Annotated in this window: 46 protein-coding genes and 2 tRNA genes (2 of these 48 only partly in view); 39 read left to right on the top strand and 9 right to left on the bottom strand. The window is 56.9% G+C overall.

Going from position 1 to position 57671, the window contains the following annotated elements; translation table 11 throughout:
• The 5 genes from DCC25_RS01275 to DCC25_RS01295 all read left to right on the top strand — a co-directional run.
• On the top strand, nt 1-714 hold the 3' portion of the coding sequence (locus DCC25_RS01275; protein WP_110100325.1) for a fumarylacetoacetate hydrolase family protein. The gene continues 48 nt to the left of window position 1, outside the view; 714 of the gene's 762 nt are visible here — the last part of the coding sequence; its start codon lies off the left edge, out of view; its stop codon occupies nt 712-714.
• A 61-nt stretch (nt 715-775) separates the two neighbouring features.
• Nucleotides 776-2308 carry a glutamate--tRNA ligase gene (gene gltX, locus DCC25_RS01280; RefSeq protein ID WP_110100326.1) on the top strand — a complete coding sequence of 511 codons (1533 nt, stop codon included), beginning with the start codon at nt 776-778 and terminating at the stop codon, nt 2306-2308.
• Between the two features lie 116 nt (nt 2309-2424).
• Nucleotides 2425-2496, top strand: a tRNA-Gln gene (locus DCC25_RS01285).
• Between the two features lie 23 nt (nt 2497-2519).
• Nucleotides 2520-2592 (top strand) — tRNA-Glu (locus DCC25_RS01290).
• Between the two features lie 93 nt (nt 2593-2685).
• Nucleotides 2686-3735 carry a thiamine-monophosphate kinase gene (locus DCC25_RS01295; RefSeq protein ID WP_110100327.1) on the top strand — a complete coding sequence of 350 codons (1050 nt, stop codon included), beginning with the start codon at nt 2686-2688 and terminating at the stop codon, nt 3733-3735.
• On the opposite strand, the gene DCC25_RS01300 is transcribed toward DCC25_RS01295, so the two are convergent.
• Complete coding sequence (locus DCC25_RS01300; RefSeq protein ID WP_110100328.1) at nt 3732-4469, bottom strand: IclR family transcriptional regulator; 738 nt, start codon at nt 4467-4469, stop codon at nt 3732-3734. The two genes, DCC25_RS01295 and DCC25_RS01300, sit on opposite strands and share 4 nt — an antisense overlap.
• A 157-nt stretch (nt 4470-4626) precedes the next feature.
• On the opposite strand from DCC25_RS01300, the gene leuC reads away from it, so the two are divergent.
• The 6 genes from leuC (at nt 4627) to DCC25_RS01330 (ending at nt 11258) form a co-directional block, all read left to right on the top strand.
• Nucleotides 4627-6105: a 3-isopropylmalate dehydratase large subunit gene (gene leuC / locus DCC25_RS01305; protein ID WP_110100329.1), complete on the top strand. Its 1479-nt coding sequence runs from the start codon at nt 4627-4629 to the stop codon at nt 6103-6105.
• Between the two features lie 21 nt (nt 6106-6126).
• Nucleotides 6127-6741: a 3-isopropylmalate dehydratase small subunit gene (gene leuD / locus DCC25_RS01310; RefSeq protein ID WP_110100330.1), complete on the top strand. Its 615-nt coding sequence runs from the start codon at nt 6127-6129 to the stop codon at nt 6739-6741.
• A 117-nt stretch (nt 6742-6858) separates the two neighbouring features.
• A complete protein-coding gene (gene murA, locus DCC25_RS01315) occupies nt 6859-8199 on the top strand; it encodes a UDP-N-acetylglucosamine 1-carboxyvinyltransferase (RefSeq protein WP_110100331.1) in 1341 nt (446 codons plus the stop codon).
• A complete protein-coding gene (locus tag DCC25_RS01320; protein ID WP_233242774.1) occupies nt 8196-8999 on the top strand; it encodes a 1-acyl-sn-glycerol-3-phosphate acyltransferase in 804 nt (267 codons plus the stop codon). Before murA ends, DCC25_RS01320 begins: the two co-directional genes overlap by 4 nt.
• Nucleotides 8989-10056 carry an NAD(P)H-dependent glycerol-3-phosphate dehydrogenase gene (locus tag DCC25_RS01325; protein ID WP_110100332.1) on the top strand — a complete coding sequence of 356 codons (1068 nt, stop codon included), beginning with the start codon at nt 8989-8991 and terminating at the stop codon, nt 10054-10056. The genes DCC25_RS01320 and DCC25_RS01325 overlap by 11 nt, the downstream gene beginning before the upstream one ends.
• Nucleotides 10053-11258 carry a D-alanine--D-alanine ligase family protein gene (locus tag DCC25_RS01330; RefSeq protein ID WP_110100333.1) on the top strand — a complete coding sequence of 402 codons (1206 nt, stop codon included), beginning with the start codon at nt 10053-10055 and terminating at the stop codon, nt 11256-11258. Before DCC25_RS01325 ends, DCC25_RS01330 begins: the two co-directional genes overlap by 4 nt.
• A 58-nt stretch (nt 11259-11316) precedes the next feature.
• Here DCC25_RS01330 and DCC25_RS01335 read toward each other — a convergent pair whose 3' ends face one another.
• Complete coding sequence (locus DCC25_RS01335) at nt 11317-11844, bottom strand: DUF3515 domain-containing protein (RefSeq protein ID WP_233242773.1); 528 nt, start codon at nt 11842-11844, stop codon at nt 11317-11319.
• Between the two features lie 164 nt (nt 11845-12008).
• Between DCC25_RS01335 and DCC25_RS01340 the strand changes: the two genes are divergently transcribed.
• The 3 genes from DCC25_RS01340 to DCC25_RS01350 are packed head-to-tail and all read left to right on the top strand — an operon-like array spanning nt 12009 to nt 15920.
• Nucleotides 12009-13076 (top strand): DAK2 domain-containing protein, encoded by a 1068-nt coding sequence (locus tag DCC25_RS01340; protein ID WP_110099455.1) that lies wholly within the window; start codon nt 12009-12011, stop codon nt 13074-13076.
• Nucleotides 13057-15288, top strand: a complete 2232-nt coding sequence (locus DCC25_RS01345) for an ATP-dependent DNA helicase RecG (protein ID WP_208392077.1) — start codon at nt 13057-13059, stop codon at nt 15286-15288. The genes DCC25_RS01340 and DCC25_RS01345 overlap by 20 nt, the downstream gene beginning before the upstream one ends.
• A gap of 26 nt (nt 15289-15314) precedes the next feature.
• Nucleotides 15315-15920 carry an RsmD family RNA methyltransferase gene (locus DCC25_RS01350; protein WP_110100334.1) on the top strand — a complete coding sequence of 202 codons (606 nt, stop codon included), beginning with the start codon at nt 15315-15317 and terminating at the stop codon, nt 15918-15920.
• Nucleotides 15921-15946: 26 nt separating this feature from the next.
• Here DCC25_RS01350 and DCC25_RS01355 read toward each other — a convergent pair whose 3' ends face one another.
• Nucleotides 15947-17233 (bottom strand): aminotransferase class I/II-fold pyridoxal phosphate-dependent enzyme, encoded by a 1287-nt coding sequence (locus DCC25_RS01355; RefSeq protein WP_110100335.1) that lies wholly within the window; start codon nt 17231-17233, stop codon nt 15947-15949.
• 22 nt (nt 17234-17255) lie between these two features.
• On the opposite strand from DCC25_RS01355, the gene coaD reads away from it, so the two are divergent.
• Entirely contained in the window at nt 17256-17735 is a 480-nt protein-coding gene (coaD, locus tag DCC25_RS01360; protein ID WP_110100336.1) for a pantetheine-phosphate adenylyltransferase, read from the top strand.
• A gap of 32 nt (nt 17736-17767) precedes the next feature.
• Here the strand turns inward: coaD and DCC25_RS01365 are convergent, their stop codons facing one another.
• The 3 genes from DCC25_RS01365 to DCC25_RS01375 form a co-directional block, all read right to left on the bottom strand.
• Complete coding sequence (locus tag DCC25_RS01365; RefSeq protein ID WP_110100337.1) at nt 17768-18964, bottom strand: hypothetical protein; 1197 nt, start codon at nt 18962-18964, stop codon at nt 17768-17770.
• A 169-nt stretch (nt 18965-19133) separates the two neighbouring features.
• Nucleotides 19134-20999 carry an acyltransferase family protein gene (locus DCC25_RS01370; RefSeq protein ID WP_110100338.1) on the bottom strand — a complete coding sequence of 622 codons (1866 nt, stop codon included), beginning with the start codon at nt 20997-20999 and terminating at the stop codon, nt 19134-19136.
• Nucleotides 20930-21223 carry a hypothetical protein gene (locus tag DCC25_RS01375; RefSeq protein WP_110099461.1) on the bottom strand — a complete coding sequence of 98 codons (294 nt, stop codon included), beginning with the start codon at nt 21221-21223 and terminating at the stop codon, nt 20930-20932. Before DCC25_RS01375 ends, DCC25_RS01370 begins: the two co-directional genes overlap by 70 nt.
• Before the next feature lie 358 nt (nt 21224-21581).
• On the opposite strand from DCC25_RS01375, the gene DCC25_RS01380 reads away from it, so the two are divergent.
• The 10 genes from DCC25_RS01380 to DCC25_RS01425 all read left to right on the top strand — a co-directional run bounded on the left by DCC25_RS01380 (nt 21582) and on the right by DCC25_RS01425 (nt 36857).
• Nucleotides 21582-22208 (top strand): DUF177 domain-containing protein, encoded by a 627-nt coding sequence (locus DCC25_RS01380; protein WP_110100339.1) that lies wholly within the window; start codon nt 21582-21584, stop codon nt 22206-22208.
• A gap of 2 nt (nt 22209-22210) precedes the next feature.
• Nucleotides 22211-22414, top strand: coding sequence for a 50S ribosomal protein L32 (rpmF, locus tag DCC25_RS01385; RefSeq protein ID WP_110099463.1), 204 nt, complete (start codon nt 22211-22213; stop codon nt 22412-22414).
• Between the two features lie 6 nt (nt 22415-22420).
• Nucleotides 22421-23110, top strand: a complete 690-nt coding sequence (gene rnc, locus DCC25_RS01390) for a ribonuclease III (RefSeq protein ID WP_110100340.1) — start codon at nt 22421-22423, stop codon at nt 23108-23110.
• Nucleotides 23103-24032 carry a bifunctional DNA-formamidopyrimidine glycosylase/DNA-(apurinic or apyrimidinic site) lyase gene (gene mutM, locus DCC25_RS01395; RefSeq protein WP_110100341.1) on the top strand — a complete coding sequence of 310 codons (930 nt, stop codon included), beginning with the start codon at nt 23103-23105 and terminating at the stop codon, nt 24030-24032. Before rnc ends, mutM begins: the two co-directional genes overlap by 8 nt.
• A gap of 182 nt (nt 24033-24214) precedes the next feature.
• Complete coding sequence (locus tag DCC25_RS01400) at nt 24215-25324, top strand: LCP family protein (protein WP_110100342.1); 1110 nt, start codon at nt 24215-24217, stop codon at nt 25322-25324.
• Nucleotides 25325-25387: 63 nt separating this feature from the next.
• Nucleotides 25388-28366 (top strand): glycosyltransferase, encoded by a 2979-nt coding sequence (locus tag DCC25_RS01405; RefSeq protein WP_158278428.1) that lies wholly within the window; start codon nt 25388-25390, stop codon nt 28364-28366.
• A 120-nt stretch (nt 28367-28486) separates the two neighbouring features.
• Nucleotides 28487-29737 carry a UDP-N-acetyl-D-mannosamine dehydrogenase gene (wecC, locus tag DCC25_RS01410; RefSeq protein ID WP_110099468.1) on the top strand — a complete coding sequence of 417 codons (1251 nt, stop codon included), beginning with the start codon at nt 28487-28489 and terminating at the stop codon, nt 29735-29737.
• Between the two features lie 139 nt (nt 29738-29876).
• The gene (gene galE / locus DCC25_RS01415; protein WP_110099469.1) at nt 29877-30869 is read left to right on the top strand and encodes a UDP-glucose 4-epimerase GalE; all 993 of its coding nucleotides are present in this window, start codon (nt 29877-29879) and stop codon (nt 30867-30869) included.
• Nucleotides 30870-30872: 3 nt separating this feature from the next.
• On the top strand, nt 30873-32492 hold the full coding sequence (locus tag DCC25_RS01420) for a heparinase II/III family protein (protein WP_110099470.1): 1620 nt from the start codon (nt 30873-30875) through the stop codon (nt 32490-32492).
• 27 nt (nt 32493-32519) lie between these two features.
• On the top strand, nt 32520-36857 hold the full coding sequence (locus DCC25_RS01425; RefSeq protein ID WP_110099471.1) for a glycosyltransferase: 4338 nt from the start codon (nt 32520-32522) through the stop codon (nt 36855-36857).
• Nucleotides 36858-36961: 104 nt separating this feature from the next.
• Here the strand turns inward: DCC25_RS01425 and DCC25_RS01430 are convergent, their stop codons facing one another.
• Nucleotides 36962-37879: an ABC transporter ATP-binding protein gene (locus DCC25_RS01430; RefSeq protein WP_110099472.1), complete on the bottom strand. Its 918-nt coding sequence runs from the start codon at nt 37877-37879 to the stop codon at nt 36962-36964.
• Nucleotides 37857-38777, bottom strand: a complete 921-nt coding sequence (locus DCC25_RS01435; protein WP_110100344.1) for an ABC transporter permease — start codon at nt 38775-38777, stop codon at nt 37857-37859. The genes DCC25_RS01430 and DCC25_RS01435 overlap by 23 nt, the downstream gene beginning before the upstream one ends.
• Before the next feature lie 949 nt (nt 38778-39726).
• Here DCC25_RS01435 and DCC25_RS01440 point away from each other — a divergent pair.
• From DCC25_RS01440 to smc, 3 genes are all read left to right on the top strand, one after another.
• Nucleotides 39727-41274: a hypothetical protein gene (locus DCC25_RS01440; protein WP_158524698.1), complete on the top strand. Its 1548-nt coding sequence runs from the start codon at nt 39727-39729 to the stop codon at nt 41272-41274.
• Nucleotides 41275-41489: 215 nt separating this feature from the next.
• On the top strand, nt 41490-42653 hold the full coding sequence (wecB, locus tag DCC25_RS01445; protein ID WP_110099475.1) for a non-hydrolyzing UDP-N-acetylglucosamine 2-epimerase: 1164 nt from the start codon (nt 41490-41492) through the stop codon (nt 42651-42653).
• A 31-nt stretch (nt 42654-42684) separates the two neighbouring features.
• Complete coding sequence (gene smc, locus DCC25_RS01450) at nt 42685-46284, top strand: chromosome segregation protein SMC (protein WP_110100346.1); 3600 nt, start codon at nt 42685-42687, stop codon at nt 46282-46284.
• Here the strand turns inward: smc and DCC25_RS01455 are convergent.
• On the bottom strand, nt 46253-47560 hold the full coding sequence (locus DCC25_RS01455; RefSeq protein ID WP_110100347.1) for an MFS transporter: 1308 nt from the start codon (nt 47558-47560) through the stop codon (nt 46253-46255). The two genes, smc and DCC25_RS01455, sit on opposite strands and share 32 nt — an antisense overlap.
• 111 nt (nt 47561-47671) lie before the next feature.
• Here DCC25_RS01455 and ftsY point away from each other — a divergent pair, with 111 nt between their 5' ends.
• From ftsY to DCC25_RS01510, 11 genes are all read left to right on the top strand, one after another.
• Complete coding sequence (gene ftsY, locus DCC25_RS01460) at nt 47672-48871, top strand: signal recognition particle-docking protein FtsY (protein ID WP_233487817.1); 1200 nt, start codon at nt 47672-47674, stop codon at nt 48869-48871.
• A gap of 299 nt (nt 48872-49170) precedes the next feature.
• Complete coding sequence (locus DCC25_RS01465; RefSeq protein ID WP_110100348.1) at nt 49171-50940, top strand: N-acetylmuramoyl-L-alanine amidase; 1770 nt, start codon at nt 49171-49173, stop codon at nt 50938-50940.
• A gap of 175 nt (nt 50941-51115) precedes the next feature.
• A complete protein-coding gene (gene ffh, locus DCC25_RS01470; protein ID WP_110100349.1) occupies nt 51116-52720 on the top strand; it encodes a signal recognition particle protein in 1605 nt (534 codons plus the stop codon).
• 192 nt (nt 52721-52912) lie between these two features.
• Nucleotides 52913-53371 (top strand): 30S ribosomal protein S16, encoded by a 459-nt coding sequence (gene rpsP, locus DCC25_RS01475; RefSeq protein ID WP_110100350.1) that lies wholly within the window; start codon nt 52913-52915, stop codon nt 53369-53371.
• 2 nt (nt 53372-53373) lie between these two features.
• Nucleotides 53374-53613: an RNA-binding protein gene (locus DCC25_RS01480; protein ID WP_110100351.1), complete on the top strand. Its 240-nt coding sequence runs from the start codon at nt 53374-53376 to the stop codon at nt 53611-53613.
• Nucleotides 53614-53728: 115 nt separating this feature from the next.
• Entirely contained in the window at nt 53729-54283 is a 555-nt protein-coding gene (rimM, locus tag DCC25_RS01485) for a ribosome maturation factor RimM (protein WP_110100352.1), read from the top strand.
• A 5-nt stretch (nt 54284-54288) separates the two neighbouring features.
• Nucleotides 54289-55005 carry a tRNA (guanosine(37)-N1)-methyltransferase TrmD gene (gene trmD, locus DCC25_RS01490; RefSeq protein ID WP_110100353.1) on the top strand — a complete coding sequence of 239 codons (717 nt, stop codon included), beginning with the start codon at nt 54289-54291 and terminating at the stop codon, nt 55003-55005.
• A 165-nt stretch (nt 55006-55170) separates the two neighbouring features.
• Entirely contained in the window at nt 55171-55521 is a 351-nt protein-coding gene (gene rplS / locus DCC25_RS01495) for a 50S ribosomal protein L19 (protein ID WP_110099484.1), read from the top strand.
• A gap of 29 nt (nt 55522-55550) precedes the next feature.
• A complete protein-coding gene (gene lepB / locus DCC25_RS01500; RefSeq protein ID WP_117328625.1) occupies nt 55551-56213 on the top strand; it encodes a signal peptidase I in 663 nt (220 codons plus the stop codon).
• A 12-nt stretch (nt 56214-56225) separates the two neighbouring features.
• Nucleotides 56226-56972 carry a signal peptidase I gene (lepB, locus tag DCC25_RS01505; RefSeq protein ID WP_110100355.1) on the top strand — a complete coding sequence of 249 codons (747 nt, stop codon included), beginning with the start codon at nt 56226-56228 and terminating at the stop codon, nt 56970-56972.
• A protein-coding gene (locus tag DCC25_RS01510; RefSeq protein ID WP_110100356.1) for a ribonuclease HII crosses the window boundary here: on the top strand, nt 56972-57671 show its 5' portion. It continues 23 nt past the right edge of the window; only the first 700 of its 723 coding nucleotides appear in the window; the start codon lies at nt 56972-56974; its stop codon lies off the right edge, out of view. The genes lepB (DCC25_RS01505) and DCC25_RS01510 overlap by 1 nt, the downstream gene beginning before the upstream one ends.

A 57671-nucleotide genomic window follows, 5' to 3' on the forward strand; every position in this document is an offset into this window, starting at 1 on the left:
GTTGACGACGCGACGTTCACCGAAATCCACGGCGACCCCTTCTATCAGGGCATCCAGCCGACCTCGACCACCCACCAGGTGGCCGATATCCGGCTGGTGGCCCCGATCATCCCGCGCTCGAAAATCATCGGGGTGGGCCGAAACTATCTCGACCACGCCCACGAACTGGGCAACGAGGTACCCACCGTCCCGATGCTGTTTTTCAAGCCCAACACCACCGTGGTGGGTCCCGGCGACCCGGTGACCTTGCCGTCGTGGAGTGAAGAGGTCTCCTACGAAGCCGAACTGGCCGTAGTGATTGGTCGGATCTGCAAAGAGGTGCCGGTGGAGAAGGTCCCCGAGGTGGTCTTCGGCTACACGGTCGCCAATGACCTCACCGCACGGGATATCCAGCGCGCTGAAAACCAGTGGGCCCGGGCTAAAGGCTTCGACGGCTCCTGCCCACTGGGCCCGTGGATTGAAACCGAGCTGGATGTAGAAGACGCTGAAGTTCGCTCGTCGGTCAACGGTGAGGTGCGCCAGGAAGGCAATACCTCCCAGATGGTCTTCGGTGTTGCTGATCTGGTTGCCGAGATCTCCCGGGCGTTTACGTTATTGCCCGGGGACGTGATCCTGACCGGTACCCCGGCCGGGGTCGGCACCATCGAGGACGGAGACCGCGTGGAGTGCGAGGTTGAGGGCATCGGCACCTTGACCACGCTCATCCGGCGCTAAAGCGTTCAGAACCGCACGTGCTCGGCACCAACCACACCATCAGTGGCGTAGGGTGGAGATTATGACCAGTTTTGACGATATTCCTGCAGTTGATGCTTCGACCCCGGTGCGCGTGCGGTTCTGTCCTTCACCGACCGGAACGCCACACGTCGGTTTGATCCGCACCGCCCTGTTCAACTGGGGGTGGGCCCGCCACACCGGTGGCACGCTGGTCTTTCGCATCGAAGACACCGACGCCAAGCGTGACTCCGAAGAGTCCTACCAACAACTGCTGGACGCGATGCGCTGGCTGGGGATCGACTGGGACGAAGGCGTGGAAGTTGGCGGCCCGCACGAGCCCTACCGTCAATCCCAGCGAGGCGAGATCTACCAGGATGTGATCAACAAGCTGGTGGAATCCGGGCACGTCTATGAGTCCTTCTCGAACGCTGAGGAAATCAAAGCCCGTCACCAAGCCGCCGGTCGCGACCCGCAATTGGGCTATGACAACTACGACCGGAACCTTACCGCAGCACAAAAGCAGGCTTTCCGGGATGAAGGCCGTGAGCCGGTGTTGCGGTTGAAGATGCCGGATGAAGACATCAGCTTCACTGATGCGGTCCGTGGGGAGATCAGCTTCAAAGCCGGTTCGGTACCGGACTTCGTCGTGGTACGTGCCGACGGCTCCCCGCTATACACGCTGGTCAACCCGGTCGATGATGCGCTGATGGGCATCACCCACGTATTGCGCGGGGAAGACCTGTTGTCTTCCACCCCACGCCAGATTGCGCTGTATCAGGCGCTGTACGAGATCGGTGTCGCCACGCACATGCCGGTTTTCGGCCACCTACCCTATGTGATGGGAACCGGCAATAAAAAGCTGTCCAAACGCGACCCAGAATCCAATGTGTTCCTGCACCGGGACCGCGGTTTTATCCGCGAAGGTCTGCTGAACTACCTGGGCCTGCTGGGCTGGTCGCTATCGGCCGATGAGGATATCTTCACACCCGAACAGTTCGTCGAACACTTCGATATCCACGACGTGTTGGCTAATCCGGCACGCTTCGATGAGAAGAAAGCCATTGCCATCAACGGCACCCACATCCGCATGCTGGAGCCCGAGGACTTCCGCGATCGGATGATCCCGTACCTGCAGGCCCAGCAACTCATCGCAGACAACCCCACCGAACGCGAGCTGGAAATTCTCACTCAGGCAGCACCGTTGGTGCAAGAACGTACCCAGTTGCTGGCCGATGCTGCCGAGATGATGGCCTTCCTCTATCTGGACGATGACCAGATCGAAACCGAACAACAGGCGCTGAAAGGCATGCCCGAAGACCTGGCTTCCGCTCTGGAAGCCGCCTATCGTGCCCTGGAGGCCATCGACCCCGAGCAGTTCACCACCGAGGCCATCGAACCAGCTCTGCGCGTGGCGTTGATCGATGGGCTGGGGCTGAAACCGCGTCAAGCATTCGGCCCGGTGCGCAGTGCGGTGTCAGGGCGCAAGGTATCACCGCCGCTATTTGAGTCGCTGGAGATTCTCGGTCAAGACGCCACCCTGGCTCGCATCCGGCGTTTCGCTGAGGAACAGGATGCCACCTTCCCGGTCACCTAAATTCAGGTGGTGAGCATCACGACGCAGATGCTCACCCTGGATTTGATATCTGGGAAAATCATCGGGTAGAGTGACTACTCGTGTTCGGCAGAGATGCCGGCAACACAACTCAATAGTGGGGTATGGTGTAATTGGCAACACAACGGTTTCTGGTACCGTCATTCTAGGTTCGAGTCCTGGTACCCCAGCTGAACCCGTCTCGACGGGTTTTGGCCCCATCGTATAGCGGCCTAGTACGCCGCCCTCTCACGGCGGTAACGCGGGTTCGAATCCCGCTGGGGTCACAGTCGAGGAACCTCCGGTGGCACCACCGGAGGTTTTTTCGTTCTCGCCATGTGCAGCTCGACCGATGACCGGCTGACGCGCGAAAGGCCACGATGACCATAGCAGATATCGGTGAAGATGGCATTCTCGACATTCTTCACGCTCGATTCTTTACCAGCTGGGCCGAGGACGAGGTCGGCCCCGGCGATGACGCGGCCGTGATTCACCTTGGTCACCACACGGCACCAGGCGCGGGCCCAGCCCGGATGGTGGTCTGCGCTGACACCATGAACCAGGACCGCAGTTTCCGACTATCGTGGCCCCGTGGGGTCGAGGACAACGGATACTCCACCGGTTGGAAACTGGTCGCCCAGAATCTTTCTGATCTCAACGCCATGGGAGCAATCCCCACCCACCTGGTTATTTCCCTGGCACTGCCCGGATGGCTTCGGGTCCAATGGGTGGAGCAGTTTGCCACCGGAGTGATGGCCAGCCTGCATTATTTGGGGGTGCCGGGAGTCAAAGTCGCCGGGGGAGATTTGACCGCAGGCGCCGAAATTTCAGCCTCGCTCACCGCCCTTGGGGTGCTGGCCACCGAGGCCGTGACACAACGGTCCATTCGCGCTAACCCCACAGTAGCCAGTTCCTACCGGCTGATTCATCGTGGCCACCCCGGCTGGGCAGCTGCTGGGCTGGAGGTCTTGGAGTCCACCACCGAGCTCCCACGGGCACTGTCTCGTGATGCCGCCCGGGCAGTGCGGGCCCAACTCCGGCCCCGTCCGGAGCTGGCCGTGGGACCGGCCGTGGCCCGGCAGGTGGTAGCGATGATGGATGTCTCCGACGGGATCGGTCGCGATGCGCACCGTTTGGCGAAAGCCAACCGGGCGAGGGTACGCGTTGACCCGACATGGGTGCGTCACCGAGCCACCGAGCTGGCGCCGTTGGCACAAGCCCTGACCGGTGAGACCGCGACGGCCGAGCAGTGGGTCCACGGTGGGGGAGAAGACTACGGGTTGCTGGCCGTGATCGGTGAGTACGACCCGATTCCCGACGGCTTCGAAGTCATCGGCACCCTGAGCCCGGCCACCACCGTCGACGGCGAGAGCTGGGCGGCAGCGGAACAGGACCAGGGTCCCGGCTGGGATCATTTCCGGACCAGCTAGGCAGAATAATTCTGGTAGAGGTCAGAGATTCGGTGAGCGGCGGCCACTACCGAGGTGGCGTGTAATTTCCCCGGATGGCGAGTGATGCGATCGACCGGTCCAGACATTGACACAGCAGCCACCACCTTGCCATTGGCCGCCCGAATCGGAGCCGACACCGAACCGAGGCCGTCTTCGCGTTCTGCCACGGTTTGGGCCCACCCCTGGCGGCGCACTTGAGCCAAGGTGCTCGCTGAAAAAACAGCGCCATCCAGACCGGAAACCATTTCATCGTGGTCTTCCCAGGCTAAAAACACCTGAGCTGCCGAGCCGGCCTTCATGGAGAAACGGGAACCGATCGGAATGGTGTCCCGGAACCCGACAGGGCGCTCGGCCGTGGCCACGCACAACCGTAAGTCTCCTTGACGCCGGTACACCTGCGTGGATTCTCCGGTCATCTCGGCCAACCAGCGCAGTGTGTCGGGCGCAACCACAGCCAGAGGATCATCGCCACCCATTGCTGCTGCTAACTCGCCAATCCGGTGGCCCAGCACATAGCGAGAACGCTCGTCCTTGGTGAGCAGGCGATGATGGATCAGCGCGGCAGCAATGCGGTGCAATGTCGGGCGGGGAATACCGGTGGCAGCGACCAGCGTGGTCAGGTCAGCCGGGCCAGATTCCAAAGCTGCCATGATCGTCATCGCTTTGTCGATGACGCCAACTCCCGACGGGGGGATCTCAGATTTATCGCTCATCACGACAGATTCTACGGGCACCTCGGTGTGTATCTCAATAAATGAGATGGGAACGTGGAGAGGTTGGAATTTCTCGCCGGTGGTGCCAGTCTGAGGGCAAGTTATCGGTGGTCATCGCCAGTCGCGATTCACCTCGAGCATCAAGGAGCAGGGAACCATGACCGAGAACGCGCCTCGGACGTTAGCGGAGAAGGTCTGGCAGGACCATGTGGTCGTGCCCGGCGAAACGCAGGGCGATGTGCAGACCCCGGACCTGCTTTATATCGACCTCCACATGATTCATGAGGTCACCTCCCCACAGGCCTTCGAAGGGTTGCGCATGGCCAACCGCGCGGTGCGCCGGCCCGATCTGACTATTGGCACCGAAGATCACAATGTGCCCACCCGGGATATCAACGCCATGATCCAGGAGCCCACCTCCCGGCTTCAGGTCAGTACCCTGCGTGATAATGTGCAGGATTTCGGCATCCGTTTGCACTCGCTGGGGGATGACGACCAAGGCATTGTTCACGTGGTGGGACCCCAGCTGGGCTTGACCCAGCCGGGTATGACGGTGGTGTGTGGTGACTCCCACACCTCGACCCACGGTGCGATGGGGGCGCTGGCTTTTGGTATCGGCACCTCGGAGGTCGAACACGTCATGGCCACCCAGACCCTGTCAATGCAACCATTTAAAACCATGGCCATCAATGTTGAAGGCACCTTGCGGCCCGGGGTGTCCTCCAAAGACATTATTCTGGCGGTCATCGCCAAGATCGGCACCGGAGGGGGAGCCGGGTATGTGCTGGAATACCGCGGATCGGCCATTCGGTCGCTATCCATGGAAGCCCGGATGACCATCTGCAACATGTCCATCGAGGCCGGAGCCCGAGCCGGGATGATCGCCCCCGATGAGACCACTTTCAGGTATCTCAAGGGTCGTCCACACGCTCCGCAGGGGCACCAGTGGGATGAGGCGATGGCCTATTGGCAGACATTGCACACCGATGAGGGGGCCGTCTTCGATCGGGAGGTCTTCATTGACGCCCATGAACTCGAGCCCTTCGTGACGTGGGGGACCAATCCGGGACAGGGCGTGCCATTGAACGCTGAGGTGCCCGATCCCGACTCCTTTGATGACCCGGTCGAGCATGACTCGGCGGTTCGGGCCTTGGAATACATGGACCTCACCCCGGGCACGAAGATGAAGGACATCGCCGTTGACACCGTGTTCCTCGGGTCCTGCACCAATGCCCGAATTGAAGATTTGCGTGCAGCGGCCCAGATCATCCAGGGACAGCGCAAAGCCGAGAACGTCACGATGCTGGTGGTACCCGGCTCGATGCAGGTCCGCCTGCAAGCCGAAGCCGAAGGATTGGACCAGATCTTCCGAGATTTCGGAGCCGAATGGCGATTTGCTGGATGCTCGATGTGTTTGGGGATGAACCCTGACCAGCTTGCCCCCGGAGAACGTTGCGCTTCAACCTCGAATCGCAACTTTGAGGGGAGACAAGGTCGGGGCGGACGCACGCACCTGGTGTCTCCGGTGGTGGCCGCTGCCACCGCAGTGCGTGGCACCTTGTCATCACCGGCAGATTTAGGACTGGCCCCGCCCGTGATGGCTACCACACCGGCCGGCGAGACCGCGGCTGAATAGCGGGAACAGAGAGGACAGCTCATGGAAAAGTTTGTGACCCACACCGGGGTCGGCGTGCCGCTGAAGGCCTCCAACGTCGATACCGATCAAATCCTGCCGGCCATGTATCTGAAACGAATCAGTAAGACCGGTTTCGACGACGCGCTGTTTGAACGGTGGCGCCAGGACGAGGACTTCGTACTCAACCAGCCTGCCTACAGCCACGGCAGTGTGCTGGTGGCCGGACCGGATTTCGGGACCGGTTCCTCCCGCGAGCACGCCGTCTGGGCACTGCGGGACTACGGATTTAAAGTGATCCTCTCGGCGCGTTTCGGCGATATTTTCCGCTCCAACGCCGGCAAACAAGGTCTGGTGGCTGGTGTTGTGAACCACAGTGATGTTGAGTTGATCTGGAAAGAGCTGGAGAATCATCCGGGCACTGCCGTCAGCGTGGATTTGGCACACCGGGTGGTCTCTTGCGGGGGGCTAACGACACACTTCGACATAGACGACTACACGCGGTGGAGGCTCATGGAGGGGCTGGACGACATTGGCATTACTCTGCGCCACGAAAAGGCTATCGCCGATTTTGAAAAACGTCGCCCCGGGTTTAAACCCACCACGCTCCCGGCGAAGCGCTCATCGTTTCGGTCATGATCACTTAGACTAGTTTTCGGACCACATAACAGTTTTTCCCATACAAGCCATGGTGACGTCCCGCCGTCACGATGACAGGTGGCCGCAGCGGTGGGATCTTGGAGGATTTAGACGTAGATGTCGAAGCTACTAACAATCAATGGGGGCAAGCCCCTGACAGGAACAGTTTCGGTACGCGGTGCAAAGAACCTGGTGCCCAAAGCCATGGTCGCTGCACTGTTGGGGTCTAAACCATCCATTATCCGCAACGTCCCGGAAATTAAGGACGTCGAGATCGTGATCGGGCTGTTGAAGCTCCATGGTGTTGTCGTGGAGTGGAATAAAGAGTCCGGCGAAGTCTACCTCAACCCCTCTGATACCACCACCGCAGCCAATTCGGAGATCGATGCGTTCGCCGGTGATTCCCGGATTCCGATCCTATTCTGCGGCCCCTTGATGCACTCGGTCGGTGAAGCCTTTATCCCGGATCTGGGCGGGTGCCAGATCGGTGATCGTCCCATTGACTTTCATCTCACCGTGCTACGGAGTTTCGGCGCCGTGGTGGATAAATTACCCTCGGGTATTCATATCCGGGCCCCCAAAGGCCTCAAAGGCGCCAAGCTGGAACTGCCGTACCCCTCAGTCGGAGCCACCGAGCAGGTATTGCTCACCGCGGTGAAAGCTGAAGGGATCACCGAGCTCAAGGGCGCTGCCGTGGAACCAGAGATTCACGATCTGATTCACGTCCTACAGAAGATGGGCGCGATTATTACCGTCCAAACCGACCGCACCATCCGGATTGAAGGGGTTTCGGAACTGGGCGGTTATAACCACTTTGCCATCTATGACCGCAATGAGGCCGCTTCCTGGGCCTCGGCTGCCCTGGTGACCACCGGCGACATTTTCGTCGAAGGCGCCATGCAACGCGATTTGACCGCGTTCTTGAACGTCTACCGCAAAATCGGAGGTGAATTTGAGGTCAGCGACACCGGCATTCGGTTTTGGCGCAACGGCGGAGATCTCAAGCCGTTGGTGCTGGAAACCGATGTGCACCCAGGGTTTATGACCGACTGGCAACAACCTTTGGTCGTGGCCCTGACCCAAGCCTCCGGCGTGTCCATTGTGCACGAGACCGTCTACGAAAACCGTTTCGGATTCACTGACGCGCTGGTGCGGATGGGCGCCTCGATTCAGTTGCACCGAGAGTGCTTGGGTTCAGTGCCCTGCCGTTTCGGGCAACGCAACTTCTTACACTCTGCGGTGATCTCGGGCCCCACCCAGTTGCACGGTGCGAAGTTCGATATTCCAGATCTCCGTGGCGGATTCTCTCACCTGCTCGCCGCCCTCGCAGCCCAGGGCACCTCGCAGGCCACCGGGCTAGAAATCATCAACCGCGGTTATGAGAAATTCATGACCAAGTTGGATGGTCTCGGCGCCGATGTTGAGTTGTCGAGCACGGAAGACCGAGTCTCAGCGTGAGTGAACCGTTTGCAGAGCGGCTACAGTTCGCCGTGGCCGCCAATATCGTGCGCCCGCTGGTGAATATGGCCTACGGCAAGAAATGGACCGGGACCGATAACCTTCCGGATGGTGGCTGTATTGTCGTCGCCAACCATATCTCGCAGATTGACCCGGTGGCCCTGGGGCACATGCTGTATAACCACGGCAAGCTACCGCACTTCATGGCCAAGAAAGAACTGTTTGGGATCCCTGGGCTGAAAACTGCGCTGAATGGGTTGAAACAGATTCCGGTCGACCGCGGTGGTCGCGGGCAAGAATCTCTGCGGGTGGCGTCCGAAGTCATTGGCGAAGGGGGCGTGGTGATCATCTATCCCGAGGGGACGATTACCACGGACCCGGATTATTGGCCGATGCAGGGCAAAACCGGGGTGGCACGTTTGGCGTTGAAGACCGGTGCTCCGGTGGTGCCGGTGGGTCAATGGGGACTGCACAGGATGTTGCCGAAACGGGCCACCAAGCCGAAAATGTGGCCGCGCACCATCCACCAGATCAACGTCGGAAAACCCCTGGACCTCTCCGACCTGCGCGATACGACACTGAATAGCACTGTGTTGCATGACACCACCTGGCGGATGATGACGGCCGTGACCGACCTGGTCGCGCCACTTCGCGGGAAGAACCCGCCGACAAACCAGCTGTGGAACCCCTCCAGGCAACGCTATGAAGGTCCGGATCAGGCGCTCAAGCACGCGCGAGCACCGCGCCCCAGGAACGGACCGGCACCGCAGCACTCAGAAAGGCGAACCGATGACGGCTGATACCGCACGTTTGCACCCCCTTCGGTCCACCCAGGCAGTCACGGTTGCCATTTTGGGCTCAGGCTCGTGGGGGACAACCTTTGCGAAAGTTCTCGCCGATGCTGCCGAAGAGCGGGGTGAAGAGGTTACCGTCCGGCTCTGGGCGCGTCGTCAGGAAGTCGCCGACGATATCAACCTCTCCCACCGCAATAGCCAATACCTCTCCGATATTGTGCTTCCTGCATCCATTACCGCCACCACCGACGCCGTCGAGGCAGTCAGGACCGCCGACCTGGTGGTCCTAGCTGTTCCGGCGCAGCAGGTGCGCGGTGTGCTTTCTGACCTCACCGAGAACATCGGGTCCGAGACCGTGATCGTCTCTTTGGTCAAGGGCCTGGAACGGGATAGCCAATCGTCGATGTGGGAACTGTGTCAGTCCGAACTACAGCTTGGACCCGAACGCTTTGTCGTGGTCTCCGGCCCGAACCTGGCTATGGAAATCGCCCATGAAGAACCCACCGCCACCGTGGTGGCCTGTCGTGAAGAATCGGTCGCCGACTGGGTGGTGGCGTTGTGTAATTCCAAATACTTCCGGCCCTATCGCAATACTGACGTCACCGGTGTCGAAATTGGTGGCGTGGTCAAAAATATTATCGCCCTGGCGGTGGGGCTCTGCGATGGCCAGGGGCTGGGAGATAACTCCAAAGCATCCATTATTACGCGCGGACTGACCGAAACCACCCGCCTGGCCACTGCCGTAGGGGGCAACCCCGATACCCTGGCCGGACTGGCCGGGCTCGGTGACCTGGTGGCCACCTGTGCCTCACCGTTGTCCCGCAACCGCACCGCCGGACGACTCTACGGGCAAGGGCTGTCGACCCAAGAAGTCATCGACCGGATGGAGCAAACCGCCGAATCGGTGAAATCCGTGTCTGCGGTGGTGGCCCTGGCCCACTCAGCCGGGGTGGAAATGCCGATTTCTGAGGCGATGAACGCTGTGGTCAACGGCCAGATCAGCATTTCCGATATTTCAACATTACTGCTGGGACGAGATTTGAAACCGGAGGCGCGGTTATGAGCACACCACTGCCTGTCGACACCGCACAGTATTCCACCGGGGAACAACCCCTCAACGTGCTGGTGCTCTTTGGTGGTATTTCACCAGAACATCCGGTCTCCATCGTTTCTGCAGTCGGGGTGCTCAATGCTATGGATCCGCAGAAGTTCCGCCCCATCCCGGTCGGGATCACCTCCCAGGGCTACTGGAATCGACTAGGGACCGCCCACCAGCACGGTGCCCCCTGGAGTGTGGGGACATTAGTCAACGACGACAGCGATGAGACCTCTGCCGGCCAATCGGCCCTGGGCTCCCGGTTGCCTCGGGTGCCCGAACCCGATCAGCCGGTGCACCTGGTGGCCGGGGATCCGGTTACCTTGCGCAACGACGACGGCGAGGTGCTGGAACACGTCGATATTGTCTTCCCGCTGTTGCACGGACCCGGGGGAGAGGACGGTAGCCTGCAGGGCTACTGTGAGACTGTCGGGGTGCCCTATGTCGGTACCGGCGTGTTGTCTTCGGCGGTGGGTATGGATAAGCACTTCATGAAGATTGCCTTCGTTCATGCCGGGTTGGACGTCGGTGACTGGGTCACTATCACCGAACGCCAATGGCAGACCGAGCGTGAGGCGGTGCTACAACGAGTGGGTCGGCTCCCGCTACCGGTATTCGTCAAACCCGCCCGCGGTGGTTCCTCGCTGGGGATTTCCCGCGTGGACGCACCCGAGCAGCTGGAACCAGCAATCCAACAGGCTCGCACCTTTGACACCAAGGTACTGGTCGAGGTTGGCATCGACGGTCGCGAAATCGAATGCGCGGTGCTGGATCTGGGGCCAGACAAAGGATCAATTGCCTCCTATCCCGGCGAAATCTCAGTGGTGGGCGATGACGAACACCTGCCGTTTTATGATTTCTCCGCCAAATACCAAGACCAATCCGCCGCGCAACTGCAGTGTCCGGCCGACCTCAGCGATGAGGCTATCCGCGAGATCCGTCAGCTTGCGGTGCGCGGTTTTGATGCCGTCGATGCCCGCGGGCTCTCCCGGGTGGATTTCTTCTACACCCACGACGGGCACTTTGTGATCAACGAGATCAACACCATGCCCGGTTTCACTCCCATCTCGATGTATCCGCAAATGTGGGAACACTCGGGAGTGAACTACTCCAGCCTGATCGAGCACCTGATCACCCACGGCCTGAACCTTGGACGCCGCGGTCACTGACGGCGCAGGGCTAGGCAGGAAGGGGACGAACACCGTCGGCACTGGTGGCCGCTACTGGTTACTGCTGTTCCAGCGGGCTGGTCTCGGGTATTGGTTCCACGGTCTCCACATCCGAGGTGGTGCATTGCCCGAAGGACTCAACGCGTGAGACCGCATCGGCCAGGTCCACCATGACCGAGGAGGAGGCCACCGCATCGGCGGTGAAGACTACCTCCATGGCCGGGTCCCGCCCGTAGGTGGTCAGACGCCAGGCTTGGTCTTCTTCTTGGGTAATCCAATCGACGCCGTTGGCTTCCACACAATGTTCGGTGGTGGGGCCGGGGACCGGCACACCACACCGAAAGATCACAGTGGCGGGGTCTCCCCAGGCGGCAGTTGATTGGGAGTCAGTCCGACGACGTTCCTGGCCGGCAACTTCATCGGGCAGCGCCACCATGGCTTCAGCGCATTCCGGGTTGGTGGCATCCTCGGCCACCTCAATACCGGCCACCGTGGCACTGCACCCGGTAGCAACAACGCTCAGCGCACCGGCGAGCAAGCCCCACATCGCAACGCGATGTCGCAGGTGATGATCATGACCAAACATAATCTCCAGCGTATGCCACGAGTGGACCATTCCAGCCAATATTGAGTGTTCGCATAGCAATTAGGCCCATGAATCGATAGGGTAAAGACGCATGGAATCGCCGGAGAAAGACCGGGCCGATGACCAGCGCTGAGCGATGTTGTCACCACGAACGGAATCAGGGCATGAGCACAGAGAGTTTCACCACGCAGGTGCAGACGACGTCTCATGCCATCCGTGACGTATTGCGCTGGCTCAAACTCTCTGAATCAGCCCTGGGTAACGCCAGTGATCGGCTGAACGCCATTAATATTTTTCCCGTCGCCGATGGGGATACCGGCTCCAATATGTATGCCACCATCTCCGCCTCCCGGGTAGCGTTGATGGCCCATGTGGAAAGCCTCAGCGACGACCAGCAAGCCACCATGACCGTCGGTGACTGCCTGGGCGTGGCCGGACGGGCCGCCTTGGATCATGCCCACGGCAATTCTGGCACGCTGATTGCGGTGATTATCAATGCGATGGCCCCACCTCTGGACGGTGCCAGCCGACTGAGCGCACCGTTATTCCTTGCCGGCCTCCAACGAGCCCGCACCGCTGCGTGGGCCGCGTTATCAGACCCTCAAGAAGGCACCATGCTCTCGGTCCTCGAGGCCGCCACCCAGGCCGCACAGACCGGTCTGCAGGAACTGAACTATGCCGAAGAGGACCGCCGGCATTCTCGCAAAACCCTGGAAGTCGTGGTCAACAGCGTGGTTGAGGCAGCCTGGCGATCGGCCGTGGAGACCGAGCACCAGCTCCATGAACTCACCAAAGCTCACGTGGTAGATGCCGGAGGAATGGGACTGCTACTGGTCCTGGACGCGTTACGCGCCTCCGTGCGAGGCCAGCGCCTCGACCCCGATATCTTAGACTCGCTCAATGGTTTCCACCCGCAATACCCACACGTGCACCAAGACATGGACGTCGAGGAAGGCTTCGAAGTGATGTGCTCGCTGGAGCTAACCCCCCTGGATGCAGCGACCTTGCGCTTTGGTCTGGATGAGATCGGCGACTCGGTGATCATGTCGCCGATGACCATGTCCGAAGACCAAGCCGGCACCGTGCGCTGGCGGCTACACGTCCACGTCCCAGAATCGGAACAGGCCCTGGACCTCATCCGGAGAGTGGGAGAGCCCGAAAACCTCACCATCACCGCACTGCACGAGATCGACGACGAACACTGTCACACCCATGACGACCACCAGCATTAACCACCCGCTCCACCTGGGACTGGATCGACTGCTGGGCCCCCAGACCGCCGGCCGGATCGCGACCGAACTGAACATTACCACCACCGGGGCCCTGCTGGATTACTTTCCGCGCCGCTGGATCGAACGTGGTGAACTGACCCCCATTTCCTCGTTGCCGGTCGGGGAACACGTCACCGTCGTGGCCAAAGTCCTGTCGGTGACCAAACGCCAGATGCGCTCGCGCAAAGGCTTCATTGTCGAGGTGGTGGTCACCGACCAAGCCGATGATTCGATGATGTCGATGGCATTTTTCAATGGCTGGGACGCGCTGAAACGCCTCAGCGCTGGAGCGCACGCTATCTTCCACGGCAAAACCAGCCTGTACCGCCACCAGCTGACCCTGAATAACCCGGAATTCTCAATCCTGTCGACCGGCTACGAGGATGTGGACACCGCCAACGCGACCCTCACCGCCGCCGATTTAGCCCCGGTGCCGGTCTATCCCGCCACGGCCAAGCTACCGACCTGGACGATTCGCACCTGCATCGAGATGGTGTTGGACGCCATCAATTGGGATGTCATCGAAGATCCTGTTCCCGCCGAGTTGCTGGTGACCCAAGGCAACCTGCCCCACCTGGGGGAGGCGTACACCATGATTCATCGGCCCGAGACCATCGACGAGGCTCACCGCGCCCGTCGCCGGTTTGCGCTCCAAGAAGCGGTCATCCTCCAAACCCTGCTGGCCCAACGTCGGACCGCATACGGCACCGACCGGACGGCAACCGCCTACCCGGTGCGTAAGCACGGAATCCGGACCGCATTGGATGAGCACCTGCCGTTTAGCCTCACTGCCGGACAGCGCGAAGCCGGCGACCAGCTAGCCGCCGAGCTGAACTCCACCACCGCCATGTCGCGTCTGCTCCAAGGCGAAGTCGGCTCGGGGAAAACCCTGGTGGCTCTGCGGGCCATGGCCCAGGTGGTGGACTCGGGAGCCCAAGCCGTGCTAGTGGCCCCAACCGAGGTGTTGGCCACCCAGCACTATCAATCCATCACGACGACGCTGGGCCCGCTGGCCACCGCCGGGCAATTGAGCTCCTACACCGGCCCAGCTACCGAAGTTGTCCTGTTGACCGGGTCGATGACGACCGCGCAGACAAAACAGGCGTTGCTCAAGATCGCCTCCGGCCAAGCCGGCATCGTGATTGGCACCCACGCACTGTTTTCTGACCAGGTCTCCTTTGCTGAGCTGGGACTGATTGTCATCGATGAGCAACACCGCTTCGGAGTAGACCAGCGCGAGACGTTGCGTGAAGACCACCCCGGGGCCCACATGCTGGTCATGACCGCCACGCCCATCCCACGCTCGGTGGCGATGACCGTCTTCGGTGATCTGAACATCACGTTGCTCCACGGATTACCCTCGGGCCGGCAACCGGTTGAAACTCATGTGGCACGGATGGCCCACGGCCCTCAGATTATTGGCAGAGTCTGGGAAATTATCGCCGAAGAGGTCGCTGCCGGACATCAAGCCTTTATCGTCTGCCCCAAAATCGATCCGCCGGACCCCGCCGAGCAACCAGCCAGTACGGAACTGGCCGACCCCGCACATGCGGCCAGTGTGACCGAGATGGTGCACAAGCTTCCGCAGGTCTCGGTCTTTGACCGCCAGCAGGTGCGCTTCGGTATGGTGCACGGCCGACAGGACGCCGACACCCAGCGAGCGGTGATGCAACAGCTGGTCGCCGGGGAGATTGACGTGCTGGTCTCGACTACCGTGATTGAAGTCGGGGTTGACATTCCCAACGCCACGGTCATGGCCATCCTTGATGCCGAGTCCTTCGGACTCTCCACCCTGCACCAACTCCGCGGACGGGTGGGACGTGGTCGCGCTGCCGCCCGGTGTTTTTTGGCAACCCGATTGCCGGATCACCATCCCTCCCTGGATCGGCTCGCGGTGCTGGCCGAAACCCAAGACGGTTTCGAGATCGCCCGGGCCGATGTCGAACAACGTGGCGAAGGCGATGTCCTTGGAGCAAGCCAACACGGCTACTCCTCTCGCCTGCGCGTGTTGCGGGTGATCCGTGACGAGGACTTGATCGTGGCCGCTAACAACTGGATTGCCCCCACCCTGGAGCGTGACCCCACTCTGGAACACCACCCGGCCTTGGCACACGCGGTAGACGTCTGGGATGATGAGCACGCCGAGGGATCGGCGTACCTGGTCAAGAACTAGCCACCGTCACCGGGGAGGAGCCACCTGTGAACCGAATTATCGCCGGGGCCGCCGGCGGGTTGCGTCTGAAAACCCTGGCCGGTGACCACACCCGCCCCAGCGCCGCCCGGACCAAAGAAGCGGTGTTCTCCTGGTTGGAGACCAAAGGTTGGTTGGACAACACCCGGGTCTTGGACCTGTTTGCTGGCTCAGGTGCTTTGGGTGCCGAAGCTGCCTCCCGGGGAGCCCAACAGGTCATCTCGGTTGACAACCACCGCCAGGCTGTCGCCGTGGCACGAGACAATGCCCAAGCCGTCAACCGGGCCTTGGGTGGGTCCCGGAAGGTCATCACGGTGCGTCAGGCCACCGTGGAAAAATTCTTGCCCTTGCTAGCCACCCGGCTGGCGGGGGAGAAGAACGCGCACGGAGATTTTGACCTGGCCCTAGCCGACCCGCCGTACCCGATCGAAGGCGAGAAGCTCGATCAGGTGCTGGCTCTGATCTTTCCGGCCCTGGTGGTCGACGGACTGCTGGTCTTGGAACGGTCGGCGCGCTCGCAGCCCCCGCGCTTTCCGGCCGCCACCGAGATCATCGACACCAGAACCTACGGAGAATCGGCGGTGTTCTACGTGCGAAAAGTACCCCGGGACTAGCGATCGACCACCAGACTATCGCCGCGTCACCGGCCATCAGGCAGGCGTTCGAGCCGCTGTAGCGCCTGGTCCATCACCGTTGGAGACTTGCAGAAGGCCAGCCGCATCCAAGACCCGAACCGCTTGAGCGCGTTGTCGGTGGAACAGAATGACGACACCGGGATGCCAGCAATACCCGGATCCTTGACCAGCTCGCGAGCCGCGGTGGCTGCATCGGTGACACCCAGCGGAGCCAGATCGACCACCACAAAATAGCCGGCATCCGGTACGACCGGATCCAGTCCAGCCGAGCGGAGCGCGGTCACCAACCGGTCGCGTTGGGCACCAAATTCGGCGCGTTGGGATGCGAGGAAGGGATCCAGTCGGTCCGGAGCATCCAGGGCCTCCGCAACGGCCATTTGGTATGCCGGACCCGAAGAATACGTCAGAAACTGTTTGACCGCGCGAATAGCGGAGACCACCGGTGCATCGGCCAACAGCCACCCGACCTTCCAGCCGGTCAACGAGAGCATTTTTCCTGCAGACGACACGGTGATGATTTTGGAGTATCCCTGGGCACCGTGGGCGTAGATAGCAGCCGAGCGGTGTTCACCGGTGTACATCAGCGTTTCGTAGACCTCATCGGAGAGCAACCACACATTGTGCCGGGCACAGATCTCCACGATCTGCGCCAGCGTGGCGGCATCGACTGAGCGACCTGACGGGTTATGCGGCGTATTGAGGATGACCATCCGTGTCGCATCGGTGATGGCCTGTTCTAATGCCTCTGGGCTGGGCTGAAAATCGGGGGCGTGCAGGGGAACCGGAACATCGCGGGCTCCCGCCAGACCGATGATGGCGCCGTAGGAGTCATATGAGGGCTCAAAGGTGATGACTTCGTCTCCGGGGTTCACGAAGGCCAGAATGCTAGCGGCCAGAGCTTCCGTCGCCCCGGTGGTCACCAGAATATTTGAGGCAGGATCCCACTCCACCTCGGTGCTACGACGGTAATAGTTAGCTAGCGCTTGCCGTAATGACTCAAACCCGGTACCGGCAGCGTACTGGTTAGCCCCGGGGTAGGTGGCGCTACCTGCGGCGATGATCTCCCCGGCACGGGCGCGGATAAACTCTGGTCCGTCTTGATCAGGGAACCCTTGCCCCAGATTGACCGCCTCATACTCACGTGCGGCCGTGGTCATCTCCTCAAAGATCGTGGGAGCCGGTACACCGTCGGTGAGTAAGCCGGCACCGGTAGCTACGGCTTGCCATGGGCCGGGAGGAAATTCGGTGACGCTGGATTGCGGGATGACTGTTGGGTCTTGTGCGTTGTCCATAGATCCATAGTAAGTTCGAGATATGCAACGTGCAGTATGCCCCGGCTCCTTTGACCCAGTCCATAAAGGCCATATCGAGATCATTGCGCGCGCAACCTTCATCTTCGACGAGGTTGTCATTGCGGTATCCACCAACCCGCAGAAGAAGTACCTGTTCAGTCTCGAGCAACGTCTGGACATGATTGAGCAAACCGTCTCATCACTCAGCGGTGTCTCGGTGGTGCCGATGGAGACCGGGCTGATCGCCGAGGTCTGCCGCCAGCAAGGGGCGAATGCGCTGGTCAAGGGCATTCGTAATCCCACGGACGTGGAATACGAAACTCCGATGGCGACCTTTAACCGCCACCTTTCCGGGGTAGAAACTGTGTTCCTGCCTGCCGATGCCCGGTACCAGCATGTCTCGTCCACGCTGGTGAAGGAAATCGCCAGTTTGGGTGGAGACATCTCCGAATTTGTTCCCCATGCTGTCGCCCAGGGGCTCTCCGAACAATTCGGTCGCTAAGACGCGACCGAAGCAGTTGATAAGTCCACTGCCTAGCGACCGCGCTTCGAATGCGAGTCACGTCCGCGACGCAGACGCGAGACCACGCCCCTAACCTTTTTCTTCAACAAGGCATAGCGCTTGTCGCGTGCCAATTTTGACTCGAATTGACGCCGTTCCTTGGGATCCAAGGTGTCCAGAAATTGGGAATGAAAGTAGGCCACGACATCTAGTTCGACATCGCGAGTCTTCCCGTAAGTCGCAAACTTGTGCATGCTGGGCCCCGGGGCGGTGTTGACCTCGAGTACTCGGGCAGTGGTGGGGTCGTTGATGTCTGTCACGAGGAGATCAATGCCGGCGACCTCTAACTCAGGAATGCTGTGTGCTGCTTTGACAGCTATCTGCTTGATCCCTGGATGGATGATGTCGGTAATGTCAACGATGCTCGACCCGTACCGAAGCACGATATACGGATTGATGATGACAATCTCGTCTCGGGCCGGGACGGAAGTCTTGCGATAGCCACGAGCCTCGAGGAATTTCCACCGTGCCGTGGCAGGGTTTCTCTTCCAATAGGCGTGGTTCTTCAAGCGCTGTCGAGACGCCTTTATGAGCTCGACGAGGTTGGACTTCCCGTCGCCGACCACGAACGGCTGAAGCCGTGCCGCGGCGGCCACCACAGTATCTCCGGTCACGTAGGCGCGCACATCCATACCTGCAACGAATTCTTCGACGAGGATCTTTGAGCCTTCACGTGCGTGGGTTAGAGCCTCATTCCAGGCTTTTTCGAGTTGCTCCAGTGTCTCAACTCCAAGGCTCACACCATGTGAGCCGGCGGCATCCGAGGGTTTGACCACAAAGGGACCAGGTGCGCTCTGGATTAACTCACAGGCCCGAGGCATTTCGTCATGATCGAAGGCTTGACCGCGAGGGACCTGAACGCCGTTATTCTCCAGATACTGTCGGGTGAGATCTTTACTGCGACAGATGGCGTTAACACTCTCGGGGTGACGGTACACCAGCGATTTGCGCATCAGAAGCCTGAGGCGGTCGTTGGGTGACATAATGCGACGTTTGGGAAACTTTGAGGTTTCCCCCGGAATGTCTTCGAAGCGCCAGCCCAATGAGATGAATTCATTTTCAATCTGGTCCGGTGCCGGATTGATTTTCTCCAGCGAGTTCACAGAAAGTCCCGGTTCGAGAATCTGAGCTCGGATAAAGTTCTTGACACTCTGGTAGCTCTCGCTCAACTCATCCCTCCATTGAGATGCTGATTGATATCGGACATGGCCGTGCTGGGGTCTCGTAGATCCGCAGGCCCTCGTATAGATCGCCGATACGGCTCCGGAACTGGTACTGCAAGGTGGTTTATTAAAGCCACCGAGTATTCTAACCTCACCAGCGTCGTTGCTCAGCGTTTTATCGGAGCAGGTGAGGGAAGGTGTCTTGCATTTGTTCTTCGATGACGGGTGCGAGCGATTGGGAGAACGGGCGAGTGAGGTGGTTGCTATCGAAAGTCACAAGAATATTCCCGACAACAGCGTCGCACCGTGATGCCGATTCATCGTGAATGGCCGGGCACACCGCATCGGTGAGGTCGATGTGCTGAACGCCGTCAGGTAGTTCGATGCTGTTCAGGGGGTTCGGTTGGTGCAGTGCTAGGGCTGAGGGCCCACACTCATGAGGGCTTCCGCCTTCGGCCAAACAAGATGGAAGATCGTGTTCAGAACGTGGTGTCCCCCGAATCAAAAGAAGCTCCGTATCCGTTGCGGTGATTCGCTCCCACCACTCCTCAGCTCGGTCAGGGATGTTTTCCCGATCTTCCTCGGCCTCGTGGCGGGTTCCGGGGGCGACGACAAGGTCAACGTCGTTGTTGTTGAGCCAGCCGATGAAGTTGTTGTTCCATGCGGTGCACATATCTCCCGGTTGATTCGCAGATCCGCTGAATACGCAGCCTGGTTTTAGGACGATGAGAACTTCCCAGTCATACTTGCGGGCCAAGGTTTTAAAGGCGTCTTCCAAGTGTCCGGCGTGTGATCCTCCGGCCAGCACCACGGTCGCAGTCGGCGACTCAGGTGCTTCCTCGTCGTCGCAGACAAGGACCTCGTCTGTTCCTGGGTTGTTTCCCATTTTTTGCGTGCAATTCCTGAAATGGTATGCGGCTCGGTAGTCCGCGGCGTCTTCGGGCTGTGGAAACACGTCTGCGTCGGGAGGTTCCTCATCTTGAAGCTCGACCGCGGCACCGGGGTAGACAGCTGGGTCGAGGTCACCGAAGGCTTGGTCTAGGTCGGCGCGGGATGGTGCAAGTTGGGTGGTCAATACGGCCAGCGTGACGAGACTGGCAGCACCGGTAAGCACTGTGGGCTTATTACGCAACAGGCCGTGGGACTGTGGTTTTCCGCCGTGATGCTGTAGGGGCCGTTCCACGAACCGGTGCGTGAGCATTGCCAGGAATAAGGACGCGAGGAGAATGAGGGTGGCACCTCGTATCCCAACAGCTTCGCGATCTCGTATCTGCAGGTAGTAGAACAGTAGTGGCCAGTGCCAGAGGTAGAGGGCATAGGCGTGGTCGGCGACCCAGCCAAAGGGACGGGACGACAATAGTCGAGTTGCCGTGTACGAAGGGTCGTGGTTGCCTCCGTCAGGTCCGGCGGAGATCAGAACGAGAACGAGCCCGAGTAGTGGCCAAAGAGCCCACGGACCAGGAAACAGTTGCGCACCGTCAAGGACGAACCCACAGGAGACGATCAGGGCGACACCCACCCAACTCCCAACGGGCCGAAGCATGCGGGGCAAACGCAACGTGCTGATGAACAAGGCCAGGAGAGCCCCGAAGGCTAGTTGCCAGGCTCTGGTCTCAGTCATCAGGTAGGCCTCGGCTTGGTTGTAACTCCCAACGTAGATGGCGTAGGTAAACGATGCGAGGAAGATAAGCGTCGAGATAATGGCGAGAACGAGTGGGGCCGAGCTCCTGATTGCTCGCGCTACCAAGACTGCGATGACCGTGATGAGAGGCCAGATGAGATAGAACTGACCTTGGACGGCTAACGACCAGAAATGCTGAAACGGGGAGGTCTCGGGCCCGGCGGCTCCGTACGCCAGCTGGGAGTTGATCAGCTCGAAATTTTCGAAATAAAGTAGCGAGGCTCGAGCTTCAGCCCACAATTGGCGATGACCGGTTGCCGGCATCACCAACAATCCCACACCAAGGGTGATCAAGGCGACCAATGCGGCAGGGACGAAAATGCGTCGGAATAAGCGTCCGAAGTAGTTCCAGAGATTGATGCGCCCACCTTGGCGGTGGCTTCTCGCAAAAGCATTCCGGTGGAGAGGAACCCCGAAACAGCAAGGAAGATATCAATGCCCCCGGAAATCCTGCCGGCCCCAAAGAGATGAAAGAGGACCACACCAGCGAGAGCGAGACCTCTGATGCCGTGTAGTTCCGGGAGGTACCGGCGTTCTGGCATCCCCCGAGATAAGATTGCGTTGCGCTGGGTCGTGGAGTTCATTTTGCGGTCCGTTTCATTCGGTATTTCTTCAAGGTGTGTGTTTCACTCGGTGAGCATGAGCGATTGTACCTTCAATGTGACGGGAAGCCATACGGAAAATAGAGAAGAAAGGCATAATAGCGGCAAAAGCCATAGGACACCGTCTATTGCGTGAACCCAAGCCGTACCAGATGCTTTCCTCCGCTCTAAAGCTTATGGCCTAATTTTGGTATCGAGATTTCACGGTGTATTCTGTAGGTTTGGCTCGGTGGTTGTTCTTCAGGGGAAGAATCGCTCTGAGATGGCTACCAATAAGAGATGTCCTCAGTAACGAGGGTCCTGATTTACCCATGAGACGGTGATAGGAGGTCCGATAAGCATGGCGAACCTAGAAAAGAATTCTGTGGCTGGTGCTTTCGTGCCCTCTGACTCTGCGTGGGTTTTGAACGTTAAGAACCTCAACGGTGTTGCTGGATCTTCTGAACCGGTTCAACGACAGGTCGTGGCACCCGAGGGAATGGAAACGCCTATAGCCCGAGTAGAGCCGGGCTCTGTGATCGAGTTGGATCTCAGGATGGATTCCTTGCACGAAGGAATTTTGGTTTCCGGGGACGTCAACGCGGAACTTCGTGGTGAGTGCTCACGTTGCCTGGACCCTTTGTCGCAGGACCTGAACGTGAGCATTAGCGAGCTGTACCAGTACGTGCCAGATCCGGAACTTGATCCGGAAGAGCAACGTCTGATCGTCAATGATGCGATTGATATTGGGCTACCAGTCATTGACGCAGTGTTGTCTGCTTTTCCTTTCAAACCGGTATGCAAACCTGACTGTCAGGGCCTGTGCGATCAATGTGGCGTACGTCTTGACGAAGTCGATGAGGATCACCACCATGAGCAGCTTGACCCACGGTGGGCTGCACTCGCGGCGTTATCATCAGCGGAACAAACTGATGCTGACGCTACAATAGATAACCAGACCCAGACCCAAGAACCAGAAGAGAGATAACCATGGCTGTTCCTAAGGGAAAAAAGTCTCGCGCCAACACCCGCATGCGTCGTTCGCAGTGGAAGGCCCAGGCGCCTGAGCTTGTTAAGACCGTTGAAAACGGCAAAGTAACCTACCGTATGCCACACCAGGCTAACGTTGTGACCGACTCTGCTGGTACCCCGCTCTTCTACGAGTACAAGGGCCGCAAAGTCGCCGATATTTAGTCTTTGATGACTGAAGATCTTACGAAGCATCTCGGAGTCCACCTAGGCTCCGAGATGCTTCGTCTTGCATTAACCCACCGTTCTTATGCCTTTGAGAAGGGTGGGTTGCCGACGAACGAACGTCTAGAATTTCTCGGCGACGCAGTCCTGCAGATTATTGTGACCGATCATCTTTACCGTGCATTCCCTGATGAGGATGAGTCACAACTTGCCAAAAAGAGATCATCGATTGTCTCCACGGTGGCCTTAGCACGAGTTGGGCGAAGCATTGGGGTTGGGCAACACATTTTGCTCGGTGAAGGTGAAACTCGCACCGGGGGCGCAGATAAGGACTCCATCCTTGCGGACACCATGGAAGCCTTGATTGGAGCAACTTACCTGGAAGAAGGACACCAGGCTGCCCGAGGTTTGGTTCACCGTTATGTCATTCCTCTTCTTGATGACGACTACGTGATGGGCATCGGTCACGACTGGAAGACTCTGGTCCAGATGGAGGCCGACTCGGCAAGTTTGGCGCCCGTCGAGTATCGACTCAGCTCGCGAGGTCCCGACCACGCACGAGAGTTCACCGCAGAACTCTATGTTGCCGAGAAAAAATACGGTGTAGGCCAAGCCGGTAGCAAAAAGGAGGCCGAACGGCTGGCTGCGTGGGACGGATACGACGCCCTGCAGAAAGACATTGCCCAGAATGCCTGAACTTCCGGAAGTTGAAGTGGTGCGGCGGGGGCTATCGCGCTGGATCACGAACCAACAGGTCCTTGACGTTGAGGTGCTTGATCCAAGGTCAGTTCGACGGCACCGGCAAGGTCCGATTGACTTCGTGACCTCGTTGCGTCAGGCGGAGCTCGAGCAACCTCAACGGCGAGGCAAGTATCTGTGGATTCCGTTACACCATTCCCCAACCGAGCAGAAATCTCCGACAGCGCTAGTCGTCCATCTGGGGATGAGCGGGCAGATCTTGTTGAGTCATCACAGCGCACCGGCTCCTCACCATCTGCGCATCAGATTGCGCTTGGACAGTGCATCCGGTCACGGACAGGCACCGACTGAGTTACGGTTCGTGGATCAACGGATCTTCGGAGGTCTCTATCTTGATCGACTTGTTCCCACCGCGGATGAGCCCGATGAGCTGATCCCGACGACGGTGACTCATATCGGACGAGACCCTTTGGATAACCATTTTGACGTAGACCACATCTATCAGGTGCTGAGCAAGAAGCAGACCGCAATTAAACGGGCGCTTCTGGATCAGAACCTGGTTTCCGGTATCGGAAATATCTATGCGGATGAAGCGCTGTGGCGGGCAAAAATACACTATAACCGGCCATGTAACCGGTTGAGCCGCAAACAAGTGCGAACGCTTTATCAGTGTGTACAGAAGGTTATGGAACAGGCCCTGAAAGAAGGCGGAACGAGTTTCGACGCTCTTTATGTCAACGTCAACGGCGAATCTGGGTATTTTGATCGCTCGTTAAACGCCTACCATCAGGAGGGCACGTATTGTCGTCGTTGCCTAGCCGAAGGGTACGACACTCTTATTCGCCGTGATAAGTTCATGAATCGGTCCTCGTATTACTGTCCGAGGTGTCAACGAAAGCCACGCACAACGCAACGGTAACTTGGAAATGGGTAGATTCGGATTTCTGATATACGATACTCGGAGTAGATTGTTACCCACTATGACGTTATCAGCGTACGGTATCGCGAAGACTCCACGTAGACTTCACGGGCTCGTTGCTGGCTTGTTGTTAACGCTTACCTGTTGCACTACCACAGCAGAGATGAAAGGAAGGACGCCGTATGGCTGAGTCCTCTCGGATCTATGCGCCCCGGCGCGTTAGTCGAGTCGCCACCCGCCCTCATGGCATTATCTTCTCCGTCATCGTCGCTGTGGTTTTGATTGTGGTGTCCGTCGTCGCCAGTACTTCGGTGTACGCGCGTACACTTATTTCGAACGTCAATGAGCGAACTCAGACCATCGATAGTGGTATTGATACCACTCGACCGGTAATGGATGATGGCGAACTGAATTTGCTCTTGCTGGGTAGTGACCAACGACCGGAAGAAAAAGAAGCCGGCGAAGATGGCGCGCGCACAGACACGATCATGTTTGTGCACATACCGGATGGTCACGAAGAAGTGTATGTGATGTCCATCATGCGCGACTTATGGGTCGAGATCCCAGGGTATGGCATGGGCAAGATCAACGGTGCATATGAAGAAGGGGGGTTCCCTCTGGTCGTTGACACTGTGGAAGGACTCGTCGGCTCGGACATCGATCACATTGCCATTATCGACTTTGAAGGATTCCGTGATGTCACCGAAGCGCTTGGCGGTGTGGAAGTCGACAACGAACAGGCATTTTCATCGGGTATCCGAAACCCCTCGTTCTTCCCCGAGGGCAAAATCAAAGTTTCCGGCACCGATGCGTTGCGGTTTGTACGGGAACGCCACGCGTTCAACGATGGTGATTACCAGCGTGTAAAAAACCAACAGCTGTTCCTCGAAGGTCTGGTGGATCAACTCTTGGCACGCGATGTTTTGACAAATCCAGGAACACTCAGCGATGTCATTACGACCCTGAGCCCGTATCTGTCGGTAGACGACGGCCTTGATGCCGAAACTATGCTGAACTACGGGCTGTCGATGTCTAACATTCGCTCCTCCGATATTAAGATGTTCACAATTCCGAATGCTGGCGCCGATATCACCTCAGGCGGGGCAGCGATTGTGCGACAAGACGAGGCCGCCACTGATCGCATGCGAGAGGCGTTACGCTCTGGCACCATGGATGAGTTCTTAGAAGAATACGACGCAGAACAAAATCCCGACGGTAGCAACCAACCAGAATCGACTTCCCCAGCGAACCCGCCAGAACCGTCTGCTGTGGAATCCGGGGTACAGGGATAGTGTGACTCGACGCCTGGTTCCCGCGCACGCCGCAACTATTCGATGCTCTATGGAATGTGTTTGATGACTGCTAGCAATCCCGAGCCGGTGAAAATTCTCCTCGTCACGCATTCGTATTGGCCTGAGCAAACTCCACCACAGCGACGGTGGCAGAACTTCATCAAGTTCTTACGAGGTTTTGGGTGCGAGGTAGCTGTTCTGACTCAGGGAGTTGCTGATCACCCGAGTGAAGAACTGGGACCAGCAGGAGAACGCATTATTCGAACTGGGGTGACCCACCGCACGAAGCACTCTCGGTGGGCTCGTCTGCTGGAGAGCACGATACACGCCGCGGAGTTTATTCCTTTGGCCCGAAGATTTTCCGACGTCGACATCGTGATTGCCACCGTACCTGCCTTGCCGAATTTAGTATCTGGTCGCGTTATCTCCAAACTGCTGAAAAAACCGTTCGTCGTCGAGATGCGCGATGCATGGCCCGATCTTCTCACCGAAGCGAATGTTGGCGGAAAAGTGGTTTCCGAATCTGCGTCACAGGTCGTGACCTGGCTTCAGCGATCGGCAGACCTGCTCATCACCGTTACTCAAGGATTTGCTCAGACATTGCGAGAGCGCGGAATGACAAACGTTGCCACTATTCGAAATGGCGTGAGTGTTTCAGCTGAGGCTCTGCTACCGTCGAGGTCACGCGAACCAGGGGAGCTACACGTCCTGTATTTGGGAAATCATGGAGAATCGCAGAATCTTGCCCTAGTGTTGCAGGCAGTCGCGTTAGCACAACGCCAGAATTCCCGGATCCAGTTGCGATTTGTTGGTCAGGGCACTCAAAAACACCTTCTGATTAAAACCAACCGGTCGTTAGGGTCACCGGCGGAGCTTTACGACGCCGTGCCGTCGCACCGCGCTACCGAACATTATCAATGGGCCGATACATGTGTTGTGAGTCTTCGACCAGACTGGCAGAGCTTCAGACACACTGTTCCTTCCAAACTCTACGAATTACTGGCAACGGGAAAACATATCACCGGTTTGGTACAAGGAGAGGCAGCGCAGACACTGCGCGTTGCCGGACATCAGCCACTCGGCGAGCTTACTGCCGACCAATTGGCCTCCTATTGGCTGGAGCTTGCGAAGAACCCAGATTCTACTGCTCAGAATATTGCATCCCACCGGTGGGCTGCCGACAACATTTCTCTCGATGTCGAGGCCTCCCGGCTCTCTGCGCTGCTAGGTCACCTGCTCCAGGCACGAAAGGGCTCTTTAGCAACGAACACGGCCAATGCGTCACCATCATGGAACAGAACCCCTCAGCTTCTTCGCAATTTCCAGCTTGCGGCCCAAACCGCAAGAGACCATATCGGACAAGACCCTGCGTTATTTGCCTTGCAAGTAGCGCGACGGTTGCCGACGTCGATTTCTGAGCCTGTCGCCAGCGTTGCGTCCAAGATCCACGGCGGACCACTTGATGTTGTCGGGGCTCTGGGGGCAGCCATACGTGGGAACTCCGAAAGCTTACGAGAAGAATTGTGTAGAGCCGTGGAAGCACGTGCAGGCTCCCGTAAAGTTCTCGAGCTGGTCAACCTGCTCACCAGCAGTGGAGACACCGAGGCGGCCGAATGGGGGTTGGCCAGAGTGCGCCCCGGAGGCAAGGGCTACCGCCTCGCACGGTCACGGATCCAGTGGAATAAAGGCAACATGACCGCTGCTGTCGAAGGGCTGAAAACCTCGGGGAAAGAAGGCTGGAAGCGCAAAGGGTACCGGTCACAGTTGAGAACCTTCCAAGGAGAGCGTCCCCAACTAGCAAGGGTGCCGGACTATCACCCCGAACAAGGTGCCATTCTCCACGTGCTGACTAATTCGTTGCCATATACCGGTTCGGGATATGCACAACGATCACACTCCATCTTGCGAGCCTTGCAATCTCGGGGATGGAACGTGAGCGCCGCAACTCGCATGGGATGGCCTGTGGTGACCGGAGGGCTGACAGCCCCGGCCGTCAATCATCTTGATGGCATCGACTACCACCGGCTGATTCCAAGGCGCCTGCACACTGATGCTGAAAAACGTGAGCAACAGTATGCTGAGATGTTGCTCACTCATGCCCTCAAGGTTAAGCCGGCTTTGTTGCACACCACCTCACATTGGAATAACGCTAACGCCGTGCGTGCCGTTGCAGAAGCTTTGGATATTCCATGGGTGTATGAAGTCCGAGGGTTACTTGCCGATACGTGGGCGTCAACACGTGGTGCGGAAGCCTACCGGTCTGAGTATTACCGGTTGTTTACACAGCGGGAACAGGAATCTGTGCTGGCCGCTGACGGCGTGGTGACACTCGGGAAGCAAATGCGAGCCAAACTCGAAGAATTCGATCGCGATAGTGCAGACATCGTCCTGACACCAAATGCAATCGGGGGCGAGTTCCTCAAGGAACCCCGGTCCACTCAGGAAGCGCGCGAGGCCTTGGGGCTGCCGCGTGACCTGGAACTTGTGGGGACGGTCAGTTCATTGGTTCCGTACGAAGGACTCGATACTGTCGTGCGTGCCGTTGCTCACCTGGCCCCGAGCAGGCCTCGGCTACGGATGCTCCTTGTCGGAGATGGTACCGCCCGCCCCAGCTTGCTCCGTCTGGCCGAAGAGCTGGGACTAAGTGATCGACTGATTGCACCCGGCCGGGTGCAACGAGAAGAGTCGATACTGTATCACCAGGCCTTAGACGTGTTCGTCGTGCCCCGTATTGATTCGTCCGTCACCAGGACCGTCACTCCGATGAAATCGGTTGAGGCTTCCGCCAGTGGCAAGCCCGTTGTCGCCTCGGATCTTCCGGCTCTGTCGGAACTGGTCCATCACGGGGTGACCGGTATGTTGGTCCCGCCAGAGCATGACATTGAGTGGGCGCGCGTCCTGACGGATCTCTTGGATAACCCCACGCTACGACAAACTATCGGTCATGCCGGACGGTCGTGGGCGTTGCAGGAAAGAACCTGGAAGTCCAACGAAAGTCGCTACACTGAGCTGTATCAGAAGCTCACGGGGTACGTACCGTAGGTGTTGCGTTGTCACCTCATTGAAAATCCTGGGGTATACTTCCCCGGGGTGTACAGTGCCCCCGCACGGACCGCGGTGCTGTACTGAACCAAGTGCCGAAAGAAATCGAGGGATAATTCTATGTCGAATATTTCGACCGTGGCCGTCGTGGGGCTTGGCTACATTGGCCTTCCAACGGCTGCAATTCTGGCCGAGAACGGTGTGAAAGTCTTTGGCGTTGACGTCAATGAAAGAACGATTCAGGCGATTAACTCGGGAACTGTACCGTTCGTTGAGCCAGACCTCGAGGACTACGTCAAGCGAGCCGTTGATCAGGGCCTGCTGTCAGCTTCGGCAGAGACTCCGCAAGCTGATGCCTACATCGTGGCCGTACCCACCCCGTTCCACGATGACAAAACCCCGGACCTTTCCTATATTGAAGTAGCAGGTCGCAATATAGCTCCTCAGCTACAGGGCGATGAGCTGGTGATTCTGGAATCAACCTCACCTCCCGGGGCCACCGAACACTTGGCGGATGTGATTCACCAAGCCCGTCCAGATCTTCAAGACAAGGGCACACTGGAATTCGCTCACTGCCCAGAACGAGTGCTGCCCGGTAAGGTCATGGTCGAGCTGGTGACCAATGACCGGATCGTTGGTGGCTCGACACCGCACGCTGCTGAGCGCGCACGCGACCTTTACCGTAGCTTCTGCAAGGCAGAACTACTTTTGACCGATTTGCGCACGGCCGAGATGTCCAAACTGGTCGAAAACTCCTTCCGTGACGTCAACATTGCCTTCGCGAATGAGCTGTCTGTGATTTGTGACGAGCTGGGGATCAACGTCTGGGAAGTCATTGAACTGGCCAACCACCACCCGCGGGTTAACATCCTTCAGCCCGGCCCTGGCGTTGGTGGGCACTGCATTGCTGTGGACCCCTGGTTCATTGTCGCCGCTGCACCGGATTCGGCGAAGTTGATCCGCAACGCTCGCGAAATTAATGACGCGAAGCCAGATTGGGTCATCAAGCAGGTCAAGGCAGAAGCCTATGACGTTGAGAAAGAAACTGGCCGAGCTCCTGTCATTGCGGCGCTGGGTCTTGCCTTTAAGCCCAATATCGATGACCTGCGAGAGTCGCCGGCCATGCGAATCACTGAGCAAATGGCACGCGAGCTTTCCAGCTCCAAGATCCTCGCGGTAGAACCCCACGTGAACGAGCTTCCCGCGAAATTGCAGGGTTTGCCCAACGTCGACTTCGCAAGCGTGGATGCCGCTGTTGAAGCAGCCGATATTGTCCTGTTGCTTGTTGACCACGCTGTCTTCGCCGATCTGCGTGACCGCGTGTCGGGCAAGCATGTGATTGATACTCGTGGGCAGTGGCGCGATAAATAACTGCATGTCGTCCTTGGACGCGGGAGGGCAACCAGAGAGGTTGACGGTTGCCCTCCTCGAAGTTTTTGGCGAATAAGATGTCGTCAGCAGAGACAGCCATATTTGACCGCATGGAGGACAAGGAGTCGAGGAGAGGGAAATGCGACTTTTAGTGACGGGCGGGGCCGGCTACATCGGTGGCCATTTCGTCTCCCGGGCTCTCGAGCTGGGAGCTTACGATATTGCCGTGGTCGATGACCTCTCCACGGGGCTTCAGAGGCGCGTGCCCTCGGATGTGCCGTTATATCAACTCGATCTGTCGGCCGATAAGGCTGTTGAGCAGCTCAGCAAGATTCTTTCGGACCATCAAATTGACGCCGTGGTGCATTTTGCGGCGAAGAAGGCTGTCAACGAGTCCGTCGAGCAACCCGAGATGTATTTTCGAAATAATATCGGTGGGCTCGTCAATCTGTTGAGTGCTATGAGAGACTCAGCCGTTCAGAAGATCGTTTTCTCTTCGTCCGCTTCGGTGTATGGACAACCATGCGAGTCGGAAGTGTTCGAAAACACTGCCTGTCATCCCATCAACTCCTATGGCCAGACCAAGCTCATCAACGAGCAATCTCTCCACAACGCGGAACGGGCGTGGGGGCTGTCCGCCGTGGCTTTACGCTATTTCAACGTCGCTGGCGCGACGAGTTCAGAACTTGCTGACACCACCACCACGAACCTCATGCCTGCTATCCGCAATATGCTGACGAGCCACGGTGTGGTTTCAGTCTACGGAGATGCCTATCCCACTCCTGACGGCACCTGCATTCGGGATTATGTGCATATAGAAGATCTTGTCGATGCACATATTGTCGCCCTTGACGCACTTGGCCAGCCGAATGCGACAGGGGTCTATACATATAACGTAGGCACAGGTATCGGAAGTAGTGTTCTGGATATCGTCCATGCATTCCAGAGAGTTCCAGGGGTTGACCTGGAGTATCAGATCGCGCCTCCACGCGATGGGGACGCGGCGACAGTAACTGCCAACGTCGATAAAATTCGCGAAGAACTGGGTTGGAAAGCATCTTACGGGGTCGAAGACATCGTTGAGTCCGTTGTTAAGCACCCTCCGTTGGCGACCGAACCGACAGAAGGGTGACAGATGACACTGGACTATTTATTTCCGAAACGCAACATGCTCGCCATGCGCGACGCGCGCTCGCGTTTTGTTGACCGTGACCTGATGACTATCCAACCACGACAGACCTTGCGACTTGAGGATGGTCAGGTGTGGCGTCACCGACGTACCCGTAGTCTGGCTCGGCAAATGCACGGTTGGCTTTTTTATTATTATCTTCGCCCGTTTCATATCGATTTAGACGATGCTATTGCGGAAAAGTTAATATGGCTACTCCATACCTGGCGTGACGTAGTGGGGTTACCTCCTTCCCGGATTCCAATGTCGTACCACGATGAGTCCACTGCTCAACGAACTATCGCGTTGTGCTGTCTGCTGGACGACTACGGTCCTTTGCTCAGCGCCTCGGATCAGACTTTCGTGAAGGACATTATTCGCGAAGGCGTTGATCTTTTGGTACAAGACGAATTCCATAGCGCCGGAACGAACCACGGGATGTTCCAGGACCTCGCCTTGATGCTCGCCAGTAGCTACATTGACGACAACGAAGGTTTATATGATTTAGCGTTCGGGCGATTGACTGCCTACTTCAAGAGCAGTTACACGGCCGAAGGAGTGCATAAGGAACAGTCCCCCGACTACCACGTCATCGTGAGTCGCCATCTGAAAGAATACAACCAATTACAAGGCCAGCAAGCGTCGACGACGGAACAATCCTTACGAGAAGTCTTCAAAGCCTCTGAAAGATACGCAATCGCAACCATCAGCCCCTTGGGCTCCTTTGCGCCTGTCAGCGACACCCCGCCTGGGCCGGTTCTTGGTAGAGGATATGGTCGGGTCTATAACTCGGACTCATATAGGTATGCGTTGACCCAAGGTGCACTTGGCACTCCGCCCGATTTCGACCGGTTCATTGCCGATGAAGCTGGTGTGGCAATATTTCGTGAAGACTGGCGAGATCTTGATTCTTTGTATCTGCATTTCGTAGCCGCTTATAACTCCGACTACCACAAACACAGCGATGAGCTGAGCGTATACCTCGTCTACAAAGGGCTCGAGATTCTCAGGGAAGCAGGCCCTAATGGGTACGAGATGTCTGATCCGTATACTATTTATGCTTTCTCTAGTTTCGCTCACAATACGCTTATCGTGGATGGCGAAGGACTACCTCGTATCGACCCCACAAAAATGGACAAGGTAGGGCTACAGCAAGTCGAGCAACAGGGGATGTTCGACGTCAAAGGCTTCAACCACCGCTACGAGGGCGTCAAGCATAGTCGCAGAGTGACCGTTCAACCACAAGACGATCAGCCGAATGATGCCAAACGCCACGTACGGATTATCGATACGATTGAGTCTGCTGATCTCCATCAGTACACGTTGCTATGGCATTTCGGACCCGATGTCAGAGCCAGGCCATCGGGCGATACCGTGGTCATCCAGAACGCGTCGAACGAAAATCTTGGGCACCTGAGATTACGTTCGGAAGGCGATCTCAAAATTGTTCAACGCCGAGGCGAAGAGACCCCTGATATTCAGGGCTGGTATTTTCCCAAGAATGGTGTTCATAAACCAGCGGACGTCCTTCAAGTGGAATTTTCCGCAGCGACTCGCGAAGTAACGACTGATATATACCTGTACTAAATAATTGTGGAGAGCTGAAAAGTTATTATGCTTGGTTTGTTCAGACGGTTTAGTCGTAAGCAACAGCTTGTTGTTGGTTTCTTTGGTTTGGTGGCGGTTGCTGCAACTGTCTTGGCATTTTTTATAGACCTGGCAATCTTGGTTGTTGCTCTATTCTGGCTATTGGCGCTCTTGGCATTCGTGATGGTTATGTTCCTCCGGCGCCTTAATGCAAAGGTCGTGCGCTTGACGAGAAACTCTGTTCGGCGCGCAGGTGATGTCCGAGGAAGGGTATTGCCGACAGCAGCCAGCAATCTCTCCTCGAAAGAATCCCTGGAAAGCCTGAGAGACCGGTTTCAGAAAAAGCCTACGGTGAAGAACGCATTGCCCTATGCAAATAAGGTCTTGAACGTCCAAGGGAACATCTCTGAAGCGAACAGTATCCTCGACAGTGTTCCAGAAAGCGCCGTGCTGGGCGATGGAGAGAAAAAATTTGTTCAGCGTGTTCGGTCCTTGCATAAGTTACTTGACAAGCCTGTCGAGCTACCTCAGAAGCACTATACGTGCAATTATTTGCCGGTTCAGAATCGGATTCTCTATGCGGTTGGCATTTCGCCCGTGTCCAATAGCAATGGCTACACGACCAGAACCCAGGGGATTGCACAGGGGCTCCAGTTGCAAGGCGCTGACGTCATTGTCGCCCCACTGCCTGGTAAACCGTGGGATAGGCGCCCGTCGACAGGCTTTAAAGTTCCTCAAGAAAAGCGTCGCTATCAGCAACAGATCAATGGTGTCCATTATGTTCACAACCCCGGACTCAAAAGCTGGGAAGGCGACATTGGCGTTTTCTTGCAAGTCAGCGCAGACGCTTACGTACGCGAGGCCATGATCGACAAGCCTGAGGTGATTGTGTCAGCGTCAAATTACCTCACTGCGCTTCCGGCCCTGATGGCTGCACGCCGACTCGGGGTGCCCTTTGTCTACGAAATGAGAGGCTTCTGGGAAGTCACAGCGGCGTCTAAGAACCCAGCGTGGGCCGGATCTGAAAAGTACGCACTTGACCGCCGGCTTGAGTTTCAAGTTGCCAGCGAGGCTGACCACGTCGTGGTCATCACAGAAGAAATGAAAGACGATCTTGTCGAACGTGGAGTCAACGGGGACAACATTTCCGTTGCTGCAAACTCGGTGGATATCGATAAGTTCTTTCCTCAAGGTAAAGATCTCCAACTGCTCAAGAAGCTCGGATTCTCCCAGCCTGAACTGCCTGTTGTTGGCTTCGCCGGTAGCGTCACCGAGTACGAAGGGCTTGATCTGGTGGTTGACGCACTCTCCGCTATTCAAGAAGAGGGAGATGAATTCAACTTCTTGGTCATTGGTGGTGGATCTTATCTGCCCGAACTCAAGAAACGTGTATCCGAGGCTGGTTTAGAACCTCGCACCAGGTACCTCGAGGGCATACCGAATGCCAACATGCCGACTTATCTGTCGAGCATCGACATTTTCCCGCTAGCCCGGAAATCGTTGCCAGTCACTGAGCTTGTTTCTCCGCTCAAGCCTTTGGAAGCTATGGCCGTGGGGCGTTCGGTGGTGTTGTCTGATGTCTCGCCACACAGAGCTTTCTACGGTACAGACGAAGATAAATCACGGGCTTTGAGCTTCGCGAAGGATAGTGTCCCTGAACTGAAGGAACAGTTGCACCGGCTCATCCGAAACCCGGAACTTAGAGACCAGCTCGGTGTACGCGCTCGTCGCTGGGTAAGAGAAAACCGCACGTGGAAGCAGACAGGTGAGATCTACTGGTCTGCGCTCCAAGAGCTTTTGAGAAGTCAATCGCAACTAGCGAAGAGCTCTTCTGAACGGCCGTTGGATTCCTACACCGTTGCCTTCATTGGTGATACGTTTACCTCCGAGACGTTCCTACCCGAGCTGACAGCGATTCGGGTCACGCCCGATGACTGGCGGGAACAGTTCGCTCACAACGACATTGATGCTGTCTTCATTGAGTCTGCCTGGCAGGGTAACGACAAAGCGTGGGAAGGCATCATCGGATATTACGACGACACGAGTCACGCGCCAATTGCTAACCTGATTGATCATGCCCAAGAACACGGCATTCCCGTGATGTTCTGGAATAAGGAAGATCCAGTTCATTACAACCGCTTTAAGCGTACGGCTGCTCGGTGTGACTACGTGTTTACTACTGATGCGCGCACGATTGTCGACTATAACGCTGAACCAGATAACCGCATTTCGGCCGTCGCGTCGGCGCCTTTCGCAGCTCAACCAATACTGCACAATCCGTTGCCGAGCACTCGTGAACGCGAAGACACCATTGCCTACGGTGGCACGTATTATGGCGACAAATATGCCACACGAAAGCAGGGCCTTGACTTTCTCTTCTACGAATCAGCTCCGTACGGGCTGGCTATCTATGAGCGGGTGCATAACGACCCGAATTCGCCCTATCGGCTTCCAGATCGCTTCCGTCGCTACGCTCGACAGAGTTTGAGCTACCCCGAGATGTGCCAGGCCTATAAAGCACACCCGATCCATCTCAACGGGAACTCTGTTGTGGATTCTCCCTCGATGTTTTCGCGCCGAGTTGTGGAGATTACTGCATCCGGGTCAAGCGTTCTTAGCTCGCCTGGTCGTGGTGTCGATGAAACTTTCGCGGGTACAGTCCCCACCGTTGAAAATCCCGACGAAGCCAATAGTGTCTTGAAACGCTGGAAATCGTCCGAGGAAGCCCGGCACAAGGATTTGTGGAAGGCCTTGCGACATGTTTACGAGGCCCACACGTGCGCCCATCGTTTGGTGTACATGATGCGCGTCGCTGGGTTCCTCGTAAGAGCTCCCAAGCTGCATCCCTTTGCCGTGGAGTGCTCGGCGAGTGATATCCCCGAGTTCGAGAAGCAGTCAGTACGTCCTGACATGTATTTGCTTGACGAAGAATTCGACGGTCAAGAAGTCGCTGGCCAAGTCGTTGTAGCGCCCACGGCACAGTCGAAGATGGACGCATTGCGCGAGTACGACATTCGACATGTCGTTAAGGCGGCCAATTCCATCGGGACCTTGAGCCGAAACGATGTGGAAGACCTTCTCAACGGCCTAACCTTCGGCGATTGGAAGGCCGTCGGAAAGCAGGCTGTGTCTTGGTCGCCGGGAAACCTATTTGTCCCCGTTGCCACGTGTTCGGCAGCCATCAACAGTAGGCTTGTTCTCTTCGAACGCGACACTTACGCGCAAATTTTAGAGGGTGAAACTCCTACTCTCGACGACGAGGACGTTTTCGCATGGCAGATTGTCAGAGACAAAAAAGAGCAAGTAGACTCAACGAAAACAGCAGTTACTACTAGTTCTGCTAGGAACGTTTCCCTCGCTGGTCCTGATGAGAGCTCGCAAACCGTCCTTATCGCTGGACACGATTTTAAGTTCTTTATCGAGATCATGAATGGTATCCAAAAGGCGGGCCACCGTGTCCGAATTGACCGATGGGGTGGCCATAGCATCCATGATGAACAACAAAGTCGACGTCTTCTCGATGGCGCTGACGTGATCTTTTGTGAGTGGTCGCTGGGCAATCTGGTGTGGTACAGCCAGAATAAGCTTCCGGGACAAAAACTCATCACGAGGGTGCATGCCCAGGAACTGAGAACGAAGTTTCTAGACCAAGCAATCCTCAAAAATGTTGATGCGTTTATTTTCGTCTCGCCGGTAGGGATGCGCAGGGCGCAGGTTCGCTATGGTATTCCGACGTCTAAGAGCTTCGTCATCGGCAATACGTTCGATATGGGCCGATTTCTCACCTATAGAAGCGAGATTAACCCGAAGAATATCGGCTTTGTCGGGTCTGTTCCGCAGTCCAAACGGTTCGATCGAGCTTTGGACATCATCGAGCAACTCGCATCTAAGGACCAAGAGTATAAGCTGATCGTCAAAGGGAAAGAATATACGGAGTATCCCTGGTTGCAGGATAGACCCGCAGAACAGGAGTACTTCCAGAGGGTTTATGAGCGGATCGAATCCTCACCGGTGTTAAAAGACGCTGTAGTATTTGATGGCCACAGTCCTGACCTTGCAGAATGGTATACCACCGTCCCCGGTTTCATTCTGTCGACGAGTGATCATGAAGGAACTCATCAGGTGGTTGCTGAAGGAGGGGCTGCGGGCTGTGTTCCGGTGATCCTACCTTGGGCTGGAGCAGAGCAAGTATATGGAACACGGTGGCTTGTTGACGATATCGACAGCGCTGTCCAGCGAATTCGGTCGCTGGCCGCAGATCCCCAGGCTCTGCTCGACGAGTCATATGCAGTTCGTGACTATATGCATAAGCATTTCCGTCCAGGAGTCATCTCAGGAAAAATCTTGCGGTTGATTGAGAGCTAAAACCCGTAAGGTCCCGCATATCTCTGCCCCTCCCAGTACATCGTTGGGAGGGGCAGAAGTGCGTTTAGGCTAAAGATGACAGGACGCCATGAGGTATGGCCTCGTTATGATGGCTGGCCGTCTTCCACAATGTCGTCAATCCGATCCTGGAATGTCTGCATGTGCTTTTCCTTCACACCCTGGGCGACATTTTCGCCGTGGCGCCGCAACGCATTCATGAAATAGCTGTAGTGCTTCATCACCTCGTCAGGTTCGCCATCTTCGACAACTGCACCCTTATCGAGCCAGATGACTCGAGTACACATTTCACGAATTGCAGAGGGCGAGTGGTTAACGAGGAATCCCGTACCGGAGCGGGCGATCAAGTCCTTCATGGCCTGATTCGAGCGTTGTCGGAAGGCATCGTCACCGGTGGAAAGGGCCTCATCGATCATCAAGATATCCGGGTCTGCCGACACAGAGATCGAGAAACGGAGCCGAGCTCCCATACCGGACGAGTAGGTACGCATCGGCATCCGTACGAAGTCACCAATGTCTGCCAGTTCGACAACCTCGGGCACTTTCTCTTCGACCTGTGCCGGTGTGAGTCCCATGGCCAATAGTCCGATACGAATATTGTCGATACCGGTGAGGTTCGGCAAGAGTGCGGCGCCAACACCCAGTAGCTGCGGTGTGGAGCGTGCCACGACCTGGCCTGAGTTCGGAGTCTCGACACCGGCGAGAACCCTGAGCAAGGTACTTTTACCCGACCCGTTTCGCCCTACGAGCCCAATGAATTCACCTTCGCGCGCTGCCAGCGAGATCCCTTTCAGCGCCTGAAACGATGTCTTCTTGCCGCGTGACTGAATTAATCCGCGCTCTTTGCCTTCATCTAAAATCCGCACGCGGTAAGTGAGCTCAATGTCTGTGGCGAGCATCGTGAGCTCTCCGAGCTCTGTCGTGGTTGGTGAAATGGTGTCCTCGCTCTCGTCCGGTTCCGGGGTGGGAGAGTTCTTAGGCTTAGACGTTTCGTTCGCGACCATAAGATTCCTCTCCTTGCCAAAACACTAGAAACCCAGCGACAAACAACACAACGGCCCAACCGCAGAGAACCAACCAATGCTCGACTGCTGGCACCGTGCCATCAATGAGTATTTCGCGGTACATCAGTAAGACGGTGTAGATCGGATTCAGCTCGATTATGGCTTCCAACGTTGGATATCTAGTCGTAAACCGGGTGATCGGAAAGATCACTCCAGAGCCGTACATGAGCAGGCGAGTTAGAAAAGGAATCACCTTACTCAGGTCAGGGAAAACGACCGCCAGCCGAGCAACAAGTAGCGTGATGCCAAAATTTAGGACGACGTGAATGAGCAGAATGATGGGGAAGAGGAGCCAACTCCACTCTGGAAGTTCGTGGGGAGGGATAGCCATGATGATCAAGAACATCATCAAAAAGGCCGGGCCTCTTTGCAACAAATCGTAGAGAGCCTCTCCTAAAGGCAGCGCCATCCGCGGGAACTTGAAAGCCCGTATCAGTGAGCGAGACGACGCGATCACCTTGCTACCGGTTCCCAAGGCACTACTGGTCATCTGGAACATGAAGACACCAATAATGACAAAGGCCACAAAGTTGTCCATGCCCCGATCGAATTGCAACAACAGCCCGAAGATAATCCAGTAGAAAGCTGCGTCGAGAGTTGGGCGAAGAACCAACCAAAGTGGCCCCAGCTTGGCGTCGTCGTTGCCCGTAACAACGCGGCCTCGCGACTGACGCCAAATGAAGTGACGCCGTTGCCATAGCTGACGAATATACTTTCCGATTCCAGGACGCCCTCCGATGGGAGTGAGCTTGTCTACACCTGGATACGAATCTTTTACGGCCGAAACGAACTCAGCGGTTTGTGGATGACCCGCTTCCTTGTCGTTGGTAGACGCCATACTTCTCGCTACAGCCTTTCCTGCTCCTCCACATACAACGGCATCAAGAGGTCTTCTTTGTGCCGTTGCAGGGAATCTGCACCTTCACATTGAGACTACATTGTATCGCCACGGCGAAACGATCTTGCCAGATGCTAGGAGGGTCGTCCGAACTGGGAGGTAAATGGCAGAACGAGGATCACCCGTGCAGATAAGCTGAGGTATTCGCCGAAGCTGATAGTTTTGTAGGGATGCCGGGTCAAACCAGCCATTGAGTGAAGCTACGGCCACAGATGGTTGTGCCCAGTCGATATACCCCCGAGCTGTCGTTCAGAAGGCAACCATGAATTCTCAGTCCTCATCCGTCGTTCGCGCTGTGCTGATTGATACCCGAGCTCGGACCATCGAAGAAAGTGCGGTCCCGGGTAAGTGGAAGCCAAATACGAAGGTTGCGGAGTTCGGTGGACTTGCTTTGACAGGCAAACAGCTTTGCCGGGGAGAATTTGGGTTCGCTCACCCCGAGAATCTCACGATTGCCGACTTGCGTGATGCTCCTGGGGAATGGCTAGCCATAGCTAGTTCTCGACACCTGTTGTCAGGAGTGAAACACCTTGTTTTTGCCGATCGCTTCGGATTTGGACCAGTCTTTTATGCAATTATCCCTAGGCGTGGGGTGGTCTTGTCGGATAGCTTTATCGCCGTTGCGGTTGCTCTTCGAGAGTCCGGTGTTTCGGTTCATCTGAATCTCAGTACATACGTTGCCGCTCTAACTAGTCGTGGCCGGACTGCCGAGGGGATGAGTGACTCGACGACCATGGCAGAACAAATACATATTCTCGAGCCAGATTGCGTCCTCGAGATTACCGGTCGCCAAGCGACCATCCGTCCGCGGGTTACACTGGGGGGCTCTGAGACAATCAATGACTACACCGACGCCGTGTCGTTAGGCATAGAGCTAGCCAGAGAGTCCTTGACGACTGCAGTGAATTCGTTGTCCGCTCGGAAAGTTATCACCCTTTCCGGAGGCGTTGACTCCCGGCTCGCTCTAGCGCTCCTGACACTGACTGGTGCTCATCAAGACTTCAAGGTCTTGACGTTTGACCCACGAAGATATGAGGGTAAGAAACGTAAGGTTTACGGGCGAGATATTCAGCTCGCCAATGCGATTCGCGCTGATCACGGCATGGAGTGGTGGGGCCCTACTGAACAGTGCGGTTTATCCTTATTGTTCAGTGAGCGTGTCTTCACCCATCAAATACGCGATTCGAATCGCAACTACGAGATGTTTCTGTCCGATTTTTCAGGAGAATACGCCATTCCCCAGATGACGATCCGCGGAGGTGGAGGAGAGCTACTTCGCGTCCCGGGGTCTGCTGAAGGTCTGGCTAACCGTGTTTTCCGGGAACTTGGAAAGGGCGTATCGATGTCGGACCCGCGGGTCTTCAACTTTTTTCTCCAAGCGCACAGCTACCCCCGGCTTGCGAATAAGCACTTCAAACCATTAGTTGCTGAGCATTTCGAAAGAACCTTTAAACGCTCTAGGGGATCCGACCTGTTCCAACGCCTCGACGGATACTACTTTCGGACTAGGAATAGGTACCATTTCGGTATCACGCGACAGGCTTTAGACAAGCGCGAAGTCCCCTTGTTTCCACTGGCTAATCCTTACTTTTTGCAAGCGTCGCGACTCGCTGAATTCCACGAAAGAACCCAAGGCAAGCTGGTCAAAGACATATTCCAGGCTTCGGCGCCCCAGTTGCTGAAGTACCCTTTCGACAGTGATCAGTGGACAAGCCGTCTCACCACTGCAGAGCTGAAAAAGGTGCCGGACGACGACTCATGGCGCGAATCGTATGATGTAGCGGATAGTGGCAAAACCGTACAGATTCGACGCGATGAGGCAGACGCGCAGCGCTTCACATTCAACGCTCAGCGAGCTGGAGATCTCTTCATCCGTGAAGGGTTCGCGACGATCGTTGGACACGCTCCAGAGCAGTTTCAAGAGCCTCTGCAACAACAACATGAAGCAGTATTAAGGACGATGGAGCAGGGTATACTGAACAGATCAACCATTCTCGGAAAAGTCGCCTCGGCCTTGGATGTCGTGACGCCACCCCCACCCGAGATCGCCTCACTGAAGACCCTATCGGTTCCAGGACTTTCTGCGGACGAAACCGCTCCACGAACCAAGGTTCGGCTGATTACAGATCTGCGTGAATCATCGGCCGCACTGTCTTATCCTGATCCCACTAGTTCAGTGACAACCGTGCAACGTATCCATGGGCGAATACTTGTGGCTAACGATTTCGCCAGTGTCGAACCGAGTGAGTATGAATGGGCTTTCTACCTGTATCGCGATGGGACAGAAATCTCCGAAGTTTGGTACCAAGACACTCCTCGGTACGCTTTTACTGGCGTTGAGGAATCGGGGAGATATACAGTTCTCACGTTCATCAGAAGAAAGGACAGCCCGCAAAACGTGATAAAGGTACCGAGCACCAGCGCGATCAGTATCTAGCCCGGGGAATGTCGGCGATCACAGTGATCACAGTGCAGTCATGCGGGTACTAAGGAAAGGATATCGAGAAAGGTCATATGTTTATCTCGGCCCTCCCAACGAAAATGTGCTGATTAGGGTGGTAGCTGTGTAGGGTTGTCTCGGCATACTAAAATGAAATCACCGGCTCACTGCCGCGTGAGGTCGTTGTGTCGTAGTGATGTAGGAGTAGAGACATAATGAAAATCATGCCGGTCTACGGCACCCGCCCCGAAGCGATTAAGATGGCCCCGATTGTGAAAGCTCTTCAGGAGTCGGATCAATTCGAGTGTGTGGTGACCGTCACTGGACAACACCGGGAAATGTTGGACCAGGTGAATGAGCTTTTCGGAATCACTCCCGACCACGACCTCAATATCATCCAGCCCCGCCAGACCCTGAACATGGTGATGGCGAAAACCATCAATGGTCTCGACGCGATCATGGATGAAGAGAAACCCGATGCCGTGGTGGTCCAAGGTGACACGTCGACTTCCACAGCTGGCGCCATTGCCGCCTTCAACCGTGGTGTGCCAGTGGTTCATGCCGAAGCCGGGCTCCGTAGCTTCAATATCTTTTCCCCGTTCCCGGAAGAAGCGAACCGGAAGATTACCTCCCAGATTTCTTCTCTTCACTTAGCACCGACCTCGGTCAGTCGCGATAACCTCCTCCGTGAGGCCGTCAACGCGCACGATATCTACGTCACCGGTAACACGGTCATCGATGCCCTGCTTGAAGTGGTGGACCAGCGTGTTCCGTTCAGTGAACCTGCTTTGCAAGAACTGATCGAGCAGGTAGACCAGGGACGAAAGGTCGTCCTCGTCACGACTCACCGCCGTGAGAACCAGGGTGATGCGATGCGCGGTGTCGGCCGAGCATTGGCACGACTGTCGGACTCACACCCGGACGCGACCATTGTTTTGCCAGCCCATAAGAACCCTGTAGTGCGTGAGGCAATTCTGCCGTTCCTGGAAGGCAAAGAAAATGTCATCGTCACCGAGCCGTTGGCATACGGGGAATTTACCCACTTGATGAACCTCAGCACCGTCGTCCTCACCGACTCCGGTGGCGTTCAGGAAGAAGCACCAGGTCTGGGCAAACCGGTGCTCGTGATGCGCGAGAACACCGAGCGTCCCGAAGCGGTGACCGCCGGAACCGTCCGACTGATTGGTACCGCCGAAGAGCGCGTTGTCGAGGAAGTCTCCGAGTTGCTCACAAATGACGAGGCATACGCCAAGATGGCCAATGCGGTAAACCCCTATGGTGACGGCCGGGCCGCACCGCGTTCTGTCTCGGCGATTGCAGAGCTACTCGGCGTGGGCTCTCGTTTACCACAATTTGACGACGGACTCGGTGAATAAGGGCTTATTTGCCGTCCGGTGTGACGTGTAAATGTATCTGAAAAAGCTCGAGGTTCGAGGGTTTAAGTCCTTCGCTTCCAAAACTACTTTCGAATTTGAACCTGGGATCACCGCCGTCGTCGGCCCCAATGGGTCGGGGAAATCAAATGTTGTCGATGCACTGGCCTGGGTGATGGGCGAGCAGGGTGTGAAGAACCTGCGCGGTGGCAAGATGGAGGACGTCATCTTCGCAGGCACCTCAGGTCGCCAGGCTTTGGGGCGGGCACAGGTGACCCTGACCATCGATAATTCTGATGGTGCCCTCCCGATTGAATACTCCGAAGTGGCCATTTCCCGCACCCTGTTTCGAGCCGGCGGATCCGAGTACCAAATCAATGGGTCACCGGCCCGACTGCTCGATATCCAGGAGCTTCTCAGTGACTCGGGGCTCGGTCGAGAAATGCATGTCATCGTCGGTCAGGGGCAACTCGACCGCATTTTCCATGCCACACCGGAGGAGCGACGGGGGTTCATTGAAGAAGCCGCCGGAATTCTGAAGCATCGTCGCCGGAAAGAACGGTCGGTTCGCAAACTCGATGCGATGCGTGGGAACCTGGACCGAGTCAGAGACCTCACTGAAGAAGTCCGTCGCCAGCTAGGACCACTCTCGCGTCAAGCCGACACGGCACGCAAAGCCCAGCGCATCCAATACGATGTCCGAGATGCCCGTGCCAGACTGCTGGCCGACGACGTGGAGCAGCAACTGCGGGTGGTGGCAGATCTGGTGGAACAAGATCGGGGCAACGACGAAGAGCTCGTCGCGGCTCGCCAGAACATCACTCAGGTCTCTGAACAAATGGACGCGCTGGACCAAGAACTCGACGACATTACGCAGGCGGCCACCGTCGCTCGTGAACACCGGTACGGGCTCAGTGGTTTGCAGGAACGGTATCGGTCGTTGCTGTCGGTGACCGACGAACGGCTGCGGACCGCGTCGGCACCGATCACGAAAACCACGACCATCACCGCCGAGCAAGCGCAAGCCCAGCTTGATCAAGCCGCCGAAGAATATCGGCAAATCTGCGATACCAGAGCAGAAACCGATAAGGCCCTGGCGCGGGCCATCCAGGAAAAGGACGATGCCGAGCGTGCAGCAAGAATCGCTTCGCAAGCATATACGGACTCACTGCAAGAAGAGGCCCAACGTCACCGCGCCATTGCCACAGCAGAAGCAAAGCTCGCCTCGGCCATCGCTGAACTGGAAGCAGTGAAAGCCCAGCGCAGGCACGTGACTGAAGAATCAGAGTACCGTCAAGACAGTCTTCGTGAGCTACAAAACTCACTTTCCGCATACCAAACGCAGGCCGATGAGGCAGCACGGCAACGTGCACAGATCGAAGGCCAGCTTGACGAGGCGGACCGGAAACTGTCCCAGAAGCGTGGCCAACTGGATGACCTGATGGCACACTTGGCCGCGCAGAATCGTGAATATAGCGCTATCCAGGCACGGATCGAGGTCCTCAAGGATTCGTTGGAACCACACAAGGGCTCGGCTCGGGCGTCTTTAATGGATCTGGCTGTCGAAGAATTGAGTTCTCAATTTGTGGTCTCAGCTGGGTGGGAACGCGCCGTTGCGGCCGTGCTACCGGTGGCGGTTGAACAGCTTTGGGCGGATGACTCGCAAACCGCCAAGGCTGCTGTGGACTTATTGCAACACGGCGAGGTTGAGACCACGCGGATTTACACTCCCACCTCTGAAGGGGAGAGTTACGTGAAGCGGCAACAACTCCCTGATGGGCTTGTTACTGCGGTAGACCACGTCTTCGCGCGTGAGCCAGACGCGAATTCTGCCGTGACCGCGACATTGCAAGAGCTGTTCGGACACGTCGTGCTGTGCGAAGACCTCGAGGAAGCCGAACGCGCTATACAACGCTTCGAGGAGACCGACCTCGATAATGCCCATGTGGTGATCGCTACCCGGAATGGACACCTCATGACGCATCTGTGGGTCCAGGTTCACGGAGCCGGCGGGAGTAGCCATGTCGAAGCTCGCGGGTCGCTTGATGATGCCGAAAAGACCCGAGATCGGCTTGACACGGAGATCTCGACTCAACAGCAACACATTGAGGGTATGAGACAGGAAGTACGCACCTCGCAGCAAACTCATGACGAGATCCGCGAGAGGGTAGATGAAGCTCGACGGCGAGAGACGACCTACCTGGAGCGACAGGCAGCGACGAAGAATAGCTTGGCCCAAACCCTGCAGAATAGCGAGCGTTCAGAGCAACAATTGGAGGAGCTTGCCGATCACCTTCAGGCGGCTCAGAACCGTGTGACAGGATACCAGGAGGCTTACGATACAGCCGTGGCTGCCGAGCGGGTAGCGTCGCAACAGCACACCTCGGAAGATTCGCCGAGCGAACAAGAAGCCGAGCGTGCAGAGGCTCGCGCCGTCGAAGCTCGACGGGCTGAAACGGATGCGCGGCTGGCGTTGCGAACTCAGGAGTCGACTGAACAACAGGCACAACAACGCGTGGAACAAGCCCGGCGGAGGCTATCTGCTGCTCACCTGGCAGAACAAGAGTATTCCCGCGCGCTACACCAGCAACGACACCGAGTCTCTCACCTCGAACAGGTCCACGTGGCCGTAAATACAGTTCTGGAAAAGATCGGTAGTTCGGTTCGTCGTGCTGAGGTTGATGAGCAAGAGTTCGCGGCCACTCGTGAAAAAACTCAGCAACGTCGGGAAGCTCTGGTTCACCGACGCCAGCAGGCTCAATCTGATCTAGAGAAACTCAAAGAACGTACCCACGCTCGTCAGCTTGCCCGCCAGGAGCAAGAAATTAAGCTCGAGCAACTCAAACAAAAAAGTCTGGACACTTTGGGGTACACCCACGACTATCTGGTCGCGAATTTTGGGACCGACCAACCAATCCCCGAATTTAACGAGGGCCAGCAAGATCAGGACGAGGCTGTATCGTCGACTGCTTACCGTCGAGACGAACAGGAGAAACGCTTGAAGAAGGCCGAGCGTGAATTGCGCGCGCTCGGCAAAGTCAATCCGCTGGCTTTGGAAGAGTACTCGGCGGTGCAGGAACGACACCAATACCTCAGTGAACAGTTGGAGGACCTAGAGAATTCTCGCAGGGACCTGTTGCAGATTATTGAGGATGTCGATGCGACGGTGCTCAGGGTCTTTCGAGAAGCCTTCGAGGATACCTCCGCTCAGTTTGAGCATGTTTTCTCCACGCTTTTTCCCGGAGGTGAAGGAGCGCTCGTCCTGACCGATCCGGAGAACATGTTGGAAACGGGCATTGAAGTCCATGCCCGTCCGGCCGGTAAAAAAGTCACGAGGCTATCGTTACTCTCTGGAGGCGAGCGGTCGCTAGCCGCCGTTGCGCTACTGGTGTCGATCTTTAAAGCCCGGCCTTCACCCTTTTATGTGATGGATGAGGTAGAAGCTGCGCTGGATGACGCTAATCTTTCCCGGTTGCTGACGATCTTCAAAGAACTCCAACGGGACTCGCAGCTGATTATTATCACCCACCAACAGCGCACGATGAACATCGCCGATGCTCTCTACGGTGTGTCAATGCGTGGAGATGGGGTATCCCAGGTCATCAGCCAGCGTCTGAGTCATGACGAAACATAGTCTTAGCCTCTGACTGAGTCGGATCAATCTTCGGTAAGGACCCGGTCCGGGGGCCTCCCGGAGTGATAGGGACGTTTGTCTCGGGCGAAAACGTCCAGACCAGTGCGGCGGTGACCAAGATAACCCCGGTGAGGCCAAAGCCCCAGGCGTAGCCAGCGACGTCGACAATGAGCCCGACCAATAACGGTCCGGCAATGCCGCCGACATCGGATGCCATTTGGGCCGTCGCCATCACAGTTCCTGCCTTCTTGTCTTGACCCACGATGTCAATAATCGCAGCTTGTTGTGGGGCGTTGAGCAAACCCGTTCCGGCACCGGCGATGGTATTGAGGGCTAAGAATAACCAAGGGTTAACGAACACGCCGAGCACGCCAGTTGTCACGCCAGCGATGAATAATCCGGAGACGATCAGGGGCTTACGCCCAATCCGGTCGGAGAGCCTCGACGAGAAGGTCACAGCAATTACGTTGCCCACGGCAAATAAGGACAACCCGACCGCCGCGGTTTGCGGACCGTCGAGGAAGAAGGTCATTCCCGCGAAGGCCGAGGCGGCAAAGAGGGGAGTCACGGAGTTTCGCACCCCGAACGCAGCCCAGCCATTGGCAAAAAATGATGTCAGCGTTGCCCGATAAGAACTATTGCTCAGTGCCTGCCTGAGCTTCATCGCCGGTCGGTCATCTGGTGCCGGTCGGTGCGTTTTGCTACGACCGACGCCGGTGAGGGTGAAGAAGACGACCGACGCGGCGACCACAAGGGAACAACCATAAATGATAAAAGGAGCACGAGGCCCCAACCCTGCAAGAGCACCGCCGACGATGGGACCAAAAATATTGCCTAGCAAGAAAGCAGAGGCATATGCGCCAGAGATCCGCCCGCGGATTGTTGGGGGAGACTTACGGGCCAGATACGACATCGCGGAAACGGTAAAGAGGGTGGAGCCAATGCCTCCCAAACCACGGAAGATGAGAAGTTGTGGGTAGGTCTGAGCAAGGGCCACCAAAAACATCGACAGCGCCACAATGGTGACGCCGGTGGTGTAGACATAGGGTTCACCAAACTTACTGGTGACTCGGCCGGAGACGGGGGCGAAGAGTAAGCGAGCTAAACCGAATGAGGACACCACAGCTGAGACCGCAAATGCCCCGACACCAAACGACTCTGCATACAAAGGAAGAATCGGGGCAACGATACCGAACCCGATCGCGATGAGGAAGGTCGCTGTAATGAGGACTTTTAGCTCTGCTGGAATTTTCGGGACATCGCGATCTTGGGGCATATATTCGATTTAATCACGAAGCCCGGATTGATTCGGTTGTCCTCAGTGTGCTCTTAGCAACGGGCTGAAACTGGCTCGGCAAGAACCCGGAGAATATGAAAGACTGAAGAGGTGGAAATCCTTATTATCAGCGCCGTTGTTCTGCCCGTCTTAGTCGGTCTGGTGTCGACGTTTGTCTCGGATCGACCTGATGAAACGAAGGTGGTGTACACAACCACCGCAACTCCGGAGGAAGTTGCTCCATCTCCGGAGGATGTTGCAGAAACTGCCGTCCCAGATGAGACACCGGTTCTGCCTCCATCGGAGGAAGCTCAGGCTGAGACCGAAGTCGACGAGCTTGAGACTGTCATCGAGGAGCCGATTGCTCCCGAGCTGGAGAAACCAGAAGCAGCCAAGACCCGTTTGGGGCGCCTGCGTGCGCGTCTCGTGAAATCCAACAACATCTTTTCCAAAGGGTTGCTCGCCCTCTTGTCCCAGGACGACATTGATGACGATGTCTGGGATGAAATCGAAGAGACTCTGTTGACCGCAGACCTTGGTTCCGGTCCCGCACTGGAACTTGTCGATAAGCTCCGTGAACGAGTCACCGTTGAGGGCACGAAAGACACCGAGCAAGTCCGTGAGATGCTCCGCGAAGAACTCATTAACTTGGTAGACCCGACGATGGATCGTCGTCTGGCCGTATCGCGTCAAGAAGGCCTTCCCTCCGTTGTGATGGTGGTGGGCGTCAACGGAGTGGGCAAGACCACCACTGTCGGTAAAATTGGTCGCGTTCTCGTGGCTGAAGATCATTCGGTGCTCTTTGGTGCAGCTGATACATTCCGTGCAGCTGCCGCCGAACAGCTGGCGACGTGGGGGTCCCGCGTTGGGGTTGAGACGGTACGTTCCGAGGCAGAAGGAACCGACCCAGCCTCAGTCGCTTTCGACGCCGTGCAGAAGGGCATCGAATCTGAAGTCGATACCGTGATCGTCGATACCGCCGGACGTCTGCAGAACAAGGGTAACCTCATGGACGAGCTCGGCAAGATTAAGCGTGTTTCTGAGAAACAAGCGCCGGTCCGCGAGGTCCTGCTTGTTATCGATGCCACAACGGGACAGAATGGCCTGACCCAGGCAAAGGTCTTTACCGAAGCCGTCAACGTTACAGGTATTGTGCTGACCAAGCTCGACGGATCTGCTAAGGGAGGCATCGTGGTCGCAATCCAGCGTCAGCTGGGTGTTCCTGTCAAGCTGATTGGCCTGGGCGAGGGTGCCGACGACTTGGCCCCGTTCGACACGCACGGTTTCGTTGACGCGCTGATAGCAGAGTAACCTCCGTGGCACTGACTCAGACCATCCGGACAGGTGGCGTCTTATCGACGTGCCCCAGTCCTGTGAGTTGATTCAGTGACATGGCAACGATTGAAGTCCTCTTCCCGGCCAGGAGCGATTGGTGAACCGGCTCGCTTCTGTCTCGGTGGAGGGCTTCAGCTGTCTGGGGGTCGCATCGCTCTTAATGCAAGGCGATCGGCTTTGAGATTGTCTCCCTGTGGTAGCATGATGGTTGTCTAATTAGACACTTCTGTCTCACTGTCTTCACATTTCTCTCACACCCCTTGGATAGGCCCCTTATGCCTGGCTTCACTTTGCGAAAAAAGCTCACCGTTTCATTCGTTCTTCTTGCTCTCGGTGTCTCCACCGTCAGTCCAGCAGTAGCCGACACCGTTTCTGTTGCGGTTCACAGCCAAAATGCTACAGTCGACGAGCCTGCCGAAACCGCCGAAGGACCTGCAGAGGCTGACTTTCCTGAGGCGGAGGTGCACAGTGAAGATATCCAGGTATTTTCTATCGATGGTGTCTCTCGGGAAGCCCTTCCCGAGGGCGAAGAGATCGAAGCCGAGACCTCGCCCGAGCCCCTGAACGCAGAAGCCCATGAAGAGGGGGATAGCCCGGCGACGAACGAGGTTTCGGAGGATCCAACTGAGTCTGCCCTGAGTGAGTCTGCACCCACCGACTCGGAATCCACCGAGTCTGAACTGGCGGATCCCGAACCGGTCGATGCTGACCCGAGCGAGAACGCTGTTGAGGACGATGAGACTGTAGCAGACCAAGAAACCAGGCAAACGGTTACCGATGCAGCGGAAGGGTCGGAACCGGCGACTGATCGTGAAGAAGACCATCTGAGCGAGTCTGCTCTGGATGGGGAGAGCGACGAAGGCGAGCTGTCTGCGCTGACTGTTCCTCTGGAATCCATTGATTTCGTGATTGCCGGTGTGACCTGGCATCGATCCACTTCTGAAATCGTCACTAATGTTTCGATCCGCGTTCGCGAGCAAGATCGTTGGTCTCAGTGGGAATCACTGGAGATCATTGATGACGAAATGGCCGAGGGCGATGTTATCGGTACAGAGCCACTTGCGACCACGGAAGCAGACGCCGTGCAGGTTCGCGTCAACACCGAATCAGGGGAGGTTCCTTCGGGCCTGGAGGTTACACTGATCGACCCCGGTGTTTCGGATAATGATGGAGCTGTGGTTGCCAACACCGCCAGCCATGTTTCCACCAGCAAGAAGAACCCTAGCGTAGGTCGACCAACGATCGTCCGAAGGTCACAGTGGGGTGCCAACGAATCCTGGGCGTCTCCCAGCAAGCAATCCAGCACGCTCAAAGCGATGTACGTCCACCACACAGCGGGGACCAACAACTACTCGCGGTCACAAGCTTATGCGCAAGTTCGCGGTATCTATAGCTACCATGCCCGGACGCTGGACTGGGGAGATGTCGGATATCACTTCCTCGTCGATCGGTATGGAACGATCTACGAAGGCCGCAAGGGGTCGATGGATTCTTTGCCGATAGGAGCACAGGCCGGAGGATTCAACACAGACACTATTGGTGTCAGTGCCATCGGGAACTTCGAGGCAGCTACTCCGCCGACAGCTATGGTGAACTCGCTGACACGGGTTCTGGCGTGGAAGGCGCACCAGTACGATCTCAACCCGCAAGGGAAAACAACACTTGTCTCGCGCGCTTCTCCGGGCTCGACCGCGCGTTATAAGAGCGGTACTCACGTTTCGTCGCCCGTCATTCTTGGCCACCGCCATACCAACGCTACTGCATGCCCCGGGGCCCGCCTGAATGCGCTACTGCCCAGCATCCGGTCCAATGCGTCTTCCAAAGTTTCCAAATTTGAATCCTCTGTGAAGACATATCAGTATGTGACCTCGTCTGGTCCGATGCGTGCTGGTACGTCGTCGAAGACGCGTCGGATTGGGACGGTTCCGGCTGGTGAGCGCGTTCGAGTGTTGGGTTCGAAGGGTTCGTGGACCCGCGTGGTTGCCAAGGTGGGTACTGGTTGGGTTCCTTCCCGGGTGCTGAGCGATAAACCTCCCAAGCCCTAACCCCTACTCGGCATCAAGGCTACTGGAGCTACGGTTTACAGTGATGTGAGTTTCTCTCTGACTGAGGGGTCACGCTGGTATTCCTCAGGCAGACTTGACTATTTCTGAAGACCGACGTAAGTCTTGCTACCCTGGGTAGGAGCTAATAACCGTTTCCGAAGGAAGTTTCTTTCCAGTGTTCACATCTCTGACAGACCGTCTGACGTCGACCTTCAAGAATCTGAAGGGTAAAGGTCGCCTGACCGAGGCGGATATTGATGCAACTGCTCGGGAAATTCGCCGTGCATTGCTCGATGCTGACGTTGCTGTTCCCGCGGTGCGTGAGTTCATCAAGCGCGTGAAGGAACGTGCTTTGGGTGAAGAAGTCTCCCAGGCGCTCAACCCAGGCCAGCAGGTTGTCAAAATCGTCAACGCTGAACTGGAAGAGATCCTTGGAGGCGAGACCCGTCGTATCCAGTTCGCGAAAACCCCGCCGACGGTGATCATGTTGGTGGGTCTGCAAGGCGCGGGTAAAACAACCCTTGCCGGCAAGCTGTCCCGTCATCTTAAAGAAGACGGGCATACCCCGATGTTGATCGCAGCTGACTTGCAACGTCCGAACGCTGTTCGTCAGTTGGAGATCAACGGTGAACGGGCCGGAGTTCCTGTTTTTGCTCCCCACCCAGGCGTCTCCTCGGAGTTCGAAGATCCCACTGGTGACCCGGTCCAAGTTGCCCTGGACGGGGTTAATGAAGCGAAGAAACGGCAACACGACGTGGTGATTATCGATACCGCTGGTCGCCTCGGTGTCGACCAAGAGCTCATGCAGCAGGCCTCTGATATCCGAGCTGCGACTAACCCGCAGGAAGTGCTGTTCGTCCTCGACGCGATGATCGGTCAGGACGCGGTGGCCACCGCTCAGGCGTTTAACGAAGGTGTCGGTTTTACCGGTGTCGTCCTGTCGAAGATGGACGGGGACGCTCGCGGTGGCGCCGCCCTGTCGGTCAAACACATCACGGGCAAACCCATTATGTTCGCCTCCACCGGGGAGAGCATCAAAGACTTTGAAGTCTTCCACCCCGATCGCATGGCATCACGTATCCTCGACATGGGTGACGTGATGAGCCTGATCGAGCAGGCCGAACGTAACTGGGACAAGGCCGAAGCCGAAAAGATGGCGAAGAAGTTCGCCGGGCAAGAGGACTTCACCTTTGACGACTTCTTGTCGCAGATGCAGCAACTCAAGAACATGGGGTCAATGAAGAAGCTGTTGATGCGGATGCCCGGCGCCCAGAGTATGCGCCAACAACTTGACCAATTCGACGATTCCCACATTAACCGTATTGAAGCTATTATTCGGTCGATGACCCCGCATGAACGGAACGCGCCGAAGATCCTGAACGGATCGCGACGCGCTCGCATCGCAAAAGGTTCTGGGGTTAAAGTCTCTGACGTCAATACTTTGGTCGAACAGTTTGGCCAGCTTCAGAAAGTCATGAAGAAGATGGCCTCGGGTGGAGGCATGCCGAGTATTCCTGGCATGCCCAATATTCCCGGTATGCCAGCGGGTGGCCACGGGGGCAAGAAAAAAGGTAAAGGTGGCAAAAAGAACGCCAAGAAACAGCGCTACGGCAACCCCGCTAAAGCGGAGGCTGCAGCGCGGGAGCAAGCGCAGAAAGCCGCTAACCGTCCCAAGCCAAATCCCTTGAAAGGCAGCTCTTTTGGTGGTGCTCAAAACTCTCAGGGAATGGATCCCAGTCAGCTCAACTTGCCGAAAGGCTTCGAGAAGTTCCTGAAATAGGGGTTATCCACCACGGGGCGTCGAGTGGAAATAAGAGTGCGTTGTCTGGCATAATGGTTCGGTACTGATTCGCGGAGGAAACGACCCTCTATCCTTTCCTCTGCGTTTCCGTTCGCACGCTACGTTTCAACTTTGATCCCCAGTGAAAACGTTGACGTGCACTCAATGTGAGAAAGAGGAGTAACCACAACAGTGGCTGTAAAAATTCGTCTGAAGCGTCTGGGTAAAATTCGTTCGCCGCACTACCGTGTTGTGGTGATGGATTCCCGCACCAAGCGTGATGGTCGTGCCATCGAAGAGATCGGTCTCTACCACCCGACGCAGAACCCTTCTTTCATCAAGATTGACTCTGAGCGTGCTCAGTACTGGTTGTCGGTCGGCGCTCAGCCGACCGAACAGGTCCAGGCTTTGCTGAAGCTGACTGGCGACTGGCAGAAGTTCAAGGGCGAGTCCTACGACGAGTCCACCTTGAAGCAGCCGGAAGCTAAAGAGGAGTTTGTTGCTCCGGAGAAGGGGTCGGTGATTATTCCTGAGGCCATTACCCCGAAGGGTGATGACAAGGAAGAAGACCAGGCTGAGGGCCAGGCTGAAGAGAGCACCGATGAGTCTGCGACTGAAGAGAACGCAGACAGCAAAGAAAAGTCTGAATAATCATGTTGCAAGAAGCGTTGGAACACCTGGTCCGAGGGATCGTTGATTATCCCGAGGACGTACAGGTTGACCTCCGTGAAAACCGCCGTGGCGAGCTTCTCGAAGTGCGAGTAAATCCCGACGATCTCGGCCGTGTTATAGGCCGAAAAGGTCGGACCGCCAATGCCCTGCGCGCTGTCGTTGACGGGCTGGCCGGATACTCGGTGCGAGTAGACGTGGTTGACACGGACCGTCGTCACTAAAAGCAGAGATGACCTCGAGGGTTCCTAGAACACCGATCACATTGTTCTAGGAACCCTCGGTGTTTTAACATGACAACCACCCAGCACCAGCAGGTACTAAGGAGCAAGAATCGGCATGGCCCAGGAAAAGCTAGACGGGCTCGTGAGAGTGGCCCGGATCGGCAAACCCCACGGCATTAAAGGCGACGTCACCGTTCAGATCTTCACAGACACCCCAGAAACTCGTTTTGTTCCCGGCGCGGTGCTCACCGTGGATCATGGAAAAAAAGACTCGCCATTAGCTGGTAGCCTGACGGTCAACAACGCCCGCTGGAATAAGCATATTTTGCTCCTGTCCTTCGAAGAGATCAGCGACCGGAACCAGGCCGAACAGTACCGTAATTGCCAGCTCTATGCTGAACCGGAAGACCTGGAAGACGATGATGATGCGTGGTACGCCGAAGACTTAGCGGACTTTACGGTCAAACTCGACTCTGTTGAGGGTGAGACGATCGGTACCATCTCGGACCTGATCCCTGGGGAGGCCCAGGACTTGCTCGAAGTCACACGCACCAACGGCACGACAAACCTCGTACCCTTCGTGGTCGAAATCGTTCCGGAGATCGACGTGGACCAACAACTGGTGATCCTCACCCCGCCTGCTGGCTTATTGGAACTGGGACAGGACTAACCCCGATGCGCATCGACATTATTAGCATCTTTCCCGAGTTTTTCGAGGTCCTGGACGTCTCGCTGATCGGTAAAGCCCGCCACAAGGGCCTGCTGGAGATTCATGTCCATGATCTCAGGGACCAGACCACCGACCGGCATCGCACCGTGGACGATACACCCTACGGTGGTGGGGCTGGAATGGTCATGAAACCGGAGCCGTGGGCACGTGCTCTGGAAGAAGTGGCATCCCACGGCAAACACCTGGGCTATGGCACACCGCATTTAGTGATCCCGACTCCGTCCGGGGAGGTTTTCGCTCAACCCACCGCCGCGACCCTAGCGGACTGCGAACATCTGGTTTTTGCCTGCGGACGCTATGAGGGCATCGATGAACGAGTGTTTGAGTGGGCTGAAGAACTCTTCGAAGTGCACCTTGTGTCCTTGGGCGACTATGTGCTCAATGGGGGAGAAGTCGCGACCTTGGCCATGATCGAAGCTATCGGGCGATTGATTCCTGGAGTGGTAGGAAACCCTGCGTCGTTGGTGGAAGAATCCCATTCAGATGGGCTCTTGGAATATCCTGTCTACACCAAACCCGCCACGTGGCGGGGACGAGAGGTCCCCGAGGTACTTCTTTCCGGAGATCACGGCAAAGTCGACGCGTGGCGTTTAGCACAAGCTGAGGAACGAACCAAGAGTCGCAGACCTGATTTATGGAAAATCCGCAAGGATCTGGCATAATAGATACTCGTGCCCGCTGGGTCCGCTGTCTGCCGCGGGGGATAGCGTACCGCCTGTGTGCACCGGGACAACCCTCAACAAGGGTGTCTCGAAATTTCCATCGCAAGACGTCAAGAGCTTGCTGTATGACGTGGGTGACCTGCGGCGTCCCACCAGGAGAGATCCATGAACATCTTAGATCAGCTCGATGCAAAGTCGAAGCGCAACGACATTCCTGATTTCCAGGCCGGCGACACCGTCGCTGTTCACGTGAACATTATCGAGGGTAAGACCCAGCGTGTTCAGGTTTTCGAAGGCTACGTTCTGGGCCGTCAGGGCTCGGGCCTGCGCGAAACCTTCACCGTGCGCAAGACGTCCTTCGGCGTCGGTATTGAACGCAAGTTCCCGTTGCACTCTCCCGTGATCGACAAGATCGAGGTCAAGAAGCGCGGTGACGTGCGTCGTGCCAAGCTGTACTACATGCGCGATCGTCACGGTAAGGCTGCTCGTATTCCCGAGAAGCGCGTTGACTCCTAGTCAGCGCTGATCAGTAGCTTGTCCTGACGGTGACACAGCAGAACCAGCAACGGACCGTGAGCCCTCGTGATGGCTCGCGGTCCGTTGCTGTGTCGGGGGGAGCCAAAGCCCTGATGTGGGGGCTGATTTTCGTGCTGGTGGTGGTGCTGGCGATCGTGTTCACCTTGCGCTGGTGGTTTAGCGACTCGTACGTGATTCCTTCTGAGTCCATGGAACCCGGACTGCAAGTCGGAGAGCGTATTTGGATCGACCCGGACTACTACGAGCACCATCCGGTAGAGCGCGGAGATGTGGTGGTCATCGATGCTCAAGGCTCATTTACCCCCTATCAACCGGAACAACCGTTCCAGGACGTGCTCGAAAGCGTGGGAGCATGGATCGGCATCGCCCCGAGTCGTGACAACGTGGTCAAAAGAGTGATTGGCATCAGCGGAGACCGGGTCACCTGCTGCACCGCGAACGGTCGCATCGAAATCAACGGCCAAGAGCTCCACGAAGAGCACTATCTTGCTGAGCCTGACCGGCCTGCCTCAAGCACAGCGTTTGACGTCACGGTACCCGAAGACAGAGTCTTTCTCCTGGGGGACAACCGGGAATCCTCCCTCGATTCTCGGGATTTGCTGGGTGCCCCCGGTGGTGGCATGGTGCACAATGAACGCGTGCTAGGACCTGTTCGAACTTCCAGAGAGTAGAGTAAATCCACGATGAGCAAATTAGACAAGGACGTTGATCTGAACGAGCAGTCCGATGATGTTGCATACCAGGGTGATGACCGCCAAGACGCACCGAGTCTGGGACGTCGTATCTGGGTCAATGTGCGAGAAATCCTCATTATTGTCGTCGCTGCTCTCGTCCTGTCTTTTATCATCAAAACCTTCTTCTTCCGGGCCTTCGTGATTCCCTCCGGATCAATGGAGAACACTCTGCAAGTCAATGACCGGATCTTCGTCAACCTCATGGTTCCCGGGGTGGCCGACCTGAAACGCGGTGATATCGTCGTGTTCGAAGATACGCAGGGCTGGCTCCCGCCGGTTGACGACGACAGCAACGTCTTTGAGACTGTGTTCGAAGGCGTTGGTCTCCTCCCAAATTCCTCAGAACAGCACCTGGTGAAACGTATCATCGGCATGCCTGGCGATCACGTCACCGTCGATGAACAAACCCGCAAGATTCAAGTCAACGGGGAGATCATTGACGAGCCCTACGTGTATCCGGGTGCCTCGGGATCCGACCAAGACTTCGACGTCACCGTGCCTGAAGGCAAGCTCTGGGTGATGGGCGATCACCGCAATGCCTCGGGAGACTCCCGAGCCCACCAGGAAGGGCCCAACGACGGATTCGTTAACGTCGATGATGTGGTCGGACGTGCTGAGGTCATTGCCTGGCCCATTGACCGGTGGGGCCCGGCCGGGTCGAATGACGAACCTTTCAACGACGTGCCTGAACCCTAATGGTTGCCGACGCTAGCTTCGCGACAGAACGTCAGCTCGCCGCCGACGAAAGTACCCACCGGCCCGACCACTATCCCAAAGACACCATCCTGGTGGCCGGCATGGACGAAGTCGGACGCGGTGCGCTGGCTGGGCCAGTAACAGTGGGAATCAGTGTTGTTTCCCCATTCACCACGCTCCTCATCCCGGGGTTGCGGGATTCCAAGATGCTGTCTGCCCGACGTCGAGAAACTCTCTCAGACACGATTCACACATCGTGGATGGTGGGCATCGGCCACGCCGAGCCGGCAGAATTTGACCGGTGGGGGATCAACGCCGCGCTGGCGGTCGCCGGGTACCGGGCCTGGTATGACCTGGTGAGGCGACATCACCGGGTGCCCGATGTGCTAATCCTGGATGGAAAATTCAACTGGCTGTTAAGCCTGCCGGTCGAGGTCGCTGAGGAACAGCGGCATCTCCCGGATGAGCTTCGAGTACATCTACAGGTCAAGGCCGACCGGGACTGTGCGAGTGTGGCTGCCGCATCCATTGTGGCCAAGGTCTGTCGCGACCGACTGATGACCGAGGCTGATGCGTTCTACCCCGACTACGGCTGGTCTCATAACAAAGGATATGGCTCGGCACAGCATCGCCAAGCACTGCGCGACCAGGGCATCTCTCCGTATCATCGGCGGAGCTGGCATCTGATTCCGGCAGCAC

The organism is Auritidibacter sp. NML120636 (assembly GCF_003185945.1).
GTDB lineage: Bacteria > Actinomycetota > Actinomycetes > Actinomycetales > Micrococcaceae > Auritidibacter > Auritidibacter ignavus.

Bases quoted from the DNA above. Each gene is read 5' to 3' on its own strand.
- gltX (WP_110100326.1), top strand. From the start codon at position 776: ATGACCAGTTTTGACGATATTCCTGCAGTTGATGCTTCGACCCCGGTG.
- DCC25_RS01295 (WP_110100327.1), top strand. From the start codon at position 2,686: ATGACCATAGCAGATATCGGTGAAGATGGCATTCTCGACATTCTTCAC.
- DCC25_RS01300 (WP_110100328.1), bottom strand. From the start codon at position 4,469: ATGAGCGATAAATCTGAGATCCCCCCGTCGGGAGTTGGCGTCATCGAC.
- leuC (WP_110100329.1), top strand. From the start codon at position 4,627: ATGACCGAGAACGCGCCTCGGACGTTAGCGGAGAAGGTCTGGCAGGAC.
- leuD (WP_110100330.1), top strand. From the start codon at position 6,127: ATGGAAAAGTTTGTGACCCACACCGGGGTCGGCGTGCCGCTGAAGGCC.
- murA (WP_110100331.1), top strand. From the start codon at position 6,859: ATGTCGAAGCTACTAACAATCAATGGGGGCAAGCCCCTGACAGGAACA.
- DCC25_RS01325 (WP_110100332.1), top strand. From the start codon at position 8,989: ATGACGGCTGATACCGCACGTTTGCACCCCCTTCGGTCCACCCAGGCA.
- DCC25_RS01330 (WP_110100333.1), top strand. From the start codon at position 10,053: ATGAGCACACCACTGCCTGTCGACACCGCACAGTATTCCACCGGGGAA.
- DCC25_RS01335 (WP_233242773.1), bottom strand. From the start codon at position 11,844: ATGTTTGGTCATGATCATCACCTGCGACATCGCGTTGCGATGTGGGGC.
- DCC25_RS01340 (WP_110099455.1), top strand. From the start codon at position 12,009: ATGAGCACAGAGAGTTTCACCACGCAGGTGCAGACGACGTCTCATGCC.
- DCC25_RS01345 (WP_208392077.1), top strand. From the start codon at position 13,057: ATGACGACCACCAGCATTAACCACCCGCTCCACCTGGGACTGGATCGA.
- DCC25_RS01355 (WP_110100335.1), bottom strand. From the start codon at position 17,233: ATGGACAACGCACAAGACCCAACAGTCATCCCGCAATCCAGCGTCACC.
- coaD (WP_110100336.1), top strand. From the start codon at position 17,256: ATGCAACGTGCAGTATGCCCCGGCTCCTTTGACCCAGTCCATAAAGGC.
- DCC25_RS01375 (WP_110099461.1), bottom strand. From the start codon at position 21,223: ATGAACTCCACGACCCAGCGCAACGCAATCTTATCTCGGGGGATGCCA.
- DCC25_RS01380 (WP_110100339.1), top strand. From the start codon at position 21,582: ATGGCGAACCTAGAAAAGAATTCTGTGGCTGGTGCTTTCGTGCCCTCT.
- rpmF (WP_110099463.1), top strand. From the start codon at position 22,211: ATGGCTGTTCCTAAGGGAAAAAAGTCTCGCGCCAACACCCGCATGCGT.
- rnc (WP_110100340.1), top strand. From the start codon at position 22,421: ATGACTGAAGATCTTACGAAGCATCTCGGAGTCCACCTAGGCTCCGAG.
- mutM (WP_110100341.1), top strand. From the start codon at position 23,103: ATGCCTGAACTTCCGGAAGTTGAAGTGGTGCGGCGGGGGCTATCGCGC.
- DCC25_RS01400 (WP_110100342.1), top strand. From the start codon at position 24,215: ATGGCTGAGTCCTCTCGGATCTATGCGCCCCGGCGCGTTAGTCGAGTC.
- DCC25_RS01405 (WP_158278428.1), top strand. From the start codon at position 25,388: ATGACTGCTAGCAATCCCGAGCCGGTGAAAATTCTCCTCGTCACGCAT.
- wecC (WP_110099468.1), top strand. From the start codon at position 28,487: ATGTCGAATATTTCGACCGTGGCCGTCGTGGGGCTTGGCTACATTGGC.
- galE (WP_110099469.1), top strand. From the start codon at position 29,877: ATGCGACTTTTAGTGACGGGCGGGGCCGGCTACATCGGTGGCCATTTC.
- DCC25_RS01420 (WP_110099470.1), top strand. From the start codon at position 30,873: ATGACACTGGACTATTTATTTCCGAAACGCAACATGCTCGCCATGCGC.
- DCC25_RS01425 (WP_110099471.1), top strand. From the start codon at position 32,520: ATGCTTGGTTTGTTCAGACGGTTTAGTCGTAAGCAACAGCTTGTTGTT.
- DCC25_RS01430 (WP_110099472.1), bottom strand. From the start codon at position 37,879: ATGGTCGCGAACGAAACGTCTAAGCCTAAGAACTCTCCCACCCCGGAA.
- DCC25_RS01435 (WP_110100344.1), bottom strand. From the start codon at position 38,777: ATGGCGTCTACCAACGACAAGGAAGCGGGTCATCCACAAACCGCTGAG.
- smc (WP_110100346.1), top strand. From the start codon at position 42,685: ATGTATCTGAAAAAGCTCGAGGTTCGAGGGTTTAAGTCCTTCGCTTCC.
- DCC25_RS01455 (WP_110100347.1), bottom strand. From the start codon at position 47,560: ATGCCCCAAGATCGCGATGTCCCGAAAATTCCAGCAGAGCTAAAAGTC.
- DCC25_RS01465 (WP_110100348.1), top strand. From the start codon at position 49,171: ATGCCTGGCTTCACTTTGCGAAAAAAGCTCACCGTTTCATTCGTTCTT.
- DCC25_RS01480 (WP_110100351.1), top strand. From the start codon at position 53,374: ATGTTGCAAGAAGCGTTGGAACACCTGGTCCGAGGGATCGTTGATTAT.
- rimM (WP_110100352.1), top strand. From the start codon at position 53,729: ATGGCCCAGGAAAAGCTAGACGGGCTCGTGAGAGTGGCCCGGATCGGC.
- trmD (WP_110100353.1), top strand. From the start codon at position 54,289: ATGCGCATCGACATTATTAGCATCTTTCCCGAGTTTTTCGAGGTCCTG.
- rplS (WP_110099484.1), top strand. From the start codon at position 55,171: ATGAACATCTTAGATCAGCTCGATGCAAAGTCGAAGCGCAACGACATT.
- lepB (WP_110100355.1), top strand. From the start codon at position 56,226: ATGAGCAAATTAGACAAGGACGTTGATCTGAACGAGCAGTCCGATGAT.